At 44.8% G+C, this 57671-nt stretch carries 55 protein-coding genes and 1 tRNA gene (2 of these 56 running past the window's edge); 42 read left to right on the plus strand and 14 right to left on the minus strand.

Annotation, left to right across the window (positions count from 1 at the left end; genetic code table 11):
• The 4 genes from nth to BR02_RS0101485 all read right to left on the minus strand — a co-directional run.
• Positions 1-143, minus strand: the 5' end (the start) of a protein-coding gene (gene nth / locus BR02_RS0101470) for an endonuclease III (protein WP_031513508.1). 490 nt of this gene lie to the left of the window's left edge; 143 of the gene's 633 nt are visible here — the first part of the coding sequence; it begins with the start codon at positions 141-143; the stop codon falls past the left edge of the window.
• Positions 144-145: 2 nt separating this feature from the next.
• Entirely contained in the window at positions 146-562 is a 417-nt protein-coding gene (locus BR02_RS0101475; RefSeq protein WP_031513511.1) for a CoA-binding protein, read from the minus strand.
• A gap of 138 nt (positions 563-700) precedes the next feature.
• Positions 701-835: a hypothetical protein gene (locus BR02_RS15960; RefSeq protein WP_274377097.1), complete on the minus strand. Its 135-nt coding sequence runs from the start codon at positions 833-835 to the stop codon at positions 701-703.
• Positions 836-1060: 225 nt separating this feature from the next.
• Complete coding sequence (locus BR02_RS0101485; protein ID WP_031513513.1) at positions 1061-1726, minus strand: CPBP family intramembrane glutamic endopeptidase; 666 nt, start codon at positions 1724-1726, stop codon at positions 1061-1063.
• 218 nt (positions 1727-1944) lie between these two features.
• Here BR02_RS0101485 and BR02_RS0101490 point away from each other — a divergent pair, with 218 nt between their 5' ends.
• From BR02_RS0101490 to BR02_RS0101545, 12 genes are all read left to right on the plus strand, one after another.
• Positions 1945-2664 carry a DUF4912 domain-containing protein gene (locus BR02_RS0101490; protein ID WP_031513515.1) on the plus strand — a complete coding sequence of 240 codons (720 nt, stop codon included), beginning with the start codon at positions 1945-1947 and terminating at the stop codon, positions 2662-2664.
• A gap of 30 nt (positions 2665-2694) precedes the next feature.
• The gene (locus tag BR02_RS0101495; protein WP_031513517.1) at positions 2695-4305 is read left to right on the plus strand and encodes a glycoside hydrolase family 57 protein; all 1611 of its coding nucleotides are present in this window, start codon (positions 2695-2697) and stop codon (positions 4303-4305) included.
• A gap of 165 nt (positions 4306-4470) precedes the next feature.
• The gene (locus BR02_RS0101500; protein WP_031513519.1) at positions 4471-5466 is read left to right on the plus strand and encodes a hypothetical protein; all 996 of its coding nucleotides are present in this window, start codon (positions 4471-4473) and stop codon (positions 5464-5466) included.
• A 63-nt stretch (positions 5467-5529) separates the two neighbouring features.
• Positions 5530-9090, plus strand: coding sequence for a DNA polymerase III subunit alpha (locus tag BR02_RS0101505; RefSeq protein WP_084170882.1), 3561 nt, complete (start codon positions 5530-5532; stop codon positions 9088-9090).
• A gap of 87 nt (positions 9091-9177) precedes the next feature.
• Positions 9178-9411 (plus strand): trp RNA-binding attenuation protein MtrB, encoded by a 234-nt coding sequence (mtrB, locus tag BR02_RS0101510; RefSeq protein WP_031513523.1) that lies wholly within the window; start codon positions 9178-9180, stop codon positions 9409-9411.
• Positions 9412-9576: 165 nt separating this feature from the next.
• Positions 9577-9759, plus strand: coding sequence for a glutamate decarboxylase (locus BR02_RS0101515; RefSeq protein WP_337999108.1), 183 nt, complete (start codon positions 9577-9579; stop codon positions 9757-9759).
• Between the two features lie 30 nt (positions 9760-9789).
• Complete coding sequence (gene accD / locus BR02_RS0101520; protein ID WP_031513528.1) at positions 9790-10641, plus strand: acetyl-CoA carboxylase, carboxyltransferase subunit beta; 852 nt, start codon at positions 9790-9792, stop codon at positions 10639-10641.
• A 2-nt stretch (positions 10642-10643) separates the two neighbouring features.
• Positions 10644-11594, plus strand: coding sequence for an acetyl-CoA carboxylase carboxyltransferase subunit alpha (locus BR02_RS0101525; RefSeq protein WP_031513530.1), 951 nt, complete (start codon positions 10644-10646; stop codon positions 11592-11594).
• An 11-nt stretch (positions 11595-11605) separates the two neighbouring features.
• Positions 11606-12568, plus strand: coding sequence for a 6-phosphofructokinase (pfkA, locus tag BR02_RS0101530; protein WP_031513532.1), 963 nt, complete (start codon positions 11606-11608; stop codon positions 12566-12568).
• Between the two features lie 15 nt (positions 12569-12583).
• The gene (gene pyk, locus BR02_RS0101535; RefSeq protein ID WP_031513534.1) at positions 12584-14335 is read left to right on the plus strand and encodes a pyruvate kinase; all 1752 of its coding nucleotides are present in this window, start codon (positions 12584-12586) and stop codon (positions 14333-14335) included.
• 253 nt (positions 14336-14588) lie between these two features.
• Positions 14589-15194 (plus strand): DedA family protein, encoded by a 606-nt coding sequence (locus BR02_RS0101540; protein WP_051688058.1) that lies wholly within the window; start codon positions 14589-14591, stop codon positions 15192-15194.
• Positions 15191-15805, plus strand: coding sequence for an SGNH/GDSL hydrolase family protein (locus tag BR02_RS0101545; protein ID WP_051688059.1), 615 nt, complete (start codon positions 15191-15193; stop codon positions 15803-15805). Before BR02_RS0101540 ends, BR02_RS0101545 begins: the two co-directional genes overlap by 4 nt.
• Positions 15806-16382: 577 nt before the next feature.
• On the opposite strand, the gene BR02_RS0101550 is transcribed toward BR02_RS0101545, so the two are convergent.
• Positions 16383-17174, minus strand: a complete 792-nt coding sequence (locus BR02_RS0101550; protein ID WP_169738551.1) for a DUF1444 family protein — start codon at positions 17172-17174, stop codon at positions 16383-16385.
• 91 nt (positions 17175-17265) lie between these two features.
• Between BR02_RS0101550 and BR02_RS0101555 the strand changes: the two genes are divergently transcribed.
• Both BR02_RS0101555 and BR02_RS14645 read left to right on the plus strand, forming a co-directional pair.
• Positions 17266-17907, plus strand: coding sequence for a DVU0298 family protein (locus BR02_RS0101555; protein ID WP_031513542.1), 642 nt, complete (start codon positions 17266-17268; stop codon positions 17905-17907).
• A 92-nt stretch (positions 17908-17999) separates the two neighbouring features.
• Positions 18000-18683 carry a cell wall hydrolase gene (locus BR02_RS14645; protein ID WP_051688061.1) on the plus strand — a complete coding sequence of 228 codons (684 nt, stop codon included), beginning with the start codon at positions 18000-18002 and terminating at the stop codon, positions 18681-18683.
• 95 nt (positions 18684-18778) lie between these two features.
• Here the strand turns inward: BR02_RS14645 and BR02_RS0101565 are convergent, their stop codons facing one another.
• Both BR02_RS0101565 and brnQ read right to left on the minus strand, forming a co-directional pair.
• The gene (locus tag BR02_RS0101565; protein ID WP_031513545.1) at positions 18779-19318 is read right to left on the minus strand and encodes a hypothetical protein; all 540 of its coding nucleotides are present in this window, start codon (positions 19316-19318) and stop codon (positions 18779-18781) included.
• 144 nt (positions 19319-19462) lie between these two features.
• Positions 19463-20782: a branched-chain amino acid transport system II carrier protein gene (brnQ, locus tag BR02_RS0101570; protein WP_031513548.1), complete on the minus strand. Its 1320-nt coding sequence runs from the start codon at positions 20780-20782 to the stop codon at positions 19463-19465.
• Between the two features lie 262 nt (positions 20783-21044).
• On the opposite strand from brnQ, the gene BR02_RS0101575 reads away from it, so the two are divergent.
• Positions 21045-21683 (plus strand): lactate utilization protein, encoded by a 639-nt coding sequence (locus BR02_RS0101575; RefSeq protein WP_031513550.1) that lies wholly within the window; start codon positions 21045-21047, stop codon positions 21681-21683.
• A 40-nt stretch (positions 21684-21723) separates the two neighbouring features.
• Here BR02_RS0101575 and BR02_RS15965 read toward each other — a convergent pair whose 3' ends face one another.
• Positions 21724-21849 carry a hypothetical protein gene (locus tag BR02_RS15965; RefSeq protein ID WP_274377098.1) on the minus strand — a complete coding sequence of 42 codons (126 nt, stop codon included), beginning with the start codon at positions 21847-21849 and terminating at the stop codon, positions 21724-21726.
• Positions 21850-21986: 137 nt separating this feature from the next.
• Here BR02_RS15965 and BR02_RS0101585 point away from each other — a divergent pair, with 137 nt between their 5' ends.
• The 3 genes from BR02_RS0101585 to BR02_RS0101595 all read left to right on the plus strand — a co-directional run bounded on the left by BR02_RS0101585 (position 21987) and on the right by BR02_RS0101595 (position 24647).
• Positions 21987-22238 carry a hypothetical protein gene (locus BR02_RS0101585; protein ID WP_031513551.1) on the plus strand — a complete coding sequence of 84 codons (252 nt, stop codon included), beginning with the start codon at positions 21987-21989 and terminating at the stop codon, positions 22236-22238.
• A 159-nt stretch (positions 22239-22397) separates the two neighbouring features.
• Entirely contained in the window at positions 22398-22805 is a 408-nt protein-coding gene (locus tag BR02_RS0101590) for a hypothetical protein (protein WP_207640966.1), read from the plus strand.
• A 255-nt stretch (positions 22806-23060) separates the two neighbouring features.
• Positions 23061-24647 carry a SulP family inorganic anion transporter gene (locus tag BR02_RS0101595; protein ID WP_084170884.1) on the plus strand — a complete coding sequence of 529 codons (1587 nt, stop codon included), beginning with the start codon at positions 23061-23063 and terminating at the stop codon, positions 24645-24647.
• Between the two features lie 294 nt (positions 24648-24941).
• Here the strand turns inward: BR02_RS0101595 and BR02_RS0101600 are convergent.
• Positions 24942-25030, minus strand: a tRNA-Leu gene (locus BR02_RS0101600).
• A 169-nt stretch (positions 25031-25199) separates the two neighbouring features.
• Between BR02_RS0101600 and BR02_RS14650 the strand changes: the two genes are divergently transcribed.
• The 5 genes from BR02_RS14650 to BR02_RS15250 all read left to right on the plus strand — a co-directional run bounded on the left by BR02_RS14650 (position 25200) and on the right by BR02_RS15250 (position 28446).
• Positions 25200-25817, plus strand: a complete 618-nt coding sequence (locus BR02_RS14650; protein ID WP_031513554.1) for a peptidylprolyl isomerase — start codon at positions 25200-25202, stop codon at positions 25815-25817.
• A 194-nt stretch (positions 25818-26011) separates the two neighbouring features.
• Positions 26012-26605 carry an RNA polymerase sigma factor gene (locus BR02_RS0101610; protein ID WP_031513555.1) on the plus strand — a complete coding sequence of 198 codons (594 nt, stop codon included), beginning with the start codon at positions 26012-26014 and terminating at the stop codon, positions 26603-26605.
• An 18-nt stretch (positions 26606-26623) separates the two neighbouring features.
• Positions 26624-27730: a DUF4349 domain-containing protein gene (locus BR02_RS14655; protein WP_031513556.1), complete on the plus strand. Its 1107-nt coding sequence runs from the start codon at positions 26624-26626 to the stop codon at positions 27728-27730.
• A gap of 118 nt (positions 27731-27848) precedes the next feature.
• The gene (locus tag BR02_RS0101620) at positions 27849-28070 is read left to right on the plus strand and encodes a NifU family protein (protein ID WP_031513557.1); all 222 of its coding nucleotides are present in this window, start codon (positions 27849-27851) and stop codon (positions 28068-28070) included.
• A 154-nt stretch (positions 28071-28224) separates the two neighbouring features.
• Entirely contained in the window at positions 28225-28446 is a 222-nt protein-coding gene (locus BR02_RS15250; protein ID WP_157834909.1) for a NifU family protein, read from the plus strand.
• Positions 28447-28522: 76 nt separating this feature from the next.
• Here the strand turns inward: BR02_RS15250 and BR02_RS0101630 are convergent, their stop codons facing one another.
• The gene (locus tag BR02_RS0101630) at positions 28523-29428 is read right to left on the minus strand and encodes a selenium metabolism-associated LysR family transcriptional regulator (RefSeq protein WP_031513560.1); all 906 of its coding nucleotides are present in this window, start codon (positions 29426-29428) and stop codon (positions 28523-28525) included.
• A 70-nt stretch (positions 29429-29498) separates the two neighbouring features.
• On the minus strand, positions 29499-29903 hold the full coding sequence (locus BR02_RS0101635) for a secondary thiamine-phosphate synthase enzyme YjbQ (RefSeq protein WP_031513562.1): 405 nt from the start codon (positions 29901-29903) through the stop codon (positions 29499-29501).
• A 219-nt stretch (positions 29904-30122) separates the two neighbouring features.
• Between BR02_RS0101635 and BR02_RS0101640 the strand changes: the two genes are divergently transcribed.
• The 5 genes from BR02_RS0101640 (at position 30123) to BR02_RS0101660 (ending at position 38184) form a co-directional block, all read left to right on the plus strand.
• Positions 30123-31040: a selenium metabolism-associated LysR family transcriptional regulator gene (locus BR02_RS0101640; RefSeq protein WP_031513564.1), complete on the plus strand. Its 918-nt coding sequence runs from the start codon at positions 30123-30125 to the stop codon at positions 31038-31040.
• A 469-nt stretch (positions 31041-31509) separates the two neighbouring features.
• Positions 31510-32670, plus strand: a complete 1161-nt coding sequence (locus BR02_RS0101645) for a sulfotransferase family protein (RefSeq protein ID WP_031513565.1) — start codon at positions 31510-31512, stop codon at positions 32668-32670.
• A gap of 175 nt (positions 32671-32845) precedes the next feature.
• Positions 32846-34375, plus strand: a complete 1530-nt coding sequence (locus BR02_RS0101650) for an SLC13 family permease (protein ID WP_238442373.1) — start codon at positions 32846-32848, stop codon at positions 34373-34375.
• An 88-nt stretch (positions 34376-34463) separates the two neighbouring features.
• Entirely contained in the window at positions 34464-36215 is a 1752-nt protein-coding gene (locus BR02_RS0101655) for an L-lactate permease (RefSeq protein WP_051688062.1), read from the plus strand.
• Positions 36216-36294: 79 nt separating this feature from the next.
• Complete coding sequence (locus BR02_RS0101660) at positions 36295-38184, plus strand: methyl-accepting chemotaxis protein (protein WP_031513570.1); 1890 nt, start codon at positions 36295-36297, stop codon at positions 38182-38184.
• A gap of 96 nt (positions 38185-38280) precedes the next feature.
• On the opposite strand, the gene BR02_RS0101665 is transcribed toward BR02_RS0101660, so the two are convergent.
• Positions 38281-39471: a CapA family protein gene (locus tag BR02_RS0101665; protein WP_051688063.1), complete on the minus strand. Its 1191-nt coding sequence runs from the start codon at positions 39469-39471 to the stop codon at positions 38281-38283.
• Positions 39472-39827: 356 nt separating this feature from the next.
• Here BR02_RS0101665 and BR02_RS0101670 point away from each other — a divergent pair, with 356 nt between their 5' ends.
• From BR02_RS0101670 to BR02_RS0101685, 4 genes are all read left to right on the plus strand, one after another.
• Positions 39828-40979, plus strand: a complete 1152-nt coding sequence (locus BR02_RS0101670) for an iron-containing alcohol dehydrogenase (protein ID WP_031513575.1) — start codon at positions 39828-39830, stop codon at positions 40977-40979.
• Between the two features lie 166 nt (positions 40980-41145).
• The gene (locus BR02_RS0101675) at positions 41146-42318 is read left to right on the plus strand and encodes an iron-containing alcohol dehydrogenase (protein ID WP_031513577.1); all 1173 of its coding nucleotides are present in this window, start codon (positions 41146-41148) and stop codon (positions 42316-42318) included.
• Between the two features lie 12 nt (positions 42319-42330).
• Entirely contained in the window at positions 42331-44016 is a 1686-nt protein-coding gene (locus BR02_RS0101680) for a GAF domain-containing sensor histidine kinase (RefSeq protein ID WP_084170887.1), read from the plus strand.
• A complete protein-coding gene (locus BR02_RS0101685; protein WP_031513581.1) occupies positions 44009-45562 on the plus strand; it encodes a sigma-54-dependent transcriptional regulator in 1554 nt (517 codons plus the stop codon). The genes BR02_RS0101680 and BR02_RS0101685 overlap by 8 nt, the downstream gene beginning before the upstream one ends.
• Positions 45563-45640: 78 nt before the next feature.
• Here BR02_RS0101685 and BR02_RS0101690 read toward each other — a convergent pair whose 3' ends face one another.
• Positions 45641-45931: a MoaD/ThiS family protein gene (locus tag BR02_RS0101690; RefSeq protein ID WP_031513583.1), complete on the minus strand. Its 291-nt coding sequence runs from the start codon at positions 45929-45931 to the stop codon at positions 45641-45643.
• A 373-nt stretch (positions 45932-46304) separates the two neighbouring features.
• Between BR02_RS0101690 and BR02_RS0101695 the strand changes: the two genes are divergently transcribed.
• The 7 genes from BR02_RS0101695 (at position 46305) to BR02_RS15720 (ending at position 51739) form a co-directional block, all read left to right on the plus strand.
• Positions 46305-48023 (plus strand): aldehyde ferredoxin oxidoreductase family protein, encoded by a 1719-nt coding sequence (locus BR02_RS0101695; protein ID WP_034638623.1) that lies wholly within the window; start codon positions 46305-46307, stop codon positions 48021-48023.
• Positions 48024-48059: 36 nt separating this feature from the next.
• The gene (locus BR02_RS0101700) at positions 48060-48341 is read left to right on the plus strand and encodes a MoaD/ThiS family protein (protein ID WP_238442374.1); all 282 of its coding nucleotides are present in this window, start codon (positions 48060-48062) and stop codon (positions 48339-48341) included.
• A 237-nt stretch (positions 48342-48578) separates the two neighbouring features.
• Positions 48579-49556, plus strand: coding sequence for a GTP 3',8-cyclase MoaA (gene moaA, locus BR02_RS0101705; RefSeq protein WP_031513589.1), 978 nt, complete (start codon positions 48579-48581; stop codon positions 49554-49556).
• Positions 49557-49559: 3 nt separating this feature from the next.
• Entirely contained in the window at positions 49560-50051 is a 492-nt protein-coding gene (moaC, locus tag BR02_RS0101710; RefSeq protein WP_031513591.1) for a cyclic pyranopterin monophosphate synthase MoaC, read from the plus strand.
• Positions 50042-50488, plus strand: coding sequence for an MOSC domain-containing protein (locus BR02_RS0101715; protein ID WP_031513593.1), 447 nt, complete (start codon positions 50042-50044; stop codon positions 50486-50488). Before moaC ends, BR02_RS0101715 begins: the two co-directional genes overlap by 10 nt.
• A gap of 2 nt (positions 50489-50490) precedes the next feature.
• Positions 50491-50982: a molybdopterin-guanine dinucleotide biosynthesis protein B gene (gene mobB / locus BR02_RS15715; protein ID WP_031513595.1), complete on the plus strand. Its 492-nt coding sequence runs from the start codon at positions 50491-50493 to the stop codon at positions 50980-50982.
• A 4-nt stretch (positions 50983-50986) separates the two neighbouring features.
• Complete coding sequence (locus tag BR02_RS15720; RefSeq protein ID WP_031513596.1) at positions 50987-51739, plus strand: HesA/MoeB/ThiF family protein; 753 nt, start codon at positions 50987-50989, stop codon at positions 51737-51739.
• A gap of 108 nt (positions 51740-51847) precedes the next feature.
• Here BR02_RS15720 and BR02_RS0101730 read toward each other — a convergent pair whose 3' ends face one another.
• The gene (locus BR02_RS0101730) at positions 51848-53299 is read right to left on the minus strand and encodes an SLC13 family permease (protein WP_031513598.1); all 1452 of its coding nucleotides are present in this window, start codon (positions 53297-53299) and stop codon (positions 51848-51850) included.
• A 685-nt stretch (positions 53300-53984) separates the two neighbouring features.
• Here BR02_RS0101730 and BR02_RS0101735 point away from each other — a divergent pair.
• The 3 genes from BR02_RS0101735 to BR02_RS0101745 all read left to right on the plus strand — a co-directional run.
• Positions 53985-55172, plus strand: a complete 1188-nt coding sequence (locus tag BR02_RS0101735; RefSeq protein ID WP_031513600.1) for a Na+/H+ antiporter NhaA — start codon at positions 53985-53987, stop codon at positions 55170-55172.
• Between the two features lie 256 nt (positions 55173-55428).
• On the plus strand, positions 55429-56310 hold the full coding sequence (locus tag BR02_RS0101740; RefSeq protein WP_034638625.1) for a radical SAM protein: 882 nt from the start codon (positions 55429-55431) through the stop codon (positions 56308-56310).
• 35 nt (positions 56311-56345) lie between these two features.
• Positions 56346-57671: the 5' portion of a UbiD family decarboxylase gene (locus BR02_RS0101745; protein ID WP_031513604.1), read on the plus strand. Its footprint extends 504 nt past the window's final position; the window shows 1326 of its 1830 coding nt (coding positions 1-1326); the start codon lies at positions 56346-56348; the stop codon falls past the right edge of the window.

The following is a 57671-nucleotide window of genomic DNA, read 5'->3' on the forward strand; positions in this document are numbered from 1 at the left end:
ATATTTACTCTTTTATCGGTGCATTGGGCACTTAGTATGGTGGCCACCAGCAACTCAAAGGGGTTGCGGTGATTTAACCCGCACTTGGCATGGGGGTAGGCAGCATGTAAACGCTTAAGAATCTCTCTTACTTGCCCTGTCAATGCTATTCACCCAGTAACTTTGCATGGTCAATTTTAATGCATCGGTTCATAATCATTGTGATCTTGTTGTCCTGGGCTATTTTTGCAGCCTCGTCGTTTTGTATGCCCAACTGCAGCCAAACTGCCTTGGGCTTTTTTGCAAGGCTGTCTTCCACCACCGGGGGTGTATCAATGCTGCGGCGGAAAACGTTCACAATATCTATGGGGTCCGGTATTTCGCTTACCTTTTTATAGGCTTTTTCCCCCAAGACCGAGTCTAACTTGGGATTTACCGGAATAATTCTATAACCCTTTTCCTGTAGGTATTTGGCTACCATGTGACTGTCGCGCTCGGGTTTGTCGGAAAGGCCCACCACAGCAATTGTGCGGGCTTCTTGCAGCAAATTTTTAATTTCATTTTCGGTGGGATTTAAAAACATTTCTTACTTACCTCCTGAATAGTAGTCCATTTAATAATATACCAAAAACGCTACAAATTAAGCTAGGGATATTGTTGAAAATATTCTAAATAGGATGAGTCTGCAAAAGTAAAATCCGAGGCACTGCCTCGGATTTTATTATCCATAGATATATATCAATGCAGGTACAATTATTGTAAGAGCTGTAATGAACCAGAGAAATTGACCCCTATAATCCTTTGCCGGTTGGCGGTAATTATGTTGGTAGTTCTGCAAAATTTCTTTATCCATCATGGGGCATCCCTCCTTAAAACGTTTTTTGTCCCGATGGATTATGTACATTTTATCACAAATAAGCCCTTAGTAAAGGGAAGTTAAGGGCAATTATTCACCTTGGCAAGCCATGATCCTTATTATTTATAAAGGGCTTTCTCGGTTTGTGCTTTTTATTACAAATTGCGGGGGTGTCAATTAATTCTACTCTTATTTTAGGGTGTCAACATATGTTTTGGACAGAATTTAACTTAAGTAAACGATAATTAGCCGGGTGGTGTTGACAAAACCATGGGCTATAATCCCAGGAAGCAGTGAACCGGTCCAGTAATAAAGGGCTGCCAGGCCCATGCCCACCAGGGCAATTTCTACGAACCAAAGGGTGCTTAAATGTACCGCTGAAAAAAAGAGCCCGGAGGCGATGACACCGGCAACTACCCCCCACCTTTCAATAAAGGCCGGCAGGGCAAATCCGCGGTAATAGATTTCTTCGGCGATGGGGGCAATTAATCCGGCTATCAAAAGCGGAGAAAGCAGCTGCAGTGGGGTGGCTGCAGCGGCAGCCATTGCTACCAAGGGATTGCTGTTTATATCTGCAGCCAATACTGATACAAAAATGTATCGCACTGCACCGGACAGCCCCAATAAACCCACACCCCCGACTAAACCGATGAGGATGTTTTTTCCCAAGGGCCTAAAATTTAAACCTAAATCCTCTAGGGTGCCAAAGCGCATCACAAAGGCTAAGGTAAGAACAATTAAAATTAAGCGATCTAAAATACTTAGAATATCCTGTGGTGCCGGGGCAAAGAGGGGTAAAATGACTCTGGCAATAATAAAAACCACCATAATTCTTAGAATTAGGACGGCGGCAACTTCTTTTATGCCCCACCTGGGCCTGGTCTCTATCATAAAAAAACCTCCCGTATTCTATCTAACTTATTGTTATCCCGGAAGATAGGGATTATATCAGATAAAAAATTACTGCATTAGCGCATATTATCAATTTGAATTAAGTAAATAAAGGTCATTTAACGTGGTAATACTAGAACTTAGTTTAATAAGAGAAATTAACTAAAATCATTATTGGTTTTTTTATATGCAATTTAAAAAAATAAGGAGGGAAATCTATGGAGACCCTAACGTCATGGGGTACGGCAGCACTGACTGTTATTGCGGTGCTGCTGGTGTTTGCTTACATGTGGTATCGCTATTTAAAACCCCAAGAACTTAATAAGCTCATTTCAGAGCCTAACCAAGATCAGTTTAGGGCGGAGTTTGCTGAAGAGCTAACATCTTTTCCTGTTTGGGAAAAAAAAGCTCCGCCCCCTGACCCGGAATTACCGCAAAAGTATAATAAAGATTATTTGGTGCTTATGGCCAGGGATCCCAACTGGCTCTATGCCTATTGGGAAATAACCGCCACCTTACAACATAACTTTGTTAGGAAATATGGTGAAGCAAATTGGCATCAATCACATCCGGTATTGCGGGTGTACGATATAACGGGAATTGATGATTTTAACGGCTTTAACGCCAATCACTATAGGGATATCATCATCAACGAGGATAGCTCTGATTGGCACTTTGATGTGGGTGCACCGGATAAAACCTTTTGTGTTGACCTGGGAAGAATACTGCCGGACGGCACCTTTATATTGCTATTGAGATCGAACCGGGTAAATACACCCAGGGCCAATATTTCTGACTGTATCGATGAATATTGGATGCCCATCGAAGGGGTTTACCCGGGGAAAGGTACATTCAGGTATGGGGTCAGTTCGCCCATATTCTATGAAGAATTGCCGGTTAATATCAGTTCACCGGAATTTAATATAAGGAAGCAGTAACAATAACTATGGCTGTGAAAGGAGTTAGCAATGGCAAAAGGATACCTGGCCCTGGTGTTGCACGCCCACCTGCCCTTTGTGCGCCACCCGGAGGACGAATATTTCTTAGAAGAACGCTGGTTATATGAGGCTATCACCGAAACCTATTTACCCTTGATAAAAGCTTTCGAACGCTTAATATATGACAATATCCCCTTTAGGATTACCATTTCCCTTTCTCCTCCGCTCTTGTGTATGTTAAGTGATCCGCTGCTGCAGCAGCGCTATGTAAGACATTTGGAAAGGTTAATGGACTTGGCGGAAAGAGAGGTACACCGCACCCAAGGCAGTGACTTCCATGAAACTGCGCTTATGTACAGGCAGCGGCTAAAGGAGTCATATCACACTTTTTGCCATACCTACCACTGTAATTTAATTGATGCCTTTAAAAGGCTGCAAAACAGCGGCAGAGTGGAGCTGATTACCTGCGGTGCCACCCATGGCTACATGCCCTTCATGAGAAGAAGGGAATCAATATATGCCCAGGTAGAAACGGCTGTCAATGTGTACCGCAAGCATTTTGGGCAAACACCAAGGGGTCTTTGGCTGCCCGAATGTGCCTATGCCGAAGGTGTAGACGAGGTATTAAAGGAATTTGGTATCAAGTTTTTCTTTACTGACACCCATGGAGTGATGTATGCATCCCACCGACCCCGGTATGGCATCCATGCCCCCCTTTATTGCCCCAGCGGGGTTGCGGCCTTTGGCCGGGATGTTCAGTCATCTAAGCAGGTTTGGAGTGCCGATGAGGGTTATCCCGGCGATGCCGATTACCGGGAATACTACCGGGATATTGGTTTTGACATGGATGAAGAATATATCTGGGAATATATTCACCCTGACGGCATTAGGCATAATACCGGCTTTAAGTACCATCGCATTACCGGTAAGGTGGACCTTTCAGAAAAGGCCCCCTATGTACCCCAGTGGGCCCAGTATAAGGTGCAATTACATGCCGGCAACTTTATGTTTAACCGGGAGAGACAAATTGAGCATCTTGCCGGCTTAATGGATCGGCCGCCAATTATTGTGGCGCCATATGATGCAGAATTATTTGGGCACTGGTGGTATGAAGGTCCCCAATGGCTGGAGGCATTGATAAGAAAAATACATGAAAGCGATAAAATAGTGGAGCTGATTACACCGGGGGACTATCTCCGGCGGCACCCGGTAAATCAAGTGGCCACCCCCTGTGAGTCCAGCTGGGGCAATAAGGGCTATCATGAGGTTTGGTTGTGCAGAGAAAACGCTTGGATTTACCGACACCTGCACGAAGCGACGGAAAAGATGGTGGAGCTGGCTAACCGCTACCCGGAAAGCGGCGGCAGCCATCGGCGGGCACTGAATCAAGCGGCCAGGGAATTAATGCTGGCCCAGGCCAGTGATTGGGCTTTTATTATGTTCACCGGCACCACTGTTGAATATGCGGTGCGCCGCACAAAAAGGCACCTTGATAATATGCTGCAGTTATACCGTATGATTACCGAGAACCGCATTGACGAGGCTTGGTTGCAGCATTTAGAGTACAGTGACAATATTTTTCCTGACTTGGATTACCGGGTTTTTCGCACCAGGGGAGGGGAAAAACAACTTGCGGTATAAAAGCAAGGCCACCTTTTTTGTCAAAGGTGGTTTTCTTTTTTCTCGACAGTAAGAATGGAAAAAATACCTGGATATTTATAGGAAGCTAATTAATGGCAGGAAATAAGGTGCCAAAAGTAGAAATATATCGTAAATATCTAAGGTGGTATCTAAGGTGGTATGTATATGAAAAAATATACTAATTTGATATTGTTGCTGTTTATGGCTTTTTTAATATCAATGGTGATGGCCGGCTGCAGTCTTCCCTTTATTAATAACGATGACGGGCAGTCGGACCAAGAGTCAGAGGAAGCGACGCAGCAAAGCCAGTCCCAAGGGGTGGAAGCCCAAAGGGATGATGCAGAACAAAGCGAAAAAAAGGATGAGCCTGAGCCTGCCCCGGAGCCGGCGGTTTCTAAGGATAATGAAGAGCAGCCGGCAGCAGGACCCGGTTTAACCGTTAATCTGCCCGAGCAAATGACTACAAATCATAGTGAGCTGGAAATATCCGGTACCGCCGACAGCCAGTGTACAGTTTATGTCAACGGGCGCTCCATACGGCTTCGCAATGACGGAACCTTTAGCACAGATGTGGAGCTAAAGGTTGGCAATAACACCATCCAGGTTATCGCGGTGGATAATAAGGGCAACAGCACCCGGGTGGAGAGGCAAGTGAATTTTGCTGCCGAAAGGCCCAGCCTACAGGTTTTTGCCCCCAGTGAGAGTACATCCACAACGGTTACCCTTAGCGGCTATACCGATCCCGGTTCTGTTGTTTATATTGACAACAACAAAATAAAGGCAGATGCCAACGGCGGTTTTTCCGGCACGGTGCAGCTAAAAAACAAGGGGAACAATACCGTTAGGGTGGTGGCTGTGAATAATTATGGATTATCTACCACGGTAAACACTGTAATTAAAGGCATACCGCCGCGGATTGAAGTGGCAGCCCCTGACTTGGTTACCACTGACAGAGTGACAATAACAGGTGTGGTGGATGCCGGCAGCACAGTGGTGGTGCTGGCAGGCACTAAAAAGGTTACCGTCAACAGCGGCGACGGCACCTTCAGTGAGACCATAGATTTAGAGCCGGGTATAAATGACATTTTGGTTATGGCTGCCAACTTTTTTGGTAAAACGGAGGTATCGCTGCCGATACTTTATGACGATTATATTTGGTAGTCAACTAACCCGAAGGGGAACCTTCGGGTTTTTATTGGTGGTTATTCATTAATGAGGTGATTAGTGTTGTCACAGAAACAATTTGTGCACTTGCACCTGCACAGCGAATACAGTCTGCTGGATGGGGCAGCCCGAATTAAAAAGGTGGTTAAAACCGCCAAGGAATTGGGCATGCCTGCCTTGGCCATCACCGACCACGGGGCCATGTTTGGGGTGATTGACTTTTATAAAGAATGTCGGCGGGTCGGTATTAAACCTATCTTGGGTTGTGAGGTGTATGTGGCACCGCGGACGATGGATGACCGTACCCCTAAGATAGACGACCGCTACTATCACCTGGTTTTGTTGGCAGAAAGTCAACAGGGCTATAGAAACTTAATCAAGCTGGTTTCTTTAGGCTACACCCGTGGCTTTTATTATAAACCCCGGGTTGATAAAAAGGCTTTAAGAGAATATGCCGAGGGTATTATCGCCCTCAGTGGCTGTGTGGCCGGGGAGGTTCCCGCCTATGCCGTGGCAGGTAATCCGGAAAAGGCCAGGCAGGCGGCCTTGGAGTACCGAGACATTTTCCAAGATAACTTTTACTTGGAACTGCAGGATCATGGTTTTCCTGAACAAAGGGTGGCTAACCAAGAGTTAATTAAAATCAGTGCTGAAACCGGCATGCCGCTGGTGGCCACCAATGATGTTCACTACACGGTGCAATCCCATGCAGAAATTCAAGACATACTTATGTGCATACAAATGGGAAAAACCGTTGATCAGGTTGATCGCATGAAGTTTCAATCGGACCAGCTATATTTAAAAAGGGCCGATGAAATGGCTGCATTATTTGCCCATGTGCCCCAGGCGGTGGCTAACACCGTTAAAATTGCTGAACGATGTCAGGTTCAACTGGATTTTGGGGAAATGCACCTGCCCCATTATGAGGTGCCCGCCGGCTATACCACCGCAGGTTATTTAAAGCATCTGTGCCACCGGGGGGCTAAAAAACTTTATGCCACAGACCATGGTCGGTTACCTGTTCAGGTGGCAGAGAGGCTGGAACACGAGCTAAAGGTTATTGAAAAAATGGGCTTCTCTGCATACTTTTTAATTGTCTGGGACTTTATTAATTTTGCTAAAGAGCGCGGTATTCCGGTGGGGCCGGGGCGGGGCAGCGCTGCCGGCAGTATTGTGGCTTACTGTTTAGGAATTACTAACATTGACCCCCTAAAGTACGGCCTCTTGTTTGAGCGGTTTTTAAACCCCGAGCGCTTGTCCATGCCGGATATTGATATAGACATTTGCCAAGAACGGCGGAGTGAAGTGATAGACTATGTGGTGCAAAAGTACGGCACCGAGCGGGTGGCGCAAATTATTACCTTTGGCACCATGGCTGCCAGGGCGGCCATCAGAGATGTGGGCCGTGTGTTAAACCATCCCTATGCCGCTGTGGATAAGGTGGCAAAGCTGGTGCCCATGGAATTAAACATGACCATTGAAAAGGCCCTGGACCAATCGGCTGAGTTAAAACAGCTTTATTTGTCCGATGACGGGGTAAGGAAGATTATTGAGACTGCCTCTGTGTTGGAAGGAATGCCCCGGCACGCTTCAACCCACGCCGCAGGGGTGGTGATTTCAAAGGAAGAACTAACCGATTACCTGCCGCTGCACCGCACTTCGGATGGTTCTATCACTACACAATTTGCCATGGGCACGGTGGAAGAACTGGGTTTATTGAAGATGGACCTGCTTGGTTTACGCAACCTGACCGTCATTCAAGAAACAATAAATTTACTGGCCCAGGAAGGCATCCAATTAAATATTGATAAGATACCAATGGACGATGCGAAAACCTATGAAATGTTGGCCAAGGGTTACGGCACCGGTGTCTTTCAACTGGAATCCAGCGGTATGCGCACCATATTAAAGGAGCTAAAACCCAGTGTCTTTGAAGACTTAATTGCTCTGGTGGCCCTTTACCGGCCCGGCCCCCTGGGTAGCGGCATGGTTGATGACTTTATTAAAAACAAGCACGGTTTGGGAAAGGTTGATTACCTGCATCCCCATCTGGAACCGGTATTGAAAGAAACTTACGGAGTGATACTATATCAAGAACAGGTGATGAAAATCGCCCAAATTATGGCTGGATACACCCCGGGCCAGGCTGATTTTTTGCGCAAAGCAATGGGCAAGAAAATACCTGAAATAATGAAAATGCATCGCCGCTGGTTTATTCATGGGGCCACCACAGATGAAAAGGGCAATGCACTGCCCGCACCAATACCCGGTGCCTTGGCAAAGGGCTACCCCCGGGGGCTGGCCGAAAAGATCTTCGACTTAATGGAGTATTTTGCCGGTTACGGTTTTAATAAAAGCCATTCTGCTGCCTATGCCCTTGTGGCCTATCAAACGGCCTACCTAAAGGCCAACTATCCGGCCCACTACATGGCAGCCCTGCTAACCTCGGTGCGGGATAATACCGATAAAATATCGGCCTATATCGATGAGTGCCATCGTATGGGTATTGCAGTACAGCCTCCAAACATTAACGCCAGCGGAGAACACTTTACGGTGGAAAATAAGCAAATATTATTTGGTTTGGCTGCTGTAAAGCATGTGGGTATCGGTGCAGTGCGGCAGATAATATCAAGCCGCAGGGAAAAGGGTGCCTTTAAAAGCTACAGTGACTTTTGCCGTCGGGTTGACCCCAGATCAGTCAATAAGAGAGTGCTGGAGAATTTAATCAAGGCAGGTTGTTTTGATTCTCTGGGCTACCGCCGCGGTCAGCTGCTTGCAGTGGTGGAGCGGGGTTTAGAGCTGGCTCAACAGGCCCAAAGGGACAGGGAAAGCGGCCAGATATCATTATTTGATATGTTGGGCGAGACAAACCAGACAGAGGAGGATATAGAACTGCCCGAAGTTGGGGAATATGCCCTGGCAGATCTCCTGGCATTGGAAAAGGAAGCGCTGGGCCTCTACCTCACCGGCCATCCCCTGGAGGAATATCAAGGTGCTTTCCGGGAGCTTACCACACACCGATTGGCTGAGATTACTTCCTTGGAAGGCCAACACAGTCTTGTCTTGGGCGGGGTGGTCAGTTCAATACGCAGTATCACCACTAAAAAAGGTGACCCCATGGCCTTTGTGGAGCTGGAAGATGCCACCGGCAGCTGTGAATTGGTGGTTTTTCCCGAGCTTTACCGCCGCAGCCAAGAAATTTTACAAGCAGACCTACCCCTGATTGTTTATGGCAAAAATAACAGCACCGAAGATGAAACGAAGGTTATTGCGGAACATATTTTGCCCTTAGAAAAACTGGAGCGTACGCTGTACCTAAGACTGGAAAAACCCGACCGGCAATTGGAAAGTTTGATTTTGCAAGAAGCAAGAAAAAACCCCGGTGAGCAGCAGGTGGTAATCTATTACAGCAGTACAAAAACCACCAAAGCGCTGCCCGAAGAAAATAAAGTAAAGGTGCCGGGGCCCCTGCTTCATTGGTTTGAGGAAAAACTGGGCAAAGAAAATGTGAGAATAAAGTGGAAACCCCTTAAAAGAAAGGGCTATGGCTCAGTCCCAACAAATGATAGAATAAATGATGACATTATAAACGAAGGTTTTCGTTCGCTGCTGGACTTTTAAAGTAGGATGGCAAGGAATTATTAATACTTGTAACCCCAATAACTTTATGGTAGTATGTTTGCTAAATAAAGGAAAAAGGTGATTAAAATGATAGATAAACAACAGGCAATAACAGGAGAATATATAGTGATAAGAGCGCTGGAAAACGGTGTGACCATAATTGGTCTTACGCGGGGCAGAGATACAAAATTTCACCACACCGAAAAATTAGATAAGGACGAAATTATGATAGCACAGTTTACAGAACACACATCGGCCATAAAAATTAGAGGACAGGTTGAATTGCTGACCAAGCATGGTCGGGTACAAAACAAGGGGTGATTATTTGTGTAGTATCCAGAGTTGTTGCTCTGGATATACTTATTTTATACTATTTTGGACGGTGTTATGGGACTTTTCTTTCACTAAAAAAAGGATTGAACAATGTTATGTAGAAAAAAACAATTGACGTTTGAAGAAGTAGGGGGGGCGTCAATATTGTGGAAAGTGGTTTATATTGCACAAAATAAGGCAGAAACAGAAAGATTACAAAAAAAACTAACTGAAGAAGGTTTTCTTATTAAAGTTAAACCATTAGGTTCAAACGCTGACGGCGGGGCTAGTTCATGTGAAATATTAGTTCTTGCGTCAGAGGTAGATGAGGCAATGGAAGTGATTAATTCTTTCTAGTTTTTGCAAACTTAGGGAGAGGTGTAAAACTTGGTTTTAGAATTTTTCCGCAAGCAAAAATATGTTACGGTGAAGCCGGAAAAAGAAAAAAGAGATATTCCAGAGGGGCTGTGGGTCAAATGTACCCGCTGCAGTGAAATACTATACATTAAAGAGCTTGGTAAAAATTATAAAGTATGTCAAAAATGCAATTTTCACTTTCGGGTCAGTGCCTACGAACGTATTGATATGACCTTGGACGCAGGCAGCTTTGTGGAATATGACAGCCAATTGGTTTCCGGCAATCCCTTGCAATTTCCCGGCTACCCGGAAAAGCTGGAAAAGGCAATGCAAACAACAGGTTTAAAAGAGGCGGTGGTTACCGGGGAGGGAACCATCCATGGCTACCCTGTGGTGTTGGCGGTGATGGATGCAAATTTCATCATGGGCAGTATGGGTTCAGTTGTTGGTGAAAAAATAACCAGGGCAGTTGAGGCTGCCATAGAGAAAAAATCCCCATTAATTATTTTTTCCACATCTGGCGGCGCCCGCATGCAAGAGGGTATTCTTTCATTGATGCAAATGGCAAAGACTACGGCAGCCCTGGCAAAATTAGATGAGGCCGGGCTCTTGTATATAACCGTTCTTACCGATCCCACCACCGGTGGAGTAACTGCCAGCTTTGCCTCCCTGGGGGACATAATTATTGCCGAGCCCGGTGCCCTGATTGGATTTACCGGCCCCAGGGTCATTGAGCAGACCATCAAGCAAAAGTTACCTGAAGGCTTTCAACGGGCTGAATTTGTGCGTCAACATGGTTTTGTGGACCTGATTGTATCCCGTAATAATATGAAACAAACCTTAACAAACATCATTTCTTTACACGTTGCGGGGGGTGAGTAAAGGTGCCGGCACTGTTAGAATTTGAAAAACCCATTGTTGAGCTGGAAACTAAAATTAACGAACTAAAGGCCTTTGCAGCGGAAAAAGATATAGACTTAAGCAATGAAATTGACACGCTGGAGAAACGGGCCCGTGAATTAAAACAAAACATTTATGGCAACCTTACCCCCTGGCAAAAGGTACAGATAGCCCGTCACCCTGAACGACCCAATGCGCTGGATTATATAAAATTATTAATCACTGACTTTATTACCCTAAGCGGCGACCGCTTATATGGCGATGATCCGGCTGTGGTTGGTGGTATTGGTCGGTTTGACGGTCAACCGGTTACGGTAATAGCCCACCTAAAGGGAAAGGACACTAAACAAAACGTAGCCTGTAACTTTGGTATGGCCCACCCCGAGGGCTACCGTAAAGCCATTAGATTAATGAAACAGGCGGAAAAATTTAAACGGCCTGTTATTTGTCTTGTTGACACCCCCGGTGCATACTGTGGCATGGGGGCGGAGGAGCGGGGCCAGGGTGAGGCCATCGCCCGTTCTTTAATGGAAATGTCTACCTTAAAAATTCCTTTAATATCTGTTATTATCGGTGAAGGTGGCAGCGGCGGTGCCTTGGCCTTTAGTGTGTCAGACCGCATACTAATGCAAGAACACGCAATATTTTCCGTTAGCACCCCTGAGGCCTGTGCCAGCATTTTATGGAAGGACGGCACCAAAGCCCAGCAAGCTGCTGCGGCATTGCGACTTACCGCCCAGGACTTGTTAGATCTGGAAGTAACCGATGAAATCATTGCTGAGCCCTTGGGCGGTGCCCACCGCAATGCTGAGGAGGCGGCAAAGCTGATGGCCAAAAGTATTAGAAAACACCTGGGGCAGTTAAAAGAGATTGCAAGTGAAACTTTGGTGGATCATAGATATAAAAAATTTAGGGCCATGGGCAAAATGGGATAGGGGGTAGTGATGTGCAGAGAATAGCGCTGATGACCAGTGGCGGGGATGCACCGGGCATGAACTCCGCCGTTAGGGCTGTAGTAAGAAAGGCTATTTACCATGGAATAGAAGTGATAGGTATTAACCGGGGTTTTAGCGGTTTTATAGATGGCGACCTGTGGCCGATGAGTTTGGGCTCGGTGGCTGATATTATCCATCGGGGTGGCACCATAATGCACACAGCCCGTTCAGAGGATTTTACCACTGCTGAAGGCAGGGCCAGGGCCTACGAAAACGTAGGCCGTTTTGGCATTCAAGGCCTGGTGGTCATAGGTGGGGACGGTTCCTTTAAGGGAGCCAAGCTATTTCACCAAGAGCATAACTTACCGGTGGTAGGAGTACCGGGCACCATTGACAACGATATACCGGGCACAGACTATACCATTGGTTTTGATACCGCCTTAAATAACGTGGTGGATGCCATAAATAAAATTAGAGACACCGCCACCTCCCATGAGAGAACATTTGTCATTGAAGTGATGGGTCGTGATGCAGGATTCATTGCTTTAAATGCCGGTTTGGCAGGTGGTGCGGAATCAATAATTATTCCCGAGGTACCCTTCGATATAAAAGAAATTTGCAATAAGCTGCTGCGCGGGGTTAAAAGGGGTAAACTGCACAGTATTATTTTAGTGGCAGAGGGCGCAGCCAGTGGCTTGGAGATAGGCAAGAAAATTGAAGAGTTAACAGGGTTTGATACCAGGGTAACAATCCTCGGCCACCTGCAAAGGGGGGGGATTCCCACTGCCTTTGACCGCTTGCTGGCTGCCCGCTTGGGAGCCAAGGCAGTGGACGTGTTAATGGAGGGCAAAACCAACCGGGTGGTGGGCATACGCTCCGGTGAAATAATAGACTACCACTTAGACGATGTTTTTAACCTAGAAAAGAAAGTGGAACTGGATATGCTCGAACTGGCAAAGATACTGTCTATATAATGGGGGGTGCAGCCTTTGAGACGAACCAAAATAGTTTGTACAATTGGCCCAGCCAGTGAAGACCTGGAAACCCTAAAGAAAATGATGCTGGCCGGGATGAATGTGGCCCGCATGAATTTCTCCCATGGCAATCATGAAGATCACGGGCGCAGAATAGCTTTGGTGCGCCAGGCCGCCGAAGAATTGGGTAAAAACGTGGCCATTATGCTGGACACCAAGGGGCCTGAAATTAGGTTGGGTACCTTTGCCCAAGAACCAATACTGCTGCGCGCCGGCGACAGTTTTACCCTAACCACCGAGGAAATTGAAGGCGACAACAGCAGAGTTTCGGTTACCTATAAGGAGCTTCCCGATGATGTTTCGGTAGGCGGTAAAATACTGGTGGCCGACGGGTTAATTGAACTTGAAGTAGAGGAAATAAGCGGCCCGGAAGTCCGTTGCCGGGTGATTAACGGCGGTGAACTTAAAAGTCGCAAAGGTGTTAATTTGCCGGGCATAAGGGTTAATCTACCCTCCATTACAGACAAGGATATAGCCGACATATTGTTTGGTGCCGAGCAGGGTGTGGACTTTATTGCTGCGTCATTTATCCGTAAACCGGCAGATGTATTGGCCATTAGGGATATTTTAGAAGAATGCCAGGCCGATATACATATTATTTCTAAAATTGAAAGCCGCGAGGCTGTGGACAATATAGCTGAAATTTTGAAGGTGTCAGACGGAATTATGGTGGCCAGGGGTGACCTGGGGGTTGAAATACCGGCAGAGGACGTGCCCATGATCCAAAAGATGCTGATAGAACAGGCCAATAAGGTAGGTAAGCCTGTTATTACCGCCACCCAAATGTTAGAGTCCATGACCCACAACCCAAGACCCACAAGGGCTGAAGCATCAGATGTGGCCAACGCTATCTTAGACGGTACCGATGCCATTATGCTTTCCGGAGAAAGCGCCGCGGGCAAATACCCGGTGGAGGCAGTGGAAACCATGAACCGCATTGCATTAAGGGTGGAAAAAAGCTACCCCTACTGCGAATACTTTACCAGGTACAGTGAAATTAAAGAGAGAACGGTTACCGACGGCATCAGCAGTGCAGTGTGCGGCATCTCCAGGGATTTGGAGGCAGCTGCCATCCTCACCGCCACTGCATCGGGGCATACCGCCCGCATGATATCTAAATACCGCCCCAGATGCCCCATTATAGCTGTTACACCCCGGGCCCAGGTGATGCGCAAAATGGCTTTGGTTTGGGGTGTAGAGCCCCTAACAGTGGGGGATATAAACAGCACTGACGAAATGATATCTGCCACTGTGGAAGTGGCGCTGGCCTCGGGAATAATTAAAGCCGGCGACCTGGTGGTTATCACAGCCGGTGTTCCGGTGGGTGTCCATGGCACCACCAACCTATTAAAGGTGCACACCGTGGGCCGCATACTGGGCCAGGGCAGTGGCATAGGCCAACAGGCAGCCACAGGCTTGGCCAAGATTTGCCGCAAGGCCGACGAGGCCAAGGAAAAAATCCAATCAGGCGACATAATGGTGGCCATAGGAACAGATCGCGATTTTGTGCCTTATATGGAAAAGTGTTCCGCTGTCATTACCGAAGAAGGCGGAATTACTTCCCATGCTGCCATAGTGGGATTAAATATCGGCATACCTGTTATTGTGGGCGTTGAAGATGCCACCAGAATAATCCCCGACGGAGAAACAATCACCGTGGACGGCCAAAGGGGCTTAATATACAGTGGCACCGCCCGGGTGATGTAATATAAAAATTAACATACTTTTAACCTATTATTGATCTGGTGTTAACATGTGCCGGTTATAATGCTAAGCAGTGTACAAGGCGGGGATAAGAACTGCGTGGGGCGGTTCCGATCCTTGCCGTTTTTTATACCCGCTTTTCCCGTTCAAAAGGAAAGTGGGTTTTTACTTTTTGGGTCAACTTTGCTCCATCTGGGCAACCTAATGTGGCGGGTAGGGACTCTGGCCGCATCCAAAAGAGATTCGGAGGAAAAAGATGGAGCAGATTATAGATACCTTGCTGCATTATTTAATAAGGCTGGGTAGCTTAGGTTTGATGTTTGCTATATTTCTCGATGCCCTAGGCCTGCCTTTTCCCGGCGGGCTGATGATTGTTATGTCTGGATTTTTAATACACCGGGGAGACTTTAGCCCCATGGAGGTGGCTATTGCCATTTTTGCCGGCTACCTGCCCGGCGCCACCGCTGCCTATTTTATCGGTGATAAAATAGGGAAACCCTTCTTTGAAAAATACGGCCGCTACCTCAGGGTTACTCCCCAAAGATTTAATAAGGCACAAGGCTGGATTGAACATTCCGCCGCAGCCTTTATAATCGGCGGACGCTTTATACCCACCTTAGGCAACCTTACGCCCTACATGGCCGGAATATCAAAGGTAAAATATCATTGGTTTTTATTTTACAGTACCCTATACACCTTGCTGTGGGCCGGCTTATACATAACGGTGGGCTATATTTTTAGGGACAGTTGGCAGCAAGCCGGTGAGATGGTTACCTCCAAATCCTGGCTTGTGGCTGTGCTTTTCTTATTGATATACTTAGCCTATAGATATTATTTTAAAAGAAAGGAGCAGGTGAGGTGATTAAAGTAGTTTGCCTGGGCGACAGCATTACCCAGGGCTATCCCTACGGGCAAGAGGCATCATGGGTGCATATTTTAAATACCGCCTTTGATTTTGAAAGGGATGTAAACTTTATAAATGCCGGTATTAATGGGCACACCACCGGGGATATGTTGGCCCGCTTTGACAGCCATGTACTTGACCGCCAACCACAAGCGGTAACCATACTCGGGGGCACCAACGATGCCTGGCAGGGAATACCCCTGGTACGGACACAGGAAAACCTCACACAGATGGTGGCAAGGGCCAGAAAAAACCGTCTGCTGCCGGTGCTGGGCCTTATTACCCCCATAGTGGTTGAACAGGTTGAAGAGTACTTTCCCGGTGATGACGCCAACCGCTTTGCAGGGCATTTAACTGATATTCGCAACTGGATAAAAAAGTTTGCCCTAGACCAAAAAATACCCCTCTTGGATTTCTTTACACCCCTGTGTATTGAGAATACCGATCAGGGCAACCCCAAATATTTTGCTGACGGCGGCCATCCAAACAAAGAGGGCTATGGCCTCTTGGCCAAGAGCATTTATGAAGATTTAAAAGCAGTGGTAGAGAGAATAAAAGTACAGTATTAAGGCAGCCGGAGCATTAATAAAAGCCCAGTCTAATAATCTAAAGCATTTACCCCAGGCAAAGGACGGCTGCCCACCATTACAGTTTTTCCAGATATTTCTAAGGTTTAAAAAAATAAATAGCGGGCAATATAATAGCAGGGTCTGCAATGGCTGAGCCCAGACTGCCGCAGGGTTTTAATGAGCTCTGTGTGTGGTCGGCCGAAGGTCGGTATTGGGTCTAAGTCGGCTCAGTGCTGGCCGGAGGGAAGATCGTCAAGGGTGCCGGTAGGCTTTGCAGCGGTCTGAACGATTGCTGCAGGGTCACAAGGTATGCTTGTCGGTCGAGCTAAGACGATCATGGGTTCCGAGTAGTTTTGGTGTTGGTGCCAGGCTCCGCTTAGGTTTGTCATAGTCGAGAGATTATGGCAGGCTTATCAGGTATCCATGATGGTCGAGCGAAGGTCATTATGGGTTGTGAAATGGTCTATGGCAGTCGAAAGATTGTCATGGGCTATGTAATGATTCATAATGGCTGTAGCGAAGGTCATTGTAGGCTCTGCAACAAACCCCCATTCTTAACAGGAATGGGGGTTTGTTTTTATTCATATTTAACTAACATTCCATCCTTCAACCTATATATGCAATCAGTGACAGGATAGGGGTTGTTAATATATTCAGAGCGGCCCAGCATTTGAATTCTTTTATAAAGGGGTTCATTACGGCGCCCAAAAATCATTACCAGGTCACGGTTAGGAATCATAACTAACACCTCTTCCCCCAACAAGTCTTCAATACCGCTAAACTTTTTCAACAGCAATAGCACCCTGGTAGAATCATAAGAGTCCAAGTAATTATAACCCACTATACCGCGCTTTTTATCCAGCAGCAGAAGTGGTTTATCTAAATCCCTGTGGAAGTTTGCCCTTGACAATTCATCCAGCCGGTTTAGGTCCATTTTTAAAGCGGCTAAGGTAGGCCGATCTATAAAAAAGAAGCGCAGGCCCTGATCAAATACATAAACCATATGAACTTCCTTTGTCAATGGCTGGGATACCAAACTATTGTCCAGATCCTGTTTACCCACCACCAAGGGGTAAATACTCTCTAAATTGGCTGCTATGTCGGCAGCGCTGACCCCTCGTCCCCTGTTCAGGTCATCAATAAAGGGCTGCAGTACACCCGTTAAGTATTCCTGCCTTGCTTTAATGGGACATTTCAAGTAATGGCTATAGAAGTTGCCCAAGTACAGCTCCAACCAGTATTCGCCATGCTGCATCCGCAAGGTAAAATTCCCTATATCCGCCAAAGTAACGTCCGGCAAATTTCTTTTCACCGCTTCTTCTACCTGTTGTTTAAATTCATCACGACTTATATCCATATTACACCTCATAAAACCAATTAAATAATAATATGCACAAAACCGGCAAAGGTTTATTAATTTGCCGGCAAGAAGTATAATCCTTACTAAGGGGTGATTATATATGATTGATAAACAAGAGATTGTTCGCCTGGTGCTTGATAAAAGATATGATATTTTAACACATTTTGCCGGTAAAAACAGCAAAAAGGTCATTAGATATTTAGTCCGTCTAACCTACCACAGGGACGAATTGCTGCGTTGGCAGGCCATAGAGGCCTTGGGCTATGTGGCCGGTGCAGTTGCCGATAGGGATCCGGATTTCATTCGAGACCTTATTCGGCGGTTTTTATGGTCTATGAATGATGAGTCCGGTGGCAACAGTTGGGGTGCCCCGGAGGCAATTGCAGAAATTATTTGCCGACGGCCGGACCTATTTGCTGATTTAGGACCAATGATGTTATCGGCCTGCCTGGAAGAAGAATTTTTCCAACTGGGTTTGCTGTGGGCCGCAGGTAGGGTTGCCGGTAAGGTGGAGTATGCAAAACAGATGGTACCACATATTAAAGATGCCCTGGCCAGCCCCCACCCTAAGGTAAGGGGCCATGCAATCTGGGCCTTAGGGGAGATTAAAGAGGGTATTGAAGCGGAACAATTAACCCCCATGCTCAAAGACAATGAACTGTTTAAGATCTACATGGACGGTCAATTGCAGGAAAAAACCGTTGCGGAAATTGCCAAGGAGACAATGGAAAAGCTTAGTTGAGCTGACTATATTTACAGCTAACCCTGCCCTTCTGAATGCATTATAATAGTACGTGATTGAATATAGGACAAAATGTCAGAAGGGGAAGGATTATGACGAACAGAGTTAAGGTTATCGCTGCTGCAGCTTTTGCTATCATGCTCCTTGCTGTATTAACGGTGGGGTTTGATAGAATCGGCGCTAACACTGCTCACAATGACAGCCCAAATAACGAGGAACAGATGCAAGTTGATACTGATGAGTTAACTAACCAAGAGGAAAAGAAAGAAGAAGAAAATCAAGCTGACACCCCGGTTGATGAAGAAGAAACCCAGGTGGCTCAAGCATCCCCTGCCAACAATAACCAAAACCAGGCAGTACAACAGCCCAACAGAAGGCCAAATAATGATGCCATCCGTGGGACAAGCCGTACAGATGAAGTATATTGGCTGGCTAGGATTATCCACGCCGAAGCTGAAGGGGAATCATATACAGGCAAGGTGGCGGTGGGTAACGTGGTGGTAAATAGGGTAAACAATCCCAGGTTTCCCAACACCATTTACGGGGTAATATTTGATGTGCAAGAAGGCTACACCCAGTTTTCGCCGGTGCTGGACGGTCGCATTTACAATACACCTAACAGTGAAAGCATCAGGGCGGCAGAGGCAGCATTGAACGGGGAACGTCCGGTGGGCTCGGCACTATATTTCTTAAATCCCAAAAAGGCAGAAAACTTCTGGATACCTAAAAACAGAAAATATATGATGACCGTCGGCGGTCACGATTTTTATTATTAAATCCACTAACCCCCAATGGGGGTTTTGTTTTTTAATATGTACATAACAAGTTAACAGCAGGGGGCAGCTTCAAGGCTGCCCCACAAATATTATATCTATTCCAGTTTTAAATCTTCTTTTACCAACTGCACCCCTGGCATTGGTGTGCCGTTATTACCCAGGATGATAATATAAAAGCCTTTTTCCTGATAGCTCTTTATGAAATTGCGGTACGAGTCTTTGTATACGCCGCTGTAAATCATATCTGCCTTTTGATCGAGGTATTTTTTATGCCGGTTAAAATCAAAAAACACCGAGGGCAAATTTTTCTTAGCCTTTTCCAATTGCTCTTGGGATATGTTTTTAATTAAGTCATCTAAAATAGAACGGCTTGAAATTTTAATAGTAATCATTTTTTTTACTTTTTTAATGGCTACCTCCAAGTCTTGGTCCATGCCCAATACTTCGGTGGGTGCCCCAAAGTATAGAGGATGTTCGGGCTTTAGCGGAGTAAGGTTTGGTTTCATAAACTCCATTATTGTGGCCGTTCGCAATAGATTATCAAAATCTATATGATCAAGCATTAACACTGCATACTGCTGCCCCTCTATTTCAGAGCTGCCTATACCTATCTTAACTACATAGCCTTGTTCCATGCAAAAACCTCCCTGATAGTTTGACAATACCTATTATAGCATTTCCACCTATTTCTTAAAACCTACCAAATTTATGTCCATTGCTGTCTTGTGCTGACAGAAAAAAAAGGCGGAGTTTAATCCGCCTATCTTAATAACCGGCCCTTAGGCCGCCTTATGTTTTTCTTTAATCATTAAACCAACCACAGCCATTACTATGGCCGGAATCACCCATTCCAGTCCCTGTTCCCGCATGGGCAGGTAAGAAAGGGCACTGCTAAGCATTGTCAGTTTAATGCCTAGGTTGTTTGCCACATCCAGCAGTAAATTGGTTAATACCAACACTGTGGTGCCGCCCACGGCTGCCACATACACCGGCTTTTTACCGCCAAATAAGTTGTGTGCCAGCGAAAGCAATACCAGTACAATAACAATTGGGTGGACGGTAACAAGCAGGGGAACAGATACTTCAAGTATTTTAGCAAGTCCCATGTTGGAAAGCAGTAAACTTACCAGCACGGCGATTATACAAACGGTATTGTAACTGATCTTTTCATTTGTCAACCTGTTAAAAAAGCGTCCGCAGCTGGATACCAGGCCGATGGCAGTGGTTAAGCAGGCCAGTGCTATTGTTATGGCCACAACCATTTGGCCGGTGGAGCCCAATAAACTTTTAGTGAGATAAGCAAGCAGCTGCCCCGGGTTGTCGCCGGTAAAGTTGGAGCCTGAGGTGGCCCCCACATAAGCCAGGCCCACATAAACAGCGGCCAAGCCGGCGGCAGCAATGACACCTGCCCAAATGGTAACCCGGGCTATTTCATTGTTATTGGTTATGCCCTTGGCTTTAATGGCATTTACAATTACCAGGCCAAAAATCACCGAAGCCAGGGCGTCCATGGTGTTGTATCCTTCCAAGAAGCCTTGGGCAAAGGGGGATGTATATTGGCTGACGCCCACAGTGCCCATGGGGGATACCATACCCTTATAAATAATTACTCCCAAAAAAAGCAATAGGGCAGGCATGAGAAACTTTCCGACGTTGTCAACAATTTTAGTGGGACGAAGAACATATAATAAGGTGATACCAAAGAAAATAAAGGTTGAAATTGCTAAAGCTAATTTTGCTTCACCCGGTGTGTTGAGCTGTAAAAAAGGAGCTATCCCAACCTCAAAGGTGGTGGCTGCTGTACGGGGAATAGCCAGAAGGGGTCCGATAGACAAGACCACCACTGTGGTTATTACCTTACTAAAAAGCGGATGCACCCGGTTAGCAAGGTATTGCAGGTCGCCCCCTGCCTTAGCCACTGCGGTTACCCCCAGCAAAGGCAAACCTACGCCGGTGGCCACAAAGCCCAGCACTGCCCACCACATCATTTCACCGGCCTGTAAACCCAGCATGGGTGGAAAAATCAAGTTTCCGGCTCCTAAAAACATCGCCAGTAAAGCCAGACCGGTAACCAAAACTTCTTTTTTTGTTAATTGCATTTCCTATACTCCTATCTAAGTAATGTTTAAAGAAATAATAAAAAAATCGCCAAAAAGGACGATGGGACCCCTATTTTCAATTTGCAACAAGTAGTAATTTATCATTAACGCTGTCAAGTGTCAACTGGAAAATGACATAATACTATTAGTGCGGTGCTTTGGCAGGAAAAAAGTAAGCGGCCGCTGAATAATATCATTAAAGTATAGCTGCCAATAACAGTTTTTTATATTAATACTATCAATAGAAGAGGGAGGATTTCAGTTGAATATTGCGCAATGGCACAGGGACAAGTTAGGAAAGGTTGTTGTGGAAAAACTAAAGAAGAACTTATTTGACGCTGTTTATTTTTCTAATAAAGAGCAAGCGGTGGAATTTGTGTTGGATAAAATTAAGCCGGGAGACAAGGTAGGAATTGGCGGTTCAGTGACCCTGGTAGAATTAAAGATACCTAAACTGGCTGAGGCTAAAGGTGCCCAGCTGTTAAATCACAACCTACCCGGTTTAAGTGCAGAGCAAAAATTGGAAATAAGACGGCAGCAGTTATTAAGCGATGTGTTCTTAAGCAGCAGTAATGCACTGACCCTGGATGGCTACCTGGTAAATATAGACGGTGCAGGCAATAGGGTAGCTGCCATGACCTTTGGTCCTAAAAAGGTAATTGTGGTGGTGGGCGTAAACAAAATTTGCAAAAATGTACATGCAGCCTTTGAAAGGATTCAACTTATAGCGTCGCCGCAAAACAATAAGCGGCTCGGCTACCCAAACCCCTGTGTTGATACCGGCAGCTGTATCGATTGTCAAACAGAAACCAGGATATGCAGAATATACTCTGTTATGAAAAAGAAACCCCTGACCACTGACCTGACAGTGGTGGTTGTGGGAGAGGAATTGGGATACTAAGGGCGGGTCATGGGACCCGCCCCTTTAATTAAGAAAGAGCTTATACCCCCAGGGTTTTTCCTTGCCGAAGTCCGTCTGTATTGTGTCCGGCGGATGTGAGGCCTAAAAAGAAACTGATAAGAGCAACTGTGCCTAAAAAACCGGCAAAAGCTAAACCAAATAACATTAGTATATTCCTCCTTTACAAATTTATTAAAATTTTATCACAGTAATATCTAGGTTGGAAGAGCTATATCTAAAAAGTTGCCGTTACTTGTTTTGATATTGGCGTGTAAAACAAGTTCAGGCAAAGGAGTGTTTATAATGGCCGAGAAAGGTATAAAGGTGCTGGAACAGCAAATCGAGATCTCTGCTAATTCGCAAATTATTAAAGGAGAAGATCTAGAAAAATTGTGGAGTTTTTTACAGCAGATAAAGCTTCTGGAGGGTTACTTGGAGGATATCTACCAATTGGAGGATATCGTGGTTTATAAATGTGCTGACTACTGGCGAATAGCTTTAAATAACGGTGAAGAATGGTCGGAAATATCTATATCTTTGAAAGAATCCCAATAAAGCCATTGACAGTTGAGTTATGTAAAGTAAAATAGAATATGGACAAACCGGTGAACTATATTTAAACCTGATCCTTAAATCTAATTTAGGTGGAATGATTAAACCATGTGGAATGAAAATATTATATTTTATGCTACCCTTGCAAGGCCAAAAGCAGGTGTGAGGTTTGATTCCGGAAATGAGTTTGCAAATGATTTAGAAGAGGTGGTGGAGAAAGTAAATGCCGCCTGGAAGGGTGACCGGATATTTGAAATTATTGAATACAGCGGATTATCGGTGAAGATGGCTTATCGTGCCTTAGATTTAATCCGTGGTCGAAGAACATTGACAAGGCATCTTCAAAAAGTATCAACAATGCTGGCCTACGATAAACAATGGAATGAAAAGGTAACCAGGAAAGCAGGAACAATCTTTACCGTAAAAATTATCGGCCATCAAAGGCCGGAATCTATTGCAGATACAGAAATAGATGACGGTGATATAGTTGACCGGGAACCCACAACAAATGAACTGTTAAAACAAATATTAGACACCCTTATAGATATTAGAGAAGAGATTAAGAAGTAATGAATTAAATCTAAGTATTTCTATTAAACTATTTGCTGGATAAAATAACATAATTATTAATTACTACTAAATGTAGTTAAAAATATAGCTGGCTGGAGGTGTAATCTAACAGGGTAGTTAACTATAGCTAGTAGTAATAATAATTATTTATTAACTGAACAACATCAATGTATTTATCTAAAAAAACAATGGTAAGTAAATACATTCCTATTTGTTCGGCTATATATAAAAATCATAAAGAAAAGTGGGGATAATTTGCTTAACCGTATATATCGTGAGTTTTTAGCTGGTATTACTGTTGCCGTTGTAGCTTTGCCCCTGGCATTGGCCTTCGGTGTAGCTGCAACGGGTACACCGGAGGGTGCTTTATTTGGTCTTTATGGAGCTATTTTTGCTGGGTTCTTTGCTGCCTTATTTGGTGGAACTAAAGGACAAGTTACCGGGCCCACCGGCCCCATCACAGTAGTTGCCACCGGGGTAATTGCTAAATTCGGTATTGAATTGGCTTTGGTTGTATTTATAATGGCGGGGATTATTCAAATCGCTTTAGGCCTTTTGCGCCTAGGTTCCTATGTAAAGTATATCCCACATCCTGTGGTTTCAGGTTTTATGAACGGCATTGCTTTGATCATTATTCTAGGGCAATTGCAACATGTGCAAGACAATATTTTATTGGTTGCATTAACAATGGCCATTATTTATTTATCCGATAAATGGATCAAGTTTATGCCCAGTAGCCTGGTGGGACTAATTGGTGGTACCATTCTGGCTGTGGCCATTTTTCCTTCCTTAGAGGGATTTGCAGTTTCAGTACCGCTTTTGCATCAATTTTTTGTAAGTGGTAGTATTAATTTCATTGGGTCAATTCCCCAAGCACTTCCCAGTTTGCATTTCCCCCCCTTGACAGATCCGGGGTTAATTTTAACTCTTTTACCCAGTGCAGTGAGCATTGCCTTATTAGGAGCAATTGACTCCCTTCTAACTTCAGTTGTGATGGATAACATCACAGGCACTCGCCACGATAGTAATAAGGAGCTGGTTGGCCAGGGCATTGGTAATATTGCCAGTGGTTTGTTTGGTGGGCTTGCCGGAGCCGGGGCCACCGTACGTTCGGTGGTAAACATCAGAAACGGTGGTAGAACGGCACTGTCTGCCTGTATTCACAGTGTGGTGTTGCTCATTCTGGTGCTAAGTTTTGGCAATGCAACAGCCTATATTCCCATGGCTGCCTTGGCAGGAATTTTGATTGTAACAGGTATTAGCATGTTCGATCGCAACAGCTTTAAAACTATACCAACCACACCTAAGTCTGATGTTTTTGTGATGCTGCTTACTATGGTAATAACCGTAGCAGTGGACCTAATGGTTGCTGTGGGTATAGGTATTGCAATTTCTGCCCTCCTATTTGCCAAAGAATATGGAGACCGGGGAGTAAAAGTAACTAAGCTTGACAACATATCGTCATTGAACGGTGAAGATATTAAGACAATTAATGAAAACGCCAGTATTTTTGCCATTGAAGGCCCCATTTACTTTGGTTCCACTGACCGTATCATTGACAGTATTATTAACAGCACCGATAAGCAAATTATTGTTTTAAGGTTGGACGGTGTGCAATATATTGATGGCTCGGGCATGATGGCACTGCACAATTTGTTGGAACAGCTCAGTTCCCGGGGCAAAAAGGTGATTTTCTCTAATATTGATGGTACTGTGGAACAAAGAATTAAAAACATAGATGCGGTGGAGCCCAAACAAGAATTGCGGATTTTACCGCACAAGGAAGCATACAATTATATTTTAGAACACAGTAGGGCTTTAGCCTGCGAAACAAAGAATTAAATAAAAAGCACCTTGCAGATGGCAAAAACCCATTTCAAGGTGCTTTTTATTTAGGATATGTATTCGGAGTATACTTAGAAGGAGGAAAACTCTCCCTTGCCGAAACCGGCCTGCATAGGGGGGTAGAAGACTGGGCTAAAATTCGGTCGACTTGAAATAAAAAGAGCGGGAGCAATTCCGCTTTAGCTATCTATTTTCAGGTTGGGTTACGGTTGTGTTATTTGTGTGAAAAATAAAAACCCCTTGGCCTGTAGTTCAGTAAAGCCAAGGGGTTGCAAGTTTATAATTCTCCATTGGTGCCGAAGGTGGGAGTCGAACCCACACGAGGGGTGAGCCTCGCTGGATTTTGAGTCCAGTGCGTCTGCCAGTTCCGCCACTTCGGCATGATAAAGTTTTTCGGGAACATTAGTTATGATAGCACACCCTTTATACAAAGTCAATGCTTAGCATTGTAAAAGCAGGAAGTTTAACAAAAGTTATGGACAAAAAAATAAAAAACAGTCATAATTATATTCAGTCAATTTAATTTTCCTATAGCGGAGGAGGATGACAATGGCTAAAAAGAAAAAGCAAGATCCTGTCATAGATATAAAGGATCCAAAAACAAGAATATACTTAATAATTGGCGGTGTAGTGCTGGTGCTCTTATCCATAATGATTGGTATTGCCGCTGTATCTTCCGACACAGGGGATACTGATCAAGCTGCTAACCAACCACAAACCACTGACTCCCAAGCCTTGGAAAACACAAGACAGGTTACCATTAACACGGATATGGGTGACATAATAATGGAGGTGTACCCCGATGCCATGCCTATAACGGTGGGTAACTTTGAAAAGCTTATTCAAGAGGGTTTTTATGACGGTTTAACTTTCCACCGTGTTGAAGATTGGGTGGTTCAAGGGGGAGATCCTAACGGTGATGGCAGCGGTGGACCCGGGTGGTCAATAGAACTTGAAACGCATCCTGAACTTAATAACCGGCGGGGAATGGTGGCTATGGCCCGAAGTCAGGATCCCAATTCGGCCGGATCACAGTTTTATATTTTAAAAGAAGATGCCCCTGGGCTTGATGGCGACTATGCGGTGTTTGGCAAGGTTATAGATGGTATGGATATAGTCGATCAAATAGAAATTGGGGCAAAAATGAATAGTGTAACCATAGATTAACTGTAAAAACCCCGGGCCTCCGGGGTTTTCTGAGTATCACAGAAAATGTTTCAAAGCACTATTTAGTAATCATGTAAACTTCTGACAGGGGTTTAATTAAGAAAGGTATTGATACTCCTGTGTCGAATAATTATTTTAAGTGACTTAAATTAATTTTCCATTTGCTGCTTTATCTATTGAAGGGGGACCCAAAATTGTCTTCGACTGATCAGCAACTTGTCGAAAGAAGCAAAACCGGAGATTACCAAGCCTTTGAAGAGCTGGTTCAAAAGTATGAAAACAAGGTATATTCCGTGGCATATAGGTTTATGGGCAACCATGCCGATGCCTGTGATTTAGCCCAAGAGGCCTTTATCAAAATTTATAATGCTTTGCCGGGTTTCCGAGGGGATTCCAGCCTTATGACCTGGATTTATCACATAACTGCTAATGTTTGCCGTGATGAATTGCGCAGGAGGCAAAATAAGCAAACATATTCGCTAGATGATGAATTTCATGAAAATTTGCCCTCCATCTTAAACATTGTCAGTGACGAGCCTGGCCCTGAGGAAGAGATGGAAAGGCAGGAATTGCGCTTACAGGTGCAACAATGCCTAAATATGTTAAGTGAAGATTACCGTTTAATATTAATAATGCGGGAAATGCAAGAATTATCTTATGATGAAATTGCCACTGTGTTGGACTGCTCCCTGGGAACAGTTAAATCCAGGTTGAGCAGGGCAAGAAATGCTTTTAAACAAAAAATGGCTGCATTGGTGGAACATTCTACACAAAAGACTCGTCAATAGACTAAGGGGGGTGAAGTGATGAGGTGCCAGGATGTGTGCAAAAATTTGTCAGCATACCTTGACGGCGAAATTAGCAAAAATGATGCAAAAAAAATAGCTGAGCATTTACTGGTTTGTCATCACTGTCGGGCCCAATGGGAGGAATTGCAGACAACCAGCGCTTTACTGCGCGATATGCCGGAAGTGGTGCCGCCCCCGGAATTCATGACCGGTTTACGTGAAAGGTTGGCCTCAATGCCTGCCCCAGAAGCAGACAATGATGATAGAGAAGGATTCTTTGAAAAGTTGCGCAGTGTAGCCCGGGCGCCATGGTACAAGGTGGTTGCCGCTGCTGCAGTGTTTAGCTTGGCAATAGGTATCACCACACTGTGGAATGGTGGTAATGTTAATATTATTGACCATGATGGTGTACAGAAAACTAAACACCAAGTTAACAATTCTCGACTACAAGTTCCTGCTTATATTCCGGTAAAGCCTGGAGATACATCGGTGGCCCTTGGCGACTCAAAGGTTGGTGATCAAATGACCTCTGATGAGCCCGGTGCAGGCGGCAACGCCCAGCCCCAGGGATCGGAAAATGGTAATGTGAATACCACTGAGCCATCAGCCCCTGCAACATCAACGGGGCGGCCCGAGTCGGTCAATGGTGGCCCTGCACCGGCCAATGTTGGTGTTAGCAGCATCGATGTAAATGTGACCAATTTGGTATCCACCTCTTCTGTCATGAAGATTGCAGTTAATGATGTGGATAAAGCCAACCAAAAGCTGGCCTCTATCGCCAGAAAGTATGGTGGTCATGTTACCGGTACCGGCATCAACGTTCCAGTGGGTAACTACTCACCGGTGCTTGCTGAATTGTCTTCTTTGGGAGAAATAGTTGCTAATATACCCAGTGATAAGGACTTAACAGCTGAATACCAGAGTGCGGTTTCAGATTTAAAAAGAAAACAGCAAGTGGAAAATGAACTAATAAATGCCATTAATAACTCGTCCGGTGACCCGGTGCTGGAACAACAGCTAAGTGAGCTACAAGGTGAAATTAAAGCACTGGATAATAGAATTCAATCCCTGGCAAAGAGTGCCAACTATATTAAAATTAATATTACCTTTACCGCATCAAATTAAGCTGATAAATAACCTGTAACTTATTTAGTTACAGGTTATTTTTTAGATTATCTTGCTAATCCATTCAAAACAAGGTAAAATAACAGAGACATTGAACTGCAATAAGGAGGTTTGAGATATGCGTGAAAAGGTGCAGGAAGCCCTGGAAAAAGTAAGACCCTTTCTTCAACGGGACGGGGGAGATGTTGAGTTGGTAGATGTTACTGAAGACGGTATTGTTAAGGTACGTCTTCAAGGTGCTTGCCAGGGATGCCCCGGTGCAGTGCAAACTTTGAAGTTAGGCATTGAGAGGGTACTAAAACAAGCAGTTCCTGAAGTAAAGGAAGTAGTACAGGTATAAAGTTATTTCTAAAAAACAAGCTTTGCAAAGGAGCTTGTTTTTTTATTTTTTTGATAAGATTATCCTCTGGTTTTGGCTGTTACAAATCCCTTGTCAGTTTATAAAAGACCTTCTTTCCGGTTAACCTAATCCATAACAGAAAGGAGGTTATATGATGCAAGAACAGGTGCAAGAAGCCTTAGAAAAAGTTCGGCCCTTTCTCCAGCGTGATGGCGGAGATGTGGAATTGGTAAGTGTTGAAGAAGGAGTTGTAAAGGTAAAATTAAAAGGAGCTTGCCACGGCTGACCCGGGGCAACACAGACCCTAAAAATGGGGATTGAGCGGTCGCTCAAGCAAGCAGTGCCAGGAGTAAAAGAAGTGGTACAGGTTCAATAAAATAACTAAAAAAGTGGCTTGCGCCAAGTCCTTATGGATGCCGGCGTAAGCCTTAACTTGTTTAAACTATCTAATTTTATTGGGGCAAAGAGTAGTTATCACTTCTAACAAATTCTAAGAAGACTTGAACCACTCGATTTTTATGCCGCCTTCTTGGATAGACAAGATATAATTCTCTGTTTAAATTCAACCCTTCAATTTCTAAAACGGAAATTCTACCGAGGGTTTCTTCTTTTTTTATTGCCCACCTTGAAACGATGGAAATGCCCAAACCAGCTTCAACGGCATTAACCACTGCGCCGGTACTACCCAGTTCCATTACAATATTTAAGTCTTCCCGGGGTAAGCCGGCTTCACTCAATTTTTCCTCCAGTTCCAACCTGGTTCCCGAGCCTATTGAACGCCAAACCAGGCGCTCGCCGGCCAGTTGCTGTAAGTTAACTACACCTTTATTGGCCAAGGGGTGATCCTTGGGTGTTATTACCACCAATTGGTCGTCTAGAAACTTACAGTATTCTAATTTTTTGTTTTCAGGCTTGGTGCCAACGGCACCCAACTGGGCACTTTCATCCAGCAAGTGGCGTAGCACGTCTTTAGAATCTGATATATGTAATGAGATATGAACTTCGGGGTAGTGTTTTTGAAAAGCTCCGATTACATAGGGAAGTATAAAGTGGCCGGGAATCGAACTGGCCCATATTACCAGCTTGCCCTTAACGGTTTCGCTTAAATCCCGTATTTCCCGTTCTGTTTTATTAATCAAGTCAAGAATTTCAATGGCATTTCGGTAAAGCACTTCCCCTGCAGGTGTAAGTGTAATCCCGCGCCCTCGGCGTTCTATCAAACCTATACCAAAATAATCCTCTAAGGCATTGATTTGCTTACTGACAGCGGGTTGAGTAATATGTATTTCTTGGGCAGCCAGTGATAGGCTTTTTTTATTTACCACTGTAATAAAAGTTCTTAATAATGCGGTATTCAATTTATTCACCTCAAAATATATTATATATCTTTTATCGTGAATAAGAAAAATATATTTAGTTGACAAACCGTTAAGTTTTGTGAATTTTAACCATTACTTTCCGGTTTCTGGGTCCGTCAAATTCACATAAGTATATTCCCTGCCAGGTACCCAGTTGAAGGGTGCCGTCTGTGATTAATACTGTTTCTGAGGCCCCAACCAGGGTTGCTTTAATATGCGCATCGGAATTACCTTCGCTGTGTAAATAATTATTATGCACCGGAACCAATTTATTTAAGGCTCCTAGCATATCTGTAACCACTGTGGGATCTGCATTTTCATTAATGGTGACCCCGGCTGTGGTATGGGGAATAAAAATATAGCATATCCCGTCAGTTACTTTGCTTTGCTGTAGCAGCTTTAGTATTTCTTTTGTTAGGTCTACCATTTCAGTGCGTTGATGGGTTTTAACCCTAAAGATATAATTTCGGGTCATAATATCACCTGCAATTTATTTAGCCATGTTAATTTAACTTATCATAGTTAGCAACTTTAGTCCAGTTGGTGGGGCTTGTAACTGGGTAAAGTGTCAGTAGTTTTAGACAGCATGGGTGAAATTTTGCACTAATAGTCGAAAAATATGATAGAATAATTTATATATCAATGGCCTTTATATAAAATAATTGCATGAAGGTATAATATGGGGGGACGAGGTTTGAATATAGAGAGATTAAGAGTATTTAAAAAAGTGGCTGAGCTGAAGAGTTTTACAAGGGCTGCAGAGGAACTGTTTATGACCCAACCGGCAATATCGAAAAATATAAAACTGGTAGAAAAGTTTTACGGTGTCAATCTTTTTATTAGGATGGGCAATCAAATTGAACTAACGGATGCCGGAAAAAAATTATTGCAGTTTGCCAACGATATTTTAGAATTGGCAGACGAAGCAAAGGAAACACTTACTGATAATAAAAGCCAGGCAGAAGAAAAAATTGTTTTAGGTGCAGGATCCACAGTGGGAGTATACCTGCTTCCCCAATTATTGGAGCAGTTTGTACGGCGCTACCCCAATATAGATTTTACTATTGAAATAAGTAATGCCAAACAGGTATTGGACAAGGTTACGGAAGGATCAATTGAAGTTGGTGTAGTTGGTGCCATTGTTCGTCGTCCTAACCTAGAATATGTGCCTTTAATGTCTGAAAAACTGCAATTAATTGTATCCAATCAGCACCCCTGGGCCCGGCAGGGGAAGGTGGCTGCAAAAAAATTATGCCAGCAACCCTTTTTCTTGAGGGAAAAGGGTTCGGGCCTTAGGTACCTGGTGGAAGAGAGACTGCATAAAGCCGGGATACAACTGGAACATGTTACTGAATTGCCAAACAATGAAGCCATATTAAGATTAGTAGAAGCAGGTTTGGGTGTATCAATTATGTCTGAGAATGTCATTGCCCAGGACCTAGAACTTAATCGTGTTCAAACAGTTCAAATTGAGGGAATGCAGCTGGACCATAACTTTTACATGATTTATAGAAAAGAAAATGTATCCGGTTCACTGAAGAAATTTATACGGTTTATAAATGAGGATATATATACATTAAATGGAAGTGGAAACATAAATGGCCTTGTGTAAATAGGTTTTTTATGCAAACGGAATAAGACGAAGGATGTTCAACTCCCCAAGAAAGTGTTAAAAACACTTTCTTGGGGTTTTTTACGGTCATAACAGCTGCTCAAATTAACAGATAATTCTTAATTATTCGACCAAGTAATGGGCCCATACCATTTAGCAATTGGATTTCAATATGGTTGTTATGTTAATCTTTAAATAACATCAAGCTGTACAAAAATGATTATGTAGCTGCTGCAACAAAGCTTGTTAACAAAATAACAAGTTGATTAACAAATCGATTTAGGCAGAAGAGTTTAAGTATATATTAACATTTAAAGCACACACTAAACTATGTGCTTGTAATCGTTAATCAAGGGGTGATGCAAAGGCTTAAGACAAGTGATTGCATAGGTGCTATTGGGTAGAGTTAAGATATGTATTTAGGATTGCAACAGGACTGTACTACATTAACATAAGGAGGTTATTAGTATTGGCAATCACATTAAAAGAAAGACCAATCTTTGTAATAGGAGCTGAAAGATCAGGTACTACTTTGGTTATGGTTTTGCTGGGTCAGCACAGCCGCATTGCTGTTCCAGAAGTGGGCTGGTTGTTCCCACGCATTTATCCCTGGGTGCATACCTATGGGGATTTAAATAAGGATGAGAACTTGAGAACACTGGCTGATGAAATGTTATTTGGTCTCAATGTTAACATGTGGGGCATGGATCTCAATCCTAGAACTGCGGTTGATGAACTGTTGGCTGACATTAAAGAAAGAAGCTTTGCCGGTGTCTATTGTGCCATGCACGAAATGTATGCCCGCAAAAATGGAAACAAACCTCGCTGGGGACAAAAGACCCCTCACAACGTATTCTTTGTACGTCAAATTAGAGAGTGCTTCCCCAATGCCCAGTTTATCCACATAGTGAGGGACGGTCGGGATGCCAGCAGTGACTATCTAGAGTCCTCATTTGGCCCCACCAACATCTTTGCAGCTGCCGAAAGCTGGAAACTGTGCTGGAATGCTTCAAAAGAGTGGAGAGAAAAACTGGGTTCGGAAGATTGGTTAGACATTAAATATGAAGATCTGTGCCGTAAACCTGTTGAAGTAATGCAAAAGGTATGCGATTTTCTCGGTGAAGAACTTGAAGAGACCATGTTTGACTTCTGGAAAGGTGAAATCGGTCAAAGACGCGCCTGCACCCGTGACCACAAGCCTCTAGGTCATGCCATCAGTGATAAATACATTGGCATTTATAAAGAATTGCTTAGCATACGCGACCAGAGAATCTTTGCTGCTGTAGCCGGCAAGGAACTGGAAGAGGCCGGATACAAAAACGACGTAGAACCTATCGAAATAACTCCTGAAATGGAAGCCCATTGGAGAGAATATGACGGCAGAGTGAGAGCTGCTTTATTGGATTCCCCAGAAGGACACATAGTATTTGAAAGCTACCGCGACTGGCTGGTGGATCAGCGTGAAAAGAGAAAGCAGCAAGGTATTTGGAGCGACGCGGATATTCCTGAAGATTGCTTCCCAATTGGACATCCCCACGAAGAGCTCATTGTGGGCTTCCGTGCATGGAAGAAGTGGAAAGACCACTTTAGCATAAAAAGAAAATACACCACCACAGGCATTGTACTATAAAATAAGCTGCCATTAAGTAGATAATATGTATTTAGGTTTACTGCGGGGACCATAGTGGTGCCCCGCACACCCCCCATTTTCTCCTGGCGTTAACATAAATTTATAAAGCAGCACCAAGAAAGGCAGGCGTAAATGGGAGAGATTGATACTGGTTAATGTGAAGGGGGAATAGATAGTGCCTGACAAAGTAACGCCTTCTGCGCCTGTGGAGGACACTGGATATATTAATGCCACTCCGGACAGGTGGTTGAAGATTGGGATAGGCCCGCTGCTTTTGTTTATTGCCCTTGCGCTTCCTTTTCTTGGTGACATGGAAGCCAGGCTTGGCTTTGGTATTTTATTTTGGATGATATACTGGTGGGTTAGCGGCGTTGTAGATATGAAACTAACCTGCTTTGTGCCGATTATTGTAGTTGCTTTTTATCCCTTTGTAGACCGGGAAACAGTCTTGAAGCTATACATGCACCGGGACCTTTTCCTAATTGCCGGTACAGCTTTGATAACTGCTTCCTGGGTACGGTGGGACCTGGCGAGAAGAATATCTCTTAAATTTCTCTCTGTGTTTAGCAATGACTCCAGAATACAGACTATTGGTTGGTTTTGGCTGTGTGGTATCGTTAGCTTTGTTATGGGTAACACACCGGTGGCTGCGATCTTTGCCCCCGTTGCGGTGGCCGCTCTTTTCTTTGCCGGATATAAAACTTTTAAACAAAGATACGACAGTAAGGCTGCTTCCAACGTTTTGATTGCAGTTGCCTGGGGTGCCTCCATTGGCGGTATGACTACCCCCCTGGGCGGCGGACAGGCCGTAGTAACTTGGGGTTTTCTTAATGACTATATAGGTACTGAAGTATATTTCCTGGATTGGACCCTTAGGCTGCTTCCTGTTTCACTTCTCTGCATGTTAGCTGTATCAATATTTATATATTACTTTATGAAACCGGACCCCGATGAGTTGCGGTTCAGCGGAACTAAGGACTTCTACCGGGCTGAGTTAGAGAAAATGGGTCCCATGGACAGGGATGAAAAAATACTGGGCTTTGGTTTTCTGGCCATTATCATCCTTGCCCTTGCACGTCCCCTATATGCAGATTATTTAACAGGGCCCTTGTTTGCGTGGACGGCTCCGGCCCACCTGTTCTTTATCTTTGCACTGCTCTTGTTTATAATTCCTTCTTCAAGGGAAAAAGGAGAGACACTGCTTACTGTACCTACTGTTACAAAGTACTTCCCGGTCCCGATATTGTTTATTTGGCCCGCTGCCATTGCTTTAGGTAGGGTTTTAGGTGAAACCGGTGCTGATGTAGTATTTGCTTCCTGGATAGAACCCTTAACTCAGGTTGCACCGTCTGCAGCAATTTTCGGTATCAGTCTTGCTTCATCCTTTATGTCTCAGTTTATTACCGACACTGCTGCTGCCGGTATCCTTATCCCGATGTTTTTGGAAGCCTTCAATGACTGGTTTGGCCTTGAGTTAGGTGCCGTGGCCATGGTCTGGATTGCCGGAGCTGCTTTAAACTGCAGTTTTGCCGTGGTGTCATCCACCGGTGCCCAGGCTGTTTGTGCAGGATTCGGTGCAAATATTAGACGTATGTTTATATACGGAATACAGATTGCTATTCTGACATCCCTTGTTGTGGCCATATACTTTGTTGTTACAGTGGGAATATTAGAACTTCCCTTCTACTTGTTGCCTCCAAGATAACATAAAGTTAAAAATGCCCGAGGTCTTAAAGCCTTGGGCATTTTTAAAGACTGTTAATAATGAAATTAACTTACTTGAGGTGTAATATATGAGTCAAAAAGATAAAGCAATAAAAACACCTCCGGCACGCAATTGGTTTTTTTCTGCTGCGGCTGTTGTTCTGGTGTTAGCATTTTTGCTTACCGCCTGGATGCCCGGCGGCATATTGTCTAATGAGAAAATAAGTTGGGTACAAAATTACGCACCCATTGCTGATAGCTTATATCTATCAACAGTTGTGGCGGCTATTCCCATACTGGTGATATTTGTTATGCTGGGTGTGTTTAGGGTGCCGGCCTATATTTCTACAGTGGTTGGCCTGGTATCAACCTTGGCCACGGCCATACTGATTTGGCAAATGCCTGTGGGCTTGGCCTTTAACAGTGCCTTAATGGGTATGCTAATGGCGGTCTTCCCCATTGTCTGGACACTGGCCAGCGCAGTTTGGATCTTTAACATGATGGTAGCCAGTGGAAAATTTGAGGTGGTCAAAGCTTCGCTGGGTTATGTGAGTAAAGACCGCCGGATACAGACCTTACTGATAGGCTTTGGTTTTACCACCCTGTTAGAAAGCTTGGCGGCTTTTGGGGCACCAATTGCCATAATTACCGCGATGCTGTTGGGTTTTGGCTTTCCCCCGCTGACCGCTGCCACGGTGGCCTTGCTGGCTGATACCACCCCCAGCGTCTGGGGTACCCAGGGTATGCCGGTGGAGGTACTGAGTTCAGTTACAGACCTAAACATTGTTGAGCTGTCAGCAATGGCTGGCATGCAGGCCCCGGTACTTGCTGCTTTCTTTCCCCTGGCTTTAGTTGTCATTGTGGCCGGTTGGAAAGGGGCCAAGGGAATCTGGCCTGCTGCTGTGGCTGTGGGGGTAACTTATGCCGTGGTTGGTATTTGTACCTCTAAAACAGGCCCTCATATTGTGGGTATCTCAGCAGCCATGGCTTCTATAATAACCTTGCTGGCAATTCTGCGTTTTTGGAAACCCAAAAATATTTGGCTCTTTCCCGGAGAAGATGAAGCAAACGGAGAAGTCAGTGCCGGTGATAGATTACCCTTTAATACGATAGTGCGGGCCTGGTCTCCTTATATATTACTGCTTATAGTTATTGGCTTGGTTAACGCTACTCCTTTAAAGGCAATGTTGGCCAGTATAAGTACAATAACTATTCAGTGGCCCGGGCTACACGAGGTGGTTATGAAATTGCCCCCGGTGGCCGCGGAGGTTGAACCTTACGCAGCCGTCTACAGCCAACCCTTATTAGTGGTGGGCGGTACGCTGGTATTTTTTACAGGAATAATATCATCATTTATCCTAGGTTTAAAACCAAAGGAGTCTATTGGTATTTTCCTAAATACACTTAAGAACTTGTTTTTCCCGGGTTTAACCATAGTAAGCGTTCTCGGTATCGCTTATGTGATGAACTATTCATCTATGACCTATACCATTGGGCTGACATTTGCAGCAACCGGTTTTCTATTTCCTGTGGCGGTTACCTTTATGGGCATGTTGGGTTGTACACTGGCAGGAAGTGTTGCCGCGTCCAATGCTCTATTTGGTAACTTATCAGTGGTCAGTGCCACACAATTGGGCATTAGCCCGGTATTTGCCGCAGGAACACTGACATCCGGCGGAGCCATGGGTAAAGCCATAGCATTCCAAGACTTGGTAATAGCCAGTGGTGCCTTAAACAGACCGGGTATTGAGGGAGAGCTCTTGCGCCGAGTATTGGGCATCAGTTTGCTCTTTACCCTCTTGCTGGGCTTGATAGCCATGGCGCAGATGTTTCTGTTTTAATTAATAATTGATTCTACTGTAAAGGACATGGTTAAGCAATTAACCATGTCCTAATTTGGGTTCCTGGAGTGTGATGAAAATGTCTCTTGGTTTTAAAGAAAAAATTCTGATCACTGTGGGCATTATGCTTTCAGTGCTAATACTTGGCATGATGTTTTTTAACAACACTCGCATGCAGCAGGTGATATTAGACAGTGAGAATGAGCATTATGAGTTTGTATCGGAAACCTTTTATCAGAAAATGGATGAGTACTTATCGGTTTCCCGCTCGGTGATTATACCAATAGCCAACAATCCTGAGGTGGTGGATGCCTTTGCCAGGGGTGACAGGGAAAGGGTAATAGAACTGCTGGAAGATACCTATGCTGAGATGAGCGAAAAGGGGTTTTATAACATTCAGTTTAATATCCCGCCGTCCCACGCATTTGCCAGAATGAACCGACCCTGGGAGTTCGGTGATGATATTAGCTCGATACGCCCCACTGTGGTGGTTGCCAACAGCGAGCAAAGGGAAGTGATGGGCCTTGAGGATGGAAGGGCCGGGTATGGCTTTAGAGTTTTAGTGCCGATTTTTTCTGACGGTAATTACATAGGCAACGTGGAGACCGGGCTGGCATTTAATGAAAACTTTCTGGCAGATATGCAAAAGGTTGCTCCGGGGGATTACTTTATTTACAGCGTAAATGATTTGGGAGAGGAAACGCTCTTGACCAGTACCCTTGAGGATGATGAGGACAAATACACCGTTAGTGCCAGTTTGGTAGAGCAAAGCATGGCAACAGGTGAGACAAATTATATGTTGACTGATGACAGCATGAATGCAATTCTGATTATGCCCTTCCATGACTTCACCGGAGAAGTAAAGGGATATGTTAAGGCCGTGCTTTCCAGGGCGGAAACAGAAAATGCAATTACTGTCAACAAGCGGGAAGGTTTATATATTGCCTTGGCAGGAATTGTTGTTGCTGTTGCACTGTTGTACTTTGTTATTAGATACAGCATTCGGCCTTTATTGAATTTAAGTCGGGTAGCCGAAGCGGTGGCTAAGGGGGATCTGACCCAGAAGGTCAGTGTAGGCGGCGGCGCAAGGGATGAAATTGCCGTTATAGCCGCTTCCTTTGAGGAAATGATTTCAAATCTTAAGGCTATGATAGCTGAGGTGCAAGAAAAGTCAAGAACTGTAACTAACTACAGTCAAGAATTGGCTTCAACCAGCCAAGAGCTCAGTGCCACCGTTGAAGAGGTGGCCGGCACCACCAATGAGGCATCTGCCGTCACCGCTAGCGGTGTAGAGAATGCAATGAGTGCAGCCCAAGAATCCCAGGGGGCCCTGCAGGCTGCCCGAGAAGGATACAGCAATGTTCAAGACACAGTGACAAAAATAAATGCCATTTCAACAAGTACGGACAGTGTTTCTCAATCAATTCAGCTGCTGGGTGAACAATCTAACCAAATAGGCAAGATTATAAAAACAATAACCGATATAGCAGATCAAACTAATCTGTTGGCTTTAAATGCAGCCATTGAGGCTGCCCGGGCCGGAGAGCAGGGTCGGGGTTTTGCTGTTGTGGCTGAAGAAGTGCGCAAACTGGCAGAACAGTCGGCCGACGCTGCCAAGGAGATTGGTGAACTGATAAGTGAAATTCAAATGAGCATTGACGGAACTGTGGTGGCCATGAATGCAGGTGCTGATGAGGTGGCTGAAGGTGTACAAATCGCAAATAATGCCGGTGCCTCGCTGCAGCACATTATAGAGGCAGTGGAAAGAAATGCAGCCATTATTCAAGATGTTGCTGCCGGTGCAAGGCAATCCAATGAGGGCATGCAACAACTAACTGCCGCCAGCGAGCAAATAGCCTCGGCAATTCAGCAGGTGTCAGGCGCCGCCCAAGATCTATCAAATATTGCCTTGGAGCTGGAGAACACAATTGTTAAGTTCAAAGTAGAGGAAGATGTGAACACGGTTTAACACCGGCTAATTTCATATGATAACCTAAGAGTTAGGATGCTTAGAAACAGATGGGGGTGGACCAATTTGTCCACCCCCCTTTCCATAGAGGCCTTTTTAATGTACAGGTCTTGGATAAATGTTTTGCTCTTCCACAGTTAAATGGCTTGTGGTTTCCTGCCAGACCTCTTTCAAACGCCGGTAATGGTCGGCATTAATGGTGTTGTCACATTGCTGCTCATAGTCTTTAATTGCTTTTTCCACCGGAACCACCCTATAGTGGTATTTGCCGTTTTGGTAATACTTATGTACCCAGGTGGGCACATAATCCACCTCTAAAATTCTGGTTTTATTTTCTTCCAAATCCTTTTCCAGTTTGACATTAAGTATAATTCCGCTATCGCTATACTGCCAATCCTGGTTAGATATAAAATTACCTAAGGAGTAAATAACAAAGACCTCTTCTTCGCCATGGCGATTGACGGTTCTTTTTTCCATGGGCTGTATTACGTGGGGGTGATTGCCGAATATTAGGTCGGCACCCAGGTCAAAAATGTTGTCAATCAGTTCCCTTTGCCGGTTGTTGGGGTGACGTTGGTACTCCTCGCCAAAATGCAAACAAACCAGTATCACATCGACTTCTAATTCCTTTAAGGTGGCAAGGTCGGCTGCGATTAAATCCAAATCTATCATATCAATGGCGTATTCCTTGCCCTGGGGTATTGGAATACCGTTGGTAGACTCGGTGTAATTTAATATCCCTAAACTAATTCCCTGCACCTCCACCACCAAAGGCTGTCTTTCTTCCGGAGTGCGGTAGTTACCCACCGCATGCAGCCCCGCTTCTTCTAAATGATTAAGGGTGGTAACTAAACCTGCAAATCCCCTATCTAAGCTGTGATTGTTTGCGGTGGTTACCACATCAATGCCTACCTTTTTCATATCGTAAGCCAATTGTTCGGGGCAATTAAACAAGGGATAGCCGGAGTAACCGCCGTTATCCCTACCTGCAAGGCGCGTTTCTAGGTTAGCAATGGTTAAATCCGGTTCCTCCAAAAATTTACGGACGTCCCTTAACTGAGATGCAAAGTCATAATTGTCAATTTCATCATTCCATGCGGCGTTAATTACCGGCATGTGCATTAAAAAGTCTCCCACTGCCGCAATTTCAATTACCACCGGTTCCGGTTTAGGGGGTGGGGGAGGAGCATGGGGTGTTTGTGGCGCTTGCTCCTGGCTGCTGCAACCGGCTAAAAGAAGGTTGTGCAAAAGTAAAAGGCCAAGTATTAATACAATTCGAGCTCTCATTGATGTTTATTCCTTTCTTAACTGACTTGTGAAAAGGGCCTTACCCATTTATATATATTTCGATACTTTCCGCGGGTATCCTTCACCCTTGGATGTGTAAAAATCATGCGCACTGTTCGCTGATGAAACACAGCTGTGTACTAAAAAACCACACTTGCGCAAAAACACCAAGGCCGTCAGAAAGCAATTTCCAACCATGGGCTGTCATTGCTCACTAAAAACTCCTTCACTGCGGTTGAAAGTTTTTTATTTATTGAATATTTTAAATTGGCACAAGAGTTGCAATATAAATAAGGCATAGGGAAAGCGCTGCGCTTAAAAAAATAAATTTATTACTAAAAAGGAGGAGTTTATTCATGGGTGTTAGTGCGTATTTCATTCCCACTGTAAACTTGATGGGTCCAGGAGCTGTTAATGAAGTTGGTGAGCGTGTTAAAAGTCTTGGTGGCAGCAAAGCTTTAATTGTTACCGACGCCGGCCTGGCAAAGGCGGGTATGGCGGAAAGGGTAAAGGGAATCATTGAAGCTGCAGGGCTGCAGGCAGTGGTATTTGACGGTGCTGAACCCAACCCCACAGATCACAACGTGGATTCCGGCTTTAAAGTTTGGCAGGAGGAAAAATGCGATGCCATAGTATCCCTAGGTGGCGGATCCTCCCATGACTGTGCCAAGGGCGTGGGGCTTTTAGCTGCCAATGGCGGAAAAATACATGATTATGAGGGAGTGGATAAATCTACTAACCCGATGGTTCCCCTGGTGGCAGTGAATACCACTGCAGGTACCGCATCTGAAATGACCCGTTTCTGCATTATCACCGATACCAGCCGCAAGGTTAAGATGGCCATCGTGGACTGGAGAGTGACCCCTGCCATATCTATAAATGACCCGGAACTAATGGTGGGCAAACCGCCGGCTTTAACTGCGGCCACCGGCATGGATGCTTTAACCCACGCCATTGAAGCCTATGTATCAACTGCAGCCACTCCGCTGACTGACTCTGCAGCCTTAATGGCCATTAAATTGATTTCTAAATATCTGCCCATTGCCGTGGCAAACGGTACCAACATGGAAGCCCGGGAAAAGATGGCTTATGCTCAGTTCCTCGGCGGCATGGCCTTTAACAATGCCAGCTTAGGTTATGTGCACGCCATGGCGCACCAGCTGGGCGGATTTTATAACCTGCCCCACGGGGTATGTAACGCCATTTTGCTGCCCCACGTTGAACAGTTCAACTTGATTGCCTGTGCCGATAGATTCCGTGACATAGCCATTGCCATGGGCGAAAATGTAGAGGGTCTGTCTGTAAACGAAGCGGCTCAGGTTGCCATTGATTCCATTAAGAGACTGTCGGCATCCATTGGCATTCCATCGGGCCTGGCTGAATTAGGCGTAAAAGAAGAAGACTTAAAGATTATGGCTGAAAACGCCAAGAAAGATGCCTGTCAGTTAACCAACCCGCGTTTGGCTACTTTGGAAGAAGTAATTCAAATCTTTAAAAATGCCATGTAATACATTTAGGCCTTTCATGCTCCATATTATATAACCTCCAGCAAAAAGAGATGGGGAAAATATCCTCATCTCTTTTTGTAATGATGGTTTTTCCAAAAGGGTCTGGGGGGTAGGATGGAGAATCCTTTCATTGAACTGAACTAGACTGGCTTGGAGTTGGTTGAATATGCATAGTAAAAAATTGTTAGAAATTAGTAAGTTTGTTGCCCCGGAAATTATATTTGGCTATGGTGCGATATCCCAGGCCGGCGAGAGTGCCCTGCGGTTGGGGGCCAAAAAGATATTTGTGGTCAGTGATGAAGGGGTGATCCGGGCCGGATGGGTCGAGCGGGTGCTAGAGCATCTCAAACAGGTGGGTTTGGGTTATGAGGTCTGGTCTAATATTACCAGCAATCCCAAAGACTATGAGATAACAGAAGGAACGCAGCATTATTTGAATTCAGAATGTGACGCCATAATGGCCGTGGGTGGGGGAAGTGCCATAGATGCTGCCAAGGCCATTGCTGTAATTGCCAGTAACGGAGGCGTGCTAAAGGATTTTGAAGGTATAAATAAAATTACTAAGCCCCTCCCCCCCATGGTGGCGGTTGCCACCACTGCCGGCTCCGGTTCGGAAGTTTCCCAATTTGCAATTATTGTAGACAGTTATAGAAAAATAAAGATGACCATTATTTCAAAATCCCTCATACCGGACATTGCCATTATTGACCCTTATTTGCAGCATACCATGGATGCCAGATTAATTGCATCCACCGGTGTAGATTCCCTTTCCCATGCCATAGAGTCTTATGTTTCTTTGGCTGCCACGCCCCTAACCGACGTTCATGCCCTATATGCCATTCAACTGGTTTCTAATAACCTGCGGGAGTCAGTTGCCTGCAACGCAAATATGGAAGCTAAAAATGCCATGGCCATGGCCAGTTTGCAAGCAGGGTTAGCCTTTTCTAACGCGATTTTAGGAGCCACCCATGCCATGGCGCATCAGGTGGACGGATTGTTAGATGCCCACCATGGTGAAACAAACAGCATTTTAATGCCCCATGTGATGGAATATAATTTGATTGCCTGTGCACAGAGATACAGTAAGGTGGCTGAGGCGATGGGTGTTAACATAGACGGCATGTCAAAGTGGAAAGCCGCAGAGAAGTCCATTTCATGGGTTAAGAAACTGTTTAAAGATATCGGTGTACCCCAAAAATTATCAGAAATTGGCCTTAGTGAAGATGATGATGTATTGGTGGGGCTGGCCAAAAATGCAATGAATGATGCCTGTTTGGTAACCAATCCCCGGGACGCCGATATAGATGATTTGGCTAAACTTTTTAGGCAGGCATTGTAAGGGGTGAAGTTGGTGGAACAAAAAAGAAAACTTATTGAAGATTTAACCGGCGTCAACTCTTCAAAATTAAATTATTATTTGGAGTTAAAAAAGCGCAATGAAGAAGTAATTAAGCAAAACAATAGGTTAGAGATTGTTCACCAAATTGTAAAGGACATCAACATAGATATGTCCATTGAAGATATCATCCACCGGGCCTATGGCAAATTACCTTTGGTGCTGCCCTGTGATTTTTTAGGGCTGGCACTGATTGAAGGCAGCAACTTAAAAATGAAGGTAATGGTTCCCCTGAAGGAATGTATGAACAAAAAGTTGGCCAACGAGTCCTTGTTGTGGGAATGTATTCGGGAAAAGGAATACCGCCTCTATGATTTTACCGAGAACAAAAATATGTGTGCCAAGATATGTGGCGGGGACGATTTTAAGGAACAATGCATTGGGAGTTTAGTTACCGTGCCCTTGTTTGTGCGCGGCAAAGCCATTGGTATGTTGGCATTGGCTGCCCAGAAAAAGAATGTATATAATGAAAGTGAGTTGGGTTTTTGCCGGCATTTAGCTGACCAATTGGCAGTATGTATAGAAAATGCCAGACTATACGAGGAGGTAATGCGAAGTAAGCGGGAGTGGGAAGAAACCTTTGCTTCGGTTATTGACCCCCTTTACTTGATAGATTTAGATTTTAATGTTATCAGAAGCAACAATAGGGATAACCCCCTTGCCACCAATGCACAAACTGCACCGGGGGGACAAAAATGTTATAATTTAATTTGGGGTTATACTGAAAAGTGCAAATCATGTTTAATGGATCAGGTACTGGCAACCGGTAAACCGGCCAATCATCTGGTTCAAGTTAACGGCCTTGTACTTGATATGTATTATTACCCGGTATTTAACAGCAACAATGAGATATATGCAATTATTCACCACATTCAAGACAAAACAGAAAAGGTAAAGATGGAAGCACAGTTGATTCAATTGGCTAAGTTGGCCGCAATTGGGGAAATGGCTGCCGGGGTGGCCCATGAATTAAACAGTCCCATGACTGTGATTATTGGCACCGCCCAAATGTTACTCAGGGAGTTGGGCAACGATGAGCACCCCCGGACAGAATTTCTGCAGGATGTGGTTAACTGTGGCCTGCGCTGTAAACGTATTATCCAAAACCTCCTTACCTTTTCCCGCCAGGATCAACATCCGGTGGGTGCCACAGATCTTAATGAGCAGGTGAATAAAGTTTTAAGCCTTACCCAGTATCAAATTAACCGTAACAAGGTGACCATTAAGACCCACCTGGCAGATAACTTGCCGCCGGTTGAAGCCAACGCCCACCAACTGCAACAGGTATTAACAAACTTTTTTTTAAATGCCCGCGATGCCTTAGCCAATAAAGAAGGGGAAAAAATCATCACTGTTAGCACCGGTTTAAGTAAAAATGACCGGGGGGAAGAACAAATTTGGTTGGCTGTGGAGGACAATGGGGAAGGTATTGAAAGTGATCGACTTGAAAAGATATTTAATCCCTTTTACACCAGTAAGGAGGCCACCAAGGGAACAGGCTTGGGATTATCGGTGAGTTTGGGTATTGCCCAAGCCCATGGTGGTACCATTGAGGTGGAAAGTGTTCCCGGTGAGGGTAGTGTTTTTAGATTAGTGCTGCCTTTGGTGCAAGCCGCTTGCAAGGAGGGAGACGGTGAGTAATAAGCCTGGCATATTGGTAATAGACGATGAAATTGAAGTGGGGATATTCTTTAAACGCCTTTTGGAAAGCAAAGGTTATTTTGTAGGTGTGGCTGCCAATGGTGATGAGGCTAAAAGCCTGTGGGAAAGGTATAATTTTCAGGTGGCAATGGTGGATTTAAAATTACCCGATATAGATGGTTTGACATTGCTGCAAAGAATTAAAGAAGTACAGCCCGCCTGTGAAGTAATTATAATGACCGGCTATGCCACCACCCGTACGGCGGTAAAGGCAATTCAGCTGGGTGCCTTTGATTATGTGGAAAAGCCCTTTGAAGAAATAGCAGAGATAGAAGACCTTGTGCAAAAGGCAATGGATTACGGCAGTGCCGATAAAACGGCGGGCTCCAGGCCTCGCTGGGCCCATGTGGCTGACAGGGTGGGTCTTTACTACGGTCAATCTGAGGAGATGCACAGATTATTAACAATTGCCGAAAGAATAGCCCCCAAGGACATAAATGTGCTTATTCAGGGGGAAACGGGCACCGGGAAAGAGGTACTGGCCAGGTTTGTGCATGCAGCCAGTGCTAGGGCTGATCAGGAGTTTGTGGCCGTTAACTGTGGGGCGGTGCCGGAAAGCCTGTTAGAAAGCCACCTCTTTGGTCATGAAAAGGGAGCTTTTACCGGGGCCACCACGACCCATAGGGGAATATTTGAAATTGCCAATAACGGAACCCTTTTTTTAGATGAAATAGGGGAGGCCTCTCCGTCTATTCAAGTTAAATTGCTCAGAGTATTGGAAACAGGGGAGTTTCGCCGGGTGGGTGGGGAAAAGCCCATTAGAACTAACGTTAGACTGATATCTGCCACTAACGTGGATCTTGAACAGGCGGTAAAAGAAAAGAAATTTAGAGAGGACTTATTTTACCGCTTAGATGTCATTAGATTAATTTTGCCTCCCTTGAGACAGCGCAGTGCTGACATACCCGGATTAGTACATCACTTCTTTGAACGCTTAGGCTTAAAAGAAGAAAAACCTTATATTTCCCCTGAGGTGATGGAACGCCTTTGTAATTATACCTGGCCGGGAAATCTGCGGGAACTGTTAAACACAGTTAACCAGGTCGAGGCCTTGCGTGATGGGGAAATGATTACATTAAGCCATTTGCCTGAAAAAATTTTACAGGCCGGTAAAGGGGTAACAAACCCTGGGCAGGATAGTCGGCAGGACAGCCATTCAACAATATATAAGGCTAATGCCATTAACTACGAAACCATGGCCCAGGCCTGCCAATTGCTGGAAAACCATAATATACTGTCAAACCAGGAGCTGTTAAATATCTACCGCAAGCTATTGAAATTAAAGAAAGACATGGGTAAATCCCTGGCCGAACGTGGGGTGGCCACAGATGCCCCCACGTCACTGCGGGATATGGAAGCAAAAGCCATAGAAGAAGCACTGGCTTACTATGGCGGCAACGTCACCGCTGCCTCCAAGGCCTTGGGCGTGGGCCGCAACACCCTGTACCGCAAGGCAAAGGAGTACAACATCCAGATGAAAAATTAGTAATGACGCAACTGTGCTCTCCGGGTGGACCTATATTAAAGTCCACCGGATAGCCTAACGAACTGCCTTAAGATGCCATTATTTTCTGTTATCCTTACTGTAAAAACCCAGATGTACCCGGTAAATGCTAGGTAAGCCGGGCGGCACCAATGCCACTCTGTCTCCGGGCTTTATGGGGTGATTTAAGTTGTGAGAAATACCGTTTATAAATACTGCTTCAATTTTTTCGTGGGGAATGTTCAGCCGGTCAGCCAATGCCAGGGCGGTAGTTCCTTCATCGGGTATTTCCATGTTTGTAGGTATACTTAAACCCCGCTCATTAAATAAACTTTGCAATGATGCAAAAGCCCTTAGTTCTATAAAAGCCATTTATAAACCCCCTTCTGATGTAATAACGGTAACCTATAATAATAAATTCTATACTGCAAGATATATACCTGCCCCATAAACTAAAAATTCAGTAAATATCATTTAATATTGCTGGGACTGTTCAATTAATGTACAATTGTTAACATATACATGGCTGGTTGTATTAAAATAGAGCAGATTCATTTATGAGTGAGCCCTTTAGTGTGGCATGAAACTTGCAATGAATAATATATAACATTCTAAATATTCCGGCGAGGGGTGATCTTTGTTCCAATTTGCAAAATATTAAGGGCTACAAAAAGGGAATACTGATTTTTTAGAGAATTATAAACATTACAATTTAAAATTTTATTAAAAAAAGGAGGGGTATACATTGAAAATCGTTAGGCTAAACATGACTACAAAGCAGGCTAGTTTTGAAGAAGTGCCGGAAAAATACCTTGCCCTGGGTGGACGTGCACTGACATCCCAAATTGTTGCGGACGAGGTGCCGGCTGAATGTCATCCCCTAGGACCTAACAACAAGCTGGTTATTGCTCCGGGACTCTTATCCGGTACCAGCGCCCCATCATCGGGACGCTTGTCCGTTGGCGGTAAAAGTCCGTTAACCGGCGGTATTAAAGAGGCAAACGCCGGTGGTGTGTGTTCTCAAAAGCTGGCTAACATCGGCATTAAAGCCATAGTTGTTGAAGGTAAGGCTGATGCAGGAACATATATTATGCATTTAACCGCCGACAAAGCTGAGTTAATTGCTGCAGATGAGTTAGCCGGTAAAGGTACTTACGAATTAACTAAGATTCTTAAGGAACGCTTTAACCCCAAGGTGGGCGTAATTTGTATCGGTCCTGCCGGTGAAATGCAAATGCTAAGCGCCGGTGTAACCAACAACGACCTGGAAGGCAACTCCAGCCGTTATGCAGGCCGCGGTGGTTTGGGCGCTGTAATGGGTTCTAAAGGTCTTAAGGCAATCGTAATTGAAGCAGACAAAACCTTTGATGCACCCGTTCAAGATAAAGAGCGTTTTAGAGCCGCAGCTAAGAAGTTTGCTGACATCCTCTTAAAGCACCCTGTGTGCGGCGAAGGGCTACCCACCTTTGGCACTAACGTTTTAATGAACGTTATTAATGAAGCCGGTACCCTGCCCACCAGAAACTTCCGTTTTGGCCGCTTCGACAAGGCTGCTGATGTAAGCGGTGAGAAGTTGGCTGAAGTGGCCGTTGCCAGGGGCGGTAAACAAACCCACTCTTGTCACCCGGGTTGTGTAATGCGCTGTTCAAACGTCTATCCGCTACCGGACGGTATCGAGTGCTCGCCTGTGGAGTATGAAACTGCATGGGCATTTGGCCCCAACTTAGAAATCAATGACCTGGATGTAGTTGCTAGGCTAAACTATATTTGTAACGATGTGGGCTTAGATACCATTGAAGTTGGCTGTACACTTGGCGTTTTGATGGAAGCAGGTGTAATACCTTTTGGAGACGGTCAGGCTGCCATTAAATTATTAGAAGAAGTTTACCAGGGTACCCCGTTGGGACGCGTGCTGGGTGCCGGTACTGCAGTGGCCGGTAAGGTATATGGTGTTACCCGGGTGCCTACAGTTAAAGACCAAGGTATTCCGGCCTATGATCCCCGTTCCTGCAGGGGTAACGGTGTTACCTATGCCACCACTCCCCAAGGTGCAGACCACACTGCCGGTTATGCTGTAACTGCTAACATTCTTAAAGTGGGTGGATTTGTGGAACCCACCAAAGATGATGGGCAAGTTGAATTATCCCGCAACCTGCAGGTTGCTACCGCCGCTGTTGATTCAACGGGACTATGCCTGTTCGTAGCCTTTGCATTGTTGGATAACCCCGAAGGCCTGCCCACCGTTGTAGAAATGCTCAACGCCCAGTATGGTACCGAGCTAACAGTGAACGACGTAACTGCACTGGGACAGCAGGTGCTCACCGTTGAGCGTGAATTTAACATCAAGGCCGGTTTTGGTAAAGCCCATGACCGTCTGCCTGAATTTTTCTATGAAGAAGAACTGGCTCCTCATAACACCAAATTTGACCTAAGAGAAGAACTGGATGAAGTTTTTAAGTTTTAATGACGGTTAACTTAAAGAATTGCGGGCTATTCGTATATGGTGTACAATTATCACATGCTGTTAAATGGGGTGAGAAGGTTGCATGTGGAGGTAAGGTTATATAGCGGCTTAGAAAAATTTGTGCAGCACGCCCAGTACGGTAAACCCATTCAATTAGAATTATCTGCCGGTACCACCGCAGAAAAATTAATTGAGCAGTTGGGTATACCTAAGGAGCATGTTTTCTCTATCTTGGTAAATGGCAACCACCGCAAAGGTGAGGATTTACTTGAAGATGGTGACCGAATAGCTCTGTTCCCACCGGTGGGTGGGGGTTAGGATAATAATTTGTAGGCAGGTGATACCTGCCTGCAATTATAGGGCGTTATGCCCAATTGAACATAAGGGGAGGTATAAGCACCTATTATGAAGAATACAAACTTATTTGGGGGACAGTCTTGGCTGTTCCGGTATCACGGAACGGTGAATACTGTCCCCCACAATATTAAATAGGCACACCCATTAATTAATCATGCTCCACAAGAAATTTTCTATACTGGAAAAGAAGGTGAAAATATGCAGGACGGTTACAAGCGAGATATTAACTACTTACGAATTTCAGTAACGGACCGCTGCAACTTGCGCTGTTTATACTGCATGCCCCCTGAGGGGGTAGAAATGGTAGATCACCAGGAAATATTAAGCCTGGAGGAAATCTACCGGGTGGTGGAAGCAGGTACTCTGGTGGGCATACGCAAGATACGCCTAACGGGAGGGGAGCCGCTTGTCCGTCTGGGATTGGTGGGGTTAATTGACAGGATTAGCAAACTGCCTCAAATAGATGACATAGCCATTACAACCAATGGTTTGCTGCTCAAGGAGATGGGGAAAGACCTTAAAAAAGCGGGGTTAAGGCGTGTTAACATTAGTCTGGACACCATGCGCCCCATGCTTTATCGCAAAATTACCCGTATCGGCCGTTTAGAAAAGGCAATGGAGGGTATTGAGACAGCCTTAACTTTGGGGTTAAACCCTGTGAAGATAAATACTGTGGTCATTCGGGGGGTGAACTCCGATGAGGTGGTGGATTTTGCCCGCTGGACCAAGGAAGCTCCGGTGCATGTGCGTTTTATTGAGCTGATGCCCATTGGCACATCCAGCCCTTGGGCAGCGGAAAATTTTGTACCGGCAGAAGAAATACAGCGGGTTATCACAGACAAGCTGGGGCTTCTGCAAGAGGAAAAGAATTTGGCAGGCAGCGGTCCGGCCAAATACTATAGATTGGCCGGGGCCCCTGGCACCATAGGGTTTATTACTGCCATGAGCGACCACTTTTGTGCCAAGTGTAACCGTTTGCGCCTGACTGCCAATGGATACTTGCGCCCCTGTTTGTTTAGTAATGGGGAAGTGGAAATAAAAACTGCCCTGCGCAGCGGTATTGGTACTGAGGAGTTGGCTAAAATAATAGCCAGTACGGTTATGTTAAAACCCGATCGCCACCACATGGATTATGGGTGGAATGACGCCAGGGTAATGTCTCAAATTGGAGGTTAATAAATGGCAGAGTTGACGCATTTTGATTTGCGGGGCAATGCGCGCATGGTGGAAGTTGGTTTAAAAAAGGATACCATGCGCGAAGCGGTGGCCCGGGGGGAAGTGGTAATGAAGCCTGAAACACTGGCCAAGGTAGAAAGGGGCAGCATGACTAAAGGTGATGTGCTGGGGGTGGCCCGGGTGGCCGCAATAATGGGTGCTAAAGAAACACCCCGGCTAATACCCATGGCTCACCCCATTTTGATTACCGGTGTTGATGTCAACTTTCGCATTGTGCAACCGAACCGGGTAGAGATAGAAGCCAGTGTACGTACCACCGGTAAAACCGGGGTAGAAATGGAAGCACTTTGTGCCGTTAATGTGGCCGCCCTAACCATATATGATATGTGCAAAGCGGTGGACAAGGAAATGGTGATACAGAATATTAGGCTAATTAAAAAATCCGGTGGTAAAAGCGGTGAATTTGTACGGGAAGGTGAACAAACATGGGAGTAATAGTTGCTGTAAACATTAGTGCCGAAAAGGGTGTTCAAAAAAAGAATGTTGGTAGCGGCACCTTGGTGCCTGAGTTTGGGTTAGAGGGAGATGCCCACGGGGGTAAATGGCACCGCCAGGTAAGTATGCTGGCCATGGAAAGTATAGAAAAAATGCGCCAGAAGGGCTTAGATGTTAACCCGGGCGATTTTGCTGAAAACATAACCACTGAAGGCATTGAGCTGATGACTCTTCCCATTGGTACTAAGTTAAAGGTAGGACCGGAAGCCTTGGGTGAAGTGACTCAAATCGGCAAGGAGTGCCACCATGGCTGTGCCATTCGTCAGAAGGCCGGTGATTGCGTAATGCCCCGGGAAGGTATCTTCATTAAGGTAATTCGCGGGGGTGCAATAAAAGTGGGAGACAAGGTAAAAGTCATTACGGAAGGGGATAAATAGCAGTGGTAAATGTACCGGTGATTTCACTGGTAGGCTGGTCAAATACCGGTAAAACTACCTTTTTAGAAAAACTAATAGCTGAACTAAAGAGCCGCGGCTACCGGGTGGGAACAATAAAACACTGGCACGGAGATGTGGAAATAGATCAACCGGGCAAGGATACTTACCGCCACGCCAAGGCAGGGGCCGATGGAGTGGTAATTGCCGGTAGCAATAAAGTGGGTTTGATAAGACAAACCACAGAGGTATGGTCGCTACAGAAATTGGTACAATTACTGGGTGATATGGATATTATAATTACCGAAGGTTTTAAAAAAGAGGATACACCGAAAATCGAAATGTACCGCCACGGAGTAACCACCGGCCCTGTGGTTCCATCTGAGAAGGTGGTGGCGGTGGTTAGCGACATCAAAATGGATAGGGACGTGCCGGTATTTGACTGGAACGACAGCCAAGGGGTGGCCGATTTTATAGAGCACAGGTTTATGAGGTGATACCATGTCAGCCTTAAATGAACAACAATTGGCCCGCTACCGGCGGAACATTTTGCTTGCCAGTGTCGGTGAAGAAGGACAGCAAAAACTTTTAAAGTCAAAGGTGCTGGTTGTAGGGGCCGGGGGTTTGGGGTCACCTGTATCCTATTACCTGGCTGCCGCCGGAATAGGTACCCTTGGTATTTTAGATGATGATGTAGTTGACCTTTCTAACCTGCAGCGGCAAATACTGCATACCAGTGCCGATGTGGGCAGACCTAAGGTGTTGTCTGCGGCTGATAAACTAAGGGCCTTAAATCCCGATATAAATGTAATTACCTACCAGCAAAAACTAAATGAGGAAAGTGCAGAAGAAATTATTGCTGACTATCAGCTGGTGGTGGATGCCACCGATAACTTTGGCACCAGGCAAATTATGAACAGAGTTTGTGTAAAGCTGGGCAAACCCTTTATTTATGGCGGTGTGCTGGCCATGCAAGGACAGGCCATGACCGTCATACCCGGTGAAGGGCCTTGTTTTACTTGTATATTTAGGAATGAACCACCTGCTAATGCACCTACCACCTCTACCGTTGGGGTATTGGGCGCTGTTGCCGGCTTAATAGGCACAATAGAAGCCACCGAGGCAATAAAACTGTTGCTAAAGATCGGTACCCCTTTGGTGGGCCGGATGTTTACGGTGGATTTAATTGGCATGAACAGTGATCAAGTGGAAGTACGCAGGGACCTCAACTGCCCAGTTTGCGGTTCAAAGTGATATAAGTTTAACCTTGTATTAAACCCCCTAAGGACCAGGTCCCTAGGGGGTTTGTTAATTGTTTCACTTAACCCGCCGCTAGTTATTGATTATTATTGTATACACTAGTTAGTTTAATAAAGGATTAATTCCCATTATTGGCCATATTACCACCGTAAACAAGACCAGTACCGCTAAATATATTAATGTAAATGGAATACCGGTCATAAAGAACTTCATAGTGGTAAACTGTCTAGATTGGTATGCGATGGCGTTAGGTGCCGCACCAATCAACAGCAAGAAGGGTAAACCGGCCGCTGACAGTGAAACCCAAAGGATCATATGTGGGTTAAGTCCCAGGTATCCGGCTATTACCAATGCTACCGGCAATGTAATGGCAATGGCGGCCACGTTCATAATAAAGTTAGTCAAAACTATTACTAAAAACCCAATGGCCAGTATGAAAACAATCCACGGCGCGCCATCAAACATAGCTAACCATTTTATAGCCATCCATTCGGCCGCGCCTGTTTCCCACAGGGCAATACCCATGCTCATGGCACCGGCGAACAACAAGACAATGTTCCAAGGAACCTCCTTTTCTAAATCCTCAACGGTAAAGAGTCCGGTTAGGAACATCAAGATAGTTGCAATTAAAATAGGTACGGCACGGTTTAATTCAGCCAGCGCCGGAATAAAGTTTTGTAAGGCCAAAACTGTAATTACTGAAAGAGCCAGGAACATAACAAAATACTCTTTTGCAGTTAGGGGACCCAGCTTGGAATAAGTTTCAGCTGCTTTTTCTTTTAAACCTTCAATTTCGTTTTTTTCTGGCTTAAAGATTACAAAAGCCATCAGTAACCAAATGATGAACACCATAGCCCAACCAAAGGGCGCCATAGCATAAGAATACTCTAGGAATGTAACTTCGTTGCCTGTAAACTCGCCGAAAAAACTCACAGCCACCGGACCGCGGGCAGCACCCAGCATGGTGGCCAAACTACCGGCACCGGCGGTATAGGCCATACCGATGAACAGTGCCTGACCAAACTTACTGGGCTCGGTTACATCATCCTGGTACATTTTCAGGATAATCACCAATACGGGGAACATGGTGGCGGCTACAGCGGTGTGGGCCATAAAGTGTGTTAGACCTGCAGTAATAACAAAGGTGCCCAATAATATTTTTTTGGGATTCTGTCCCACCACCGTAAGCATCTTAAAGGCGATGCGGTTAGTAAGGCCCGACTTGGTAAAAGCAAGACCCAACATTAATGAACCTAGAATAAATAACACAGATGAATCTGCAAAAGCGGCAAAGGCTTCTTGGGCAGGCCGAATGAAAAATGCAGCCTGGGTTACCCCGATCATGATACTGGTTACACCGATAGGTATAACCTCGAATACCCACCAGATACCGGCCAAGAGGAACAAACCTATAGCCATTTGAGCCTCTCTAGACAGCTCAAAGATATTACCCTGTGGGTCTACTGCCGGATCAAAGGGAGGGGCAAAATAGAAGAATGCAAATGCTCCCAGTCCTAGACAGATGAAGATGGTTCTTTTCCAATCTACAGACATTTGTTCTGTAGCTTTATCTTTGCCAACTGCTTGATTTATTGTACTGACCTCCTTTACTAAGCTTTTTATTTATTTATATTTGGATAAACAAATCAATCCTAAAAACCCAGAATATTACAATTTTCTACATAGTTAGTTACATTATACATTTATAATACAGCTATGACAATAGTTTTGTCATTATGAAACATACTTTGTAGCATTACTAAATGAACATAACTTTATTCCCATTTGTAGTAGAATACTTAATATTTTACATTTATATATCATTATATAGATGTTATAATTAAAGAGCTTAAATAACTTTTAATTACTCGCTTAGCCTCATTATATTGATATGATACGAGATTATTTCCTATTTAAAATTATTGTCATTGCATAGGTAATAGTGTAATATATTGTCGTAGGGTTCGCTGTAATTTGAAAGTACAAAATTTAATATTAGAAAATTTCTATTTTTTTGAAAGGAGTGGTTAAGCAAGGGGATAATATATTTTATCTAATCTGTATATCTATAAGCCCCGGCTTATTGTATGTTTTGTTTAAGAGTTTATAAACAACCGTGATAATGTTCATATCTGGGTTTTTGTTGTCCTGGCAGGCGGAACTAGCATCACAGTGATAGGTCTTGGTTATCGTACTTGCCAACTAGTTGCATTAATTTTTATGAAGGGATTTGATTAAAATGAGTTATGCTGGCAACAGCCTTATTGCTAAAATGAGGCTGTACTCTGTTCCCCTGATCCTTGGGGTTATAGTGGCTGTTATTTGGGCAAACATAAACTATGACAGCTATTATAATTTTATAAATTTTAATGTTGTTGGTACAATGGATGTCAATTTTTTAGTAAATGACATTTTTATGGTATTTTTCTTTGCAATCGCAGCCGTTGAGATAACAGTGGCCTTGTCGAAGGGTGGTAGTCTTAATCCGATACGAAAAGCGGTAAACCCATTGTTTTCGTGTTTTGGCGGTATACTTGGCCCTGTCTTAGTGTTTTTTATTTTGAATGCACTTATAGGCGCACCGGAGTATGCTAGGGGTTGGGCAATTCCAACGGCCACAGACATTGCTTTAGCCTGGTTGCTGGCACGTGTTATCTTTGGGGTAGGGCATCCGGCCATAGCCTTCCTGCTGCTGTTGGCAGTTGTGGACGACGGTATCGGTCTCGGAATCATTGCTGTTTTCTATCCCAATCCCGATATGCCCACTCAACCTATCTGGCTGCTGGGTGTGCTGGCCGGCATAGCAATTAGCTTTGCCATGAGGAAAATGAATGTCAAGTCTTTCTGGCCTTATGTGATTGTGGGCGGACTGCTCAGTTGGTTCGGATTATATAATGCCGGATTAAACCCCGCCTTGGCCCTGGTTGCCATTATTCCGTTCTTGCCCAATGACCGGCCAGTGGTAGAGGGACAAGGTCTTGCACCTATGAGAACTACCCTTGGTGACTTTGAGCATAAATTCAGCCCCTATATAGATTTTGGTCTATTTTTCTTTGGACTGGCCAATGCAGGTGTTCAGTTTGCTTCCATGAGTAATATTACTCTAATCATATTGCTTTCGCTTATTATTGGTAAAACCGTTGGTATTTATACTGCGGGGCGCATTGCCGAAATGGCTGGCTTCCCGCTGCCTGACGGCATGAGCAGAAAACATCTTGCCGCCGCCGGCCTTGTGGCTGCCCTTGGATTAACAGTGGCATTGTTTGTTGCCGGAGTGGCCTTCGTAGATCCGGAAATACAAGGTGCTGCGAAGATGGGAGCCCTGTTCAGCGTGGTTGTATTCATCATAGCACCGGTGTGGGCCAAACTCTTAGGAGTAAAGAAAGGGGAGCTTGCTGCCGAGGATAAAGCACCACAGGCAGGATAGCATATAATCATATATAATAGGGTAAAATTATAACCCGTGGGCAGACTATGCCCACGGGTTTTCAATTTATTCCATTGTGGCTTTCGTCTTAAGGAAGTTCCACTTTTTTTGTGGTATTTGCTATAATTATGTGGTGGGCTTAGTTATTTATGCTAAGATTATACCAGCCATAGTCATTGTTTAGGATAAAAATGGAAGTCGCTGGATAAACTTATCTTATCCGTTTTTCACAAATATACGGTGGGGGAGATTGTTTATGGTGCCTTTGGATGAGTTAAAGCTGCGAGCCAAAAGGGCTGTTGAAAGGCTGACCGATTGTACAATTTGTGCTCAACACTGCCATGTTAACCGATTAAAGGGCGAGCTTGGTGTATGCCGGGCTGGTCGTGAGGCGGTTGTGGCCAGTTATGGCAGGCATTTGGGAGAAGAGGATGTGCTGGTGGGGCAAAACGGCTCAGGAACAATCTTTTTTTCCCATTGCAATCTCAAATGCCAGTTTTGTCAAAACTGTGAAATCAGCCAAAAGGGAGAAGGCCGGGAAGTGGATGCGGAAGAGTTGGGCCAAATTATGCTGGAACTGCAGCATATGGAATGCCATAACATAAATTTAGTTTCTCCCAGTCATTTTGTGCCCCAAATTCTTGAAGCTTTAGTAATAGCAGTGGATAAGGGGCTGAGGCTGCCCATTGTTTATAATACCGGTGGGTATGATGACTTAGACACCCTAAAATTGCTGGATGGGATTGTAGATATTTACATGCCCGATATTAAATTTGGCGATGACAAAATGGGCCAAAAATATGCAGGGGCCCCCCGGTACTTTTCAGTGGCAACCAAGGCGGTAAAGGAAATGCACCGCCAGGTTGGAGATTTGCAGGTGAACAATCGTAATATCGCCATTGGCGGGTTGTTAATTAGGCATCTGGTAATGCCGGAAGATATTGCAGGCACTGAGCAAGTGGTGCAATTTATTGCCAACGAGATATCTCCCAATTCGTATTTACACATTATGGATCAATATTACCCTGCCCACAATGCAGCTAAATTTCCGCCAATAAACAGACCTATTACCAAACGGGAACTGCGCTGGGCAATGCAAAAGGCCAAAGAAGTCGGTTTGTATAGGGCCTTTTGTTAATAATGCTTACATATTCTTACTAAGGATGGAGAAAAATGTATCGCAATCTAGAAGAATGTATTGTTGATTTGGAAAAAGCCGGCCAATTGGTTAGGGTACATGAAGAAACAGATCCCTATCTTGAGATGGCGGCCATTCACAGGAGGGTTAACGCAGCAGGGGGACCTGCGCTGTTATTTGAAAATGTAAAGGGCTCTAAATATAGAGCTGTATCTAATTTATTTGGTAATTTAGAGAGAAGTAAATATATTTTTAGGAAGACCTTGGCAGACGTTAAAAAAGTAATTGCCCTGCGCAATAATCCCATGGGCATATTAAAAAATCCCTTGGGGCTTTTCAGTACAGCATTGGCGGCTTCAAAGGCACTGCCTATGAAAAGGGCAAGAATAACCGGGTTCAAAGAAATACAGATTTCAGACCTGCCACTTATTCACCACTGGCCCGATGACGGCGGTGCATTTATTACTTTACCTCAGGTATATACAGAAGACCCGGCGAAACCCGGCATTATGAACAGTAATTTAGGAATGTACCGGGCTCAACTTAACGGTAACGATTATATATTGAATAAAGAAATTGGTCTACACTATCAAATACACCGGGGTATTGGCGTACATCATGAAAAAGCAAAAAAGATGGGTGCCCCCTTAAAGGTGAGCATATTCATTGGTGGCCCCCCTGCCCATACCTTGGCAGCGGTTATGCCATTACCTGAAGGACTAAGTGAAATGATATTTGCCGGTTTGCTTTCAGGACGCCGCTTTCGTTATTGCTATGTAGACGGCTATTGCATTTCCTTAGATGCCGATTTTGTTATAACAGGTGAAATCTATCCTAACGAAACTAAACCTGAGGGGCCCTTTGGTGACCACCTGGGGTATTACAGTTTAGTACATGATTTTCCTGTTATGAAGGTGCACAAGGTATTTGCCAAAGATGATGCCATTTGGCCGTTTACAGTTGTCGGCAGACCACCCCAAGAAGATACAGCCTTTGGCGACCTTATCCATGACTTAACCGGTGATGCCGTAAAACAAGAGATTCCCGGTGTGAAAGAAGTTCATGCGGTTGATGCAGCAGGGGTTCACCCGCTTCTGTTTGCCATCGGCAGCGAACGTTACACACCCTTTCAAAAGGTTAAACAGCCGGCTGAACTCCTTACCATTGCAAATCGAATTCTAGGCACAGGGCAGTTAAGCCTCGCTAAGTATTTGTTTATTACCGCTGAGGAGAATAAACCGCTAGATACCCGTCGGGAGGTAGAATTCTTAACATACATCCTAGAGCGAATTGACCTAAAACGTGACATTCATTTTCAAACCAACACAACCATTGATACCCTTGATTATACAGGGACAGGA

This window comes from Desulfofalx alkaliphila DSM 12257 (assembly GCF_000711975.1).
Lineage (GTDB): Bacteria > Bacillota > Desulfotomaculia > Desulfotomaculales > Desulfohalotomaculaceae > Desulfofalx > Desulfofalx alkaliphila.

Coding starts and splice junctions, on each gene's coding strand:
- BR02_RS0101475 (WP_031513511.1), bottom strand. CDS start 562: ATGTTTTTAAATCCCACCGAAAATGAAATTAAAAATTTGCTGCAAGAA.
- BR02_RS15960 (WP_274377097.1), bottom strand. CDS start 835: ATGATGGATAAAGAAATTTTGCAGAACTACCAACATAATTACCGCCAA.
- BR02_RS0101485 (WP_031513513.1), bottom strand. CDS start 1,726: ATGATAGAGACCAGGCCCAGGTGGGGCATAAAAGAAGTTGCCGCCGTC.
- BR02_RS0101490 (WP_031513515.1), top strand. CDS start 1,945: ATGGAGACCCTAACGTCATGGGGTACGGCAGCACTGACTGTTATTGCG.
- BR02_RS0101495 (WP_031513517.1), top strand. CDS start 2,695: ATGGCAAAAGGATACCTGGCCCTGGTGTTGCACGCCCACCTGCCCTTT.
- BR02_RS0101500 (WP_031513519.1), top strand. CDS start 4,471: ATGAAAAAATATACTAATTTGATATTGTTGCTGTTTATGGCTTTTTTA.
- mtrB (WP_031513523.1), top strand. CDS start 9,178: ATGATAGATAAACAACAGGCAATAACAGGAGAATATATAGTGATAAGA.
- BR02_RS0101540 (WP_051688058.1), top strand. CDS start 14,589: ATGGAGCAGATTATAGATACCTTGCTGCATTATTTAATAAGGCTGGGT.
- BR02_RS0101550 (WP_169738551.1), bottom strand. CDS start 17,174: ATGAGGTGTAATATGGATATAAGTCGTGATGAATTTAAACAACAGGTA.
- BR02_RS0101555 (WP_031513542.1), top strand. CDS start 17,266: ATGATTGATAAACAAGAGATTGTTCGCCTGGTGCTTGATAAAAGATAT.
- BR02_RS14645 (WP_051688061.1), top strand. CDS start 18,000: ATGACGAACAGAGTTAAGGTTATCGCTGCTGCAGCTTTTGCTATCATG.
- BR02_RS0101565 (WP_031513545.1), bottom strand. CDS start 19,318: ATGGAACAAGGCTATGTAGTTAAGATAGGTATAGGCAGCTCTGAAATA.
- brnQ (WP_031513548.1), bottom strand. CDS start 20,782: ATGCAATTAACAAAAAAAGAAGTTTTGGTTACCGGTCTGGCTTTACTG.
- BR02_RS15965 (WP_274377098.1), bottom strand. CDS start 21,849: ATGTTATTTGGTTTAGCTTTTGCCGGTTTTTTAGGCACAGTTGCTCTT.
- BR02_RS0101585 (WP_031513551.1), top strand. CDS start 21,987: ATGGCCGAGAAAGGTATAAAGGTGCTGGAACAGCAAATCGAGATCTCT.
- BR02_RS14650 (WP_031513554.1), top strand. CDS start 25,200: ATGGCTAAAAAGAAAAAGCAAGATCCTGTCATAGATATAAAGGATCCA.
- BR02_RS14655 (WP_031513556.1), top strand. CDS start 26,624: ATGAGGTGCCAGGATGTGTGCAAAAATTTGTCAGCATACCTTGACGGC.
- BR02_RS0101620 (WP_031513557.1), top strand. CDS start 27,849: ATGCGTGAAAAGGTGCAGGAAGCCCTGGAAAAAGTAAGACCCTTTCTT.
- BR02_RS0101635 (WP_031513562.1), bottom strand. CDS start 29,903: ATGACCCGAAATTATATCTTTAGGGTTAAAACCCATCAACGCACTGAA.
- BR02_RS0101655 (WP_051688062.1), top strand. CDS start 34,464: ATGAGTCAAAAAGATAAAGCAATAAAAACACCTCCGGCACGCAATTGG.
- BR02_RS0101660 (WP_031513570.1), top strand. CDS start 36,295: ATGTCTCTTGGTTTTAAAGAAAAAATTCTGATCACTGTGGGCATTATG.
- BR02_RS0101665 (WP_051688063.1), bottom strand. CDS start 39,471: ATGAGAGCTCGAATTGTATTAATACTTGGCCTTTTACTTTTGCACAAC.
- BR02_RS0101670 (WP_031513575.1), top strand. CDS start 39,828: ATGGGTGTTAGTGCGTATTTCATTCCCACTGTAAACTTGATGGGTCCA.
- BR02_RS0101675 (WP_031513577.1), top strand. CDS start 41,146: ATGCATAGTAAAAAATTGTTAGAAATTAGTAAGTTTGTTGCCCCGGAA.
- BR02_RS0101690 (WP_031513583.1), bottom strand. CDS start 45,931: ATGGCTTTTATAGAACTAAGGGCTTTTGCATCATTGCAAAGTTTATTT.
- BR02_RS0101700 (WP_238442374.1), top strand. CDS start 48,060: ATGGTGTACAATTATCACATGCTGTTAAATGGGGTGAGAAGGTTGCAT.
- moaA (WP_031513589.1), top strand. CDS start 48,579: ATGCAGGACGGTTACAAGCGAGATATTAACTACTTACGAATTTCAGTA.
- moaC (WP_031513591.1), top strand. CDS start 49,560: ATGGCAGAGTTGACGCATTTTGATTTGCGGGGCAATGCGCGCATGGTG.
- BR02_RS0101715 (WP_031513593.1), top strand. CDS start 50,042: ATGGGAGTAATAGTTGCTGTAAACATTAGTGCCGAAAAGGGTGTTCAA.
- BR02_RS15720 (WP_031513596.1), top strand. CDS start 50,987: ATGTCAGCCTTAAATGAACAACAATTGGCCCGCTACCGGCGGAACATT.
- BR02_RS0101730 (WP_031513598.1), bottom strand. CDS start 53,299: ATGTCTGTAGATTGGAAAAGAACCATCTTCATCTGTCTAGGACTGGGA.
- BR02_RS0101735 (WP_031513600.1), top strand. CDS start 53,985: ATGAGTTATGCTGGCAACAGCCTTATTGCTAAAATGAGGCTGTACTCT.
- BR02_RS0101740 (WP_034638625.1), top strand. CDS start 55,429: ATGGTGCCTTTGGATGAGTTAAAGCTGCGAGCCAAAAGGGCTGTTGAA.